Origin of the sequence: Rhizobium sp. NZLR11 (assembly GCF_019685115.1) — a bacterium.
Classification (GTDB): Bacteria; Pseudomonadota; Alphaproteobacteria; order Rhizobiales; family Rhizobiaceae; genus Rhizobium.
Genome location: NZ_JABDWD010000017.1, coordinates 1 through 55,037, shown reverse-complemented (window position 1 = coordinate 55,037; position 55,037 = coordinate 1). Strand labels below are relative to the sequence as shown.

The 55,037-nt window shown below is 60.5% G+C and carries 58 protein-coding genes, 6 tRNA genes and 2 pseudogenes (1 of these 66 running past the window's edge); 39 read left to right on the top strand and 27 right to left on the bottom strand.

From position 1 onward, the window contains the following. On the top strand, positions 1-168 hold the end of the coding sequence (locus tag HJB83_RS25080; RefSeq protein WP_207583972.1) for a peptidoglycan DD-metalloendopeptidase family protein. Its footprint begins 1,425 nt before the window's first position; the window shows 168 of its 1,593 coding nt (coding positions 1,426-1,593); its start codon lies beyond the left edge, outside the window; it ends in the stop codon at positions 166-168. Positions 169-241: 73 nt separating this feature from the next. On the opposite strand, the gene HJB83_RS25075 is transcribed toward HJB83_RS25080, so the two are convergent. Continuing rightward, complete coding sequence (locus HJB83_RS25075) at positions 242-1,114, bottom strand: ATP-binding protein (RefSeq protein WP_207583973.1); 873 nt, start codon at positions 1,112-1,114, stop codon at positions 242-244. A gap of 204 nt (positions 1,115-1,318) precedes the next feature. Between HJB83_RS25075 and yajC the strand changes: the two genes are divergently transcribed. The 5 genes from yajC (at position 1,319) to HJB83_RS25050 (ending at position 6,044) form a co-directional block, all read left to right on the top strand. Next, positions 1,319-1,666, top strand: coding sequence for a preprotein translocase subunit YajC (gene yajC / locus HJB83_RS25070; protein ID WP_007628493.1), 348 nt, complete (start codon positions 1,319-1,321; stop codon positions 1,664-1,666). Positions 1,667-1,711: 45 nt separating this feature from the next. After that, positions 1,712-4,252, top strand: coding sequence for a protein translocase subunit SecDF (gene secDF, locus HJB83_RS25065; protein ID WP_221116323.1), 2,541 nt, complete (start codon positions 1,712-1,714; stop codon positions 4,250-4,252). A gap of 4 nt (positions 4,253-4,256) precedes the next feature. Beyond that, entirely contained in the window at positions 4,257-4,643 is a 387-nt protein-coding gene (locus tag HJB83_RS25060; RefSeq protein WP_207583975.1) for an Mth938-like domain-containing protein, read from the top strand. A gap of 2 nt (positions 4,644-4,645) precedes the next feature. Further along, the gene (locus HJB83_RS25055; RefSeq protein ID WP_207583976.1) at positions 4,646-5,503 is read left to right on the top strand and encodes a phytoene/squalene synthase family protein; all 858 of its coding nucleotides are present in this window, start codon (positions 4,646-4,648) and stop codon (positions 5,501-5,503) included. 73 nt (positions 5,504-5,576) lie between these two features. Further along, on the top strand, positions 5,577-6,044 hold the full coding sequence (locus HJB83_RS25050; RefSeq protein WP_207583977.1) for a hypothetical protein: 468 nt from the start codon (positions 5,577-5,579) through the stop codon (positions 6,042-6,044). A 7-nt stretch (positions 6,045-6,051) separates the two neighbouring features. Here HJB83_RS25050 and trmFO read toward each other — a convergent pair whose 3' ends face one another. The 3 genes from trmFO to HJB83_RS25035 all read right to left on the bottom strand — a co-directional run bounded on the left by trmFO (position 6,052) and on the right by HJB83_RS25035 (position 8,171). Further along, a complete protein-coding gene (gene trmFO, locus HJB83_RS25045) occupies positions 6,052-7,458 on the bottom strand; it encodes a methylenetetrahydrofolate--tRNA-(uracil(54)-C(5))-methyltransferase (FADH(2)-oxidizing) TrmFO (RefSeq protein ID WP_221132661.1) in 1,407 nt (468 codons plus the stop codon). Positions 7,459-7,578: 120 nt separating this feature from the next. Beyond that, positions 7,579-7,722 (bottom strand): DUF1127 domain-containing protein, encoded by a 144-nt coding sequence (locus HJB83_RS25040; RefSeq protein ID WP_003539017.1) that lies wholly within the window; start codon positions 7,720-7,722, stop codon positions 7,579-7,581. Positions 7,723-8,024: 302 nt separating this feature from the next. Further along, a complete protein-coding gene (locus HJB83_RS25035) occupies positions 8,025-8,171 on the bottom strand; it encodes a DUF1127 domain-containing protein (RefSeq protein WP_007628510.1) in 147 nt (48 codons plus the stop codon). Positions 8,172-9,042: 871 nt separating this feature from the next. On the opposite strand from HJB83_RS25035, the gene HJB83_RS25030 reads away from it, so the two are divergent. The 5 genes from HJB83_RS25030 to HJB83_RS25010 all read left to right on the top strand — a co-directional run bounded on the left by HJB83_RS25030 (position 9,043) and on the right by HJB83_RS25010 (position 13,251). Next, entirely contained in the window at positions 9,043-10,146 is a 1,104-nt protein-coding gene (locus HJB83_RS25030) for a DUF2157 domain-containing protein (protein WP_221132660.1), read from the top strand. Continuing rightward, positions 10,143-10,733 (top strand): GDYXXLXY domain-containing protein, encoded by a 591-nt coding sequence (locus HJB83_RS25025; protein ID WP_221132659.1) that lies wholly within the window; start codon positions 10,143-10,145, stop codon positions 10,731-10,733. The genes HJB83_RS25030 and HJB83_RS25025 overlap by 4 nt, the downstream gene beginning before the upstream one ends. Positions 10,734-10,885: 152 nt before the next feature. Further along, positions 10,886-10,970, top strand: a tRNA-Leu gene (locus HJB83_RS25020). A gap of 199 nt (positions 10,971-11,169) precedes the next feature. Continuing rightward, positions 11,170-12,654, top strand: coding sequence for a trigger factor (tig, locus tag HJB83_RS25015; RefSeq protein WP_207583981.1), 1,485 nt, complete (start codon positions 11,170-11,172; stop codon positions 12,652-12,654). Between the two features lie 174 nt (positions 12,655-12,828). Further along, complete coding sequence (locus HJB83_RS25010) at positions 12,829-13,251, top strand: nuclear transport factor 2 family protein (protein WP_207583982.1); 423 nt, start codon at positions 12,829-12,831, stop codon at positions 13,249-13,251. A 91-nt stretch (positions 13,252-13,342) separates the two neighbouring features. Here the strand turns inward: HJB83_RS25010 and HJB83_RS25005 are convergent, their stop codons facing one another. The 5 genes from HJB83_RS25005 to map form a co-directional block, all read right to left on the bottom strand. Next, on the bottom strand, positions 13,343-15,127 hold the full coding sequence (locus HJB83_RS25005; protein WP_221132658.1) for a radical SAM protein: 1,785 nt from the start codon (positions 15,125-15,127) through the stop codon (positions 13,343-13,345). 155 nt (positions 15,128-15,282) lie between these two features. Next, positions 15,283-16,086 (bottom strand): endonuclease/exonuclease/phosphatase family protein, encoded by an 804-nt coding sequence (locus tag HJB83_RS25000; protein ID WP_207583984.1) that lies wholly within the window; start codon positions 16,084-16,086, stop codon positions 15,283-15,285. 62 nt (positions 16,087-16,148) lie between these two features. Continuing rightward, positions 16,149-17,555: a Si-specific NAD(P)(+) transhydrogenase gene (gene sthA, locus HJB83_RS24995; RefSeq protein ID WP_207583985.1), complete on the bottom strand. Its 1,407-nt coding sequence runs from the start codon at positions 17,553-17,555 to the stop codon at positions 16,149-16,151. A 119-nt stretch (positions 17,556-17,674) separates the two neighbouring features. Beyond that, positions 17,675-18,502, bottom strand: a complete 828-nt coding sequence (gene radC / locus HJB83_RS24990) for a RadC family protein (RefSeq protein ID WP_207583986.1) — start codon at positions 18,500-18,502, stop codon at positions 17,675-17,677. 7 nt (positions 18,503-18,509) lie between these two features. Continuing rightward, complete coding sequence (gene map / locus HJB83_RS24985) at positions 18,510-19,346, bottom strand: type I methionyl aminopeptidase (RefSeq protein WP_207583987.1); 837 nt, start codon at positions 19,344-19,346, stop codon at positions 18,510-18,512. Between the two features lie 248 nt (positions 19,347-19,594). Between map and HJB83_RS24980 the strand changes: the two genes are divergently transcribed. The 3 genes from HJB83_RS24980 (at position 19,595) to HJB83_RS24970 (ending at position 20,879) form a co-directional block, all read left to right on the top strand. Further along, positions 19,595-20,254, top strand: a complete 660-nt coding sequence (locus HJB83_RS24980; protein WP_207584299.1) for a TetR/AcrR family transcriptional regulator — start codon at positions 19,595-19,597, stop codon at positions 20,252-20,254. A gap of 128 nt (positions 20,255-20,382) precedes the next feature. Further along, positions 20,383-20,556, top strand: a complete 174-nt coding sequence (locus tag HJB83_RS24975; protein WP_207583988.1) for a hypothetical protein — start codon at positions 20,383-20,385, stop codon at positions 20,554-20,556. Next, entirely contained in the window at positions 20,553-20,879 is a 327-nt protein-coding gene (locus tag HJB83_RS24970; protein WP_207583989.1) for a DUF6105 family protein, read from the top strand. The genes HJB83_RS24975 and HJB83_RS24970 overlap by 4 nt, the downstream gene beginning before the upstream one ends. Here the strand turns inward: HJB83_RS24970 and ruvX are convergent. Continuing rightward, positions 20,822-21,310 carry a Holliday junction resolvase RuvX gene (ruvX, locus tag HJB83_RS24965; RefSeq protein ID WP_207583990.1) on the bottom strand — a complete coding sequence of 163 codons (489 nt, stop codon included), beginning with the start codon at positions 21,308-21,310 and terminating at the stop codon, positions 20,822-20,824. The two genes, HJB83_RS24970 and ruvX, sit on opposite strands and share 58 nt — an antisense overlap. A gap of 228 nt (positions 21,311-21,538) precedes the next feature. Between ruvX and HJB83_RS24960 the strand changes: the two genes are divergently transcribed. The 4 genes from HJB83_RS24960 to HJB83_RS24945 all read left to right on the top strand — a co-directional run bounded on the left by HJB83_RS24960 (position 21,539) and on the right by HJB83_RS24945 (position 24,514). Then, the gene (locus HJB83_RS24960; protein ID WP_207583991.1) at positions 21,539-22,243 is read left to right on the top strand and encodes a metal-dependent hydrolase; all 705 of its coding nucleotides are present in this window, start codon (positions 21,539-21,541) and stop codon (positions 22,241-22,243) included. Between the two features lie 69 nt (positions 22,244-22,312). Then, a complete protein-coding gene (gene gatC / locus HJB83_RS24955) occupies positions 22,313-22,600 on the top strand; it encodes an Asp-tRNA(Asn)/Glu-tRNA(Gln) amidotransferase subunit GatC (protein ID WP_049734290.1) in 288 nt (95 codons plus the stop codon). Between the two features lie 56 nt (positions 22,601-22,656). Next, positions 22,657-24,138, top strand: a complete 1,482-nt coding sequence (gatA, locus tag HJB83_RS24950) for an Asp-tRNA(Asn)/Glu-tRNA(Gln) amidotransferase subunit GatA (protein ID WP_207583992.1) — start codon at positions 22,657-22,659, stop codon at positions 24,136-24,138. A 100-nt stretch (positions 24,139-24,238) separates the two neighbouring features. Continuing rightward, on the top strand, positions 24,239-24,514 hold the full coding sequence (locus HJB83_RS24945) for a hypothetical protein (RefSeq protein ID WP_207583993.1): 276 nt from the start codon (positions 24,239-24,241) through the stop codon (positions 24,512-24,514). Positions 24,515-24,565: 51 nt separating this feature from the next. On the opposite strand, the gene HJB83_RS24940 is transcribed toward HJB83_RS24945, so the two are convergent. Then, positions 24,566-24,823, bottom strand: coding sequence for a YjhX family toxin (locus tag HJB83_RS24940; RefSeq protein ID WP_207583994.1), 258 nt, complete (start codon positions 24,821-24,823; stop codon positions 24,566-24,568). Between the two features lie 311 nt (positions 24,824-25,134). Between HJB83_RS24940 and HJB83_RS24935 the strand changes: the two genes are divergently transcribed. Then, positions 25,135-25,644, top strand: a complete 510-nt coding sequence (locus HJB83_RS24935) for a GNAT family N-acetyltransferase (protein ID WP_221116330.1) — start codon at positions 25,135-25,137, stop codon at positions 25,642-25,644. 25 nt (positions 25,645-25,669) lie between these two features. Here the strand turns inward: HJB83_RS24935 and HJB83_RS24930 are convergent, their stop codons facing one another. Next, positions 25,670-26,053 carry a VOC family protein gene (locus HJB83_RS24930; RefSeq protein WP_221116331.1) on the bottom strand — a complete coding sequence of 128 codons (384 nt, stop codon included), beginning with the start codon at positions 26,051-26,053 and terminating at the stop codon, positions 25,670-25,672. 250 nt (positions 26,054-26,303) lie between these two features. Between HJB83_RS24930 and gatB the strand changes: the two genes are divergently transcribed. From gatB to HJB83_RS24895, 7 genes are all read left to right on the top strand, one after another. After that, on the top strand, positions 26,304-27,806 hold the full coding sequence (gatB, locus tag HJB83_RS24925) for an Asp-tRNA(Asn)/Glu-tRNA(Gln) amidotransferase subunit GatB (RefSeq protein WP_221116332.1): 1,503 nt from the start codon (positions 26,304-26,306) through the stop codon (positions 27,804-27,806). A 3-nt stretch (positions 27,807-27,809) separates the two neighbouring features. Continuing rightward, on the top strand, positions 27,810-28,313 hold the full coding sequence (locus tag HJB83_RS24920) for a GNAT family N-acetyltransferase (protein ID WP_207583998.1): 504 nt from the start codon (positions 27,810-27,812) through the stop codon (positions 28,311-28,313). Between the two features lie 4 nt (positions 28,314-28,317). Next, entirely contained in the window at positions 28,318-28,791 is a 474-nt protein-coding gene (locus tag HJB83_RS24915) for a GNAT family N-acetyltransferase (protein WP_207583999.1), read from the top strand. A gap of 103 nt (positions 28,792-28,894) precedes the next feature. Beyond that, a complete protein-coding gene (locus HJB83_RS24910) occupies positions 28,895-29,293 on the top strand; it encodes an NADH:ubiquinone oxidoreductase subunit NDUFA12 (RefSeq protein WP_207584000.1) in 399 nt (132 codons plus the stop codon). 114 nt (positions 29,294-29,407) lie between these two features. Then, positions 29,408-29,848, top strand: a complete 441-nt coding sequence (locus tag HJB83_RS24905) for a DUF2155 domain-containing protein (protein ID WP_164009333.1) — start codon at positions 29,408-29,410, stop codon at positions 29,846-29,848. Positions 29,849-30,063: 215 nt separating this feature from the next. Next, a complete protein-coding gene (locus HJB83_RS24900; protein WP_221132657.1) occupies positions 30,064-30,255 on the top strand; it encodes a hypothetical protein in 192 nt (63 codons plus the stop codon). A gap of 9 nt (positions 30,256-30,264) precedes the next feature. Continuing rightward, a complete protein-coding gene (locus HJB83_RS24895) occupies positions 30,265-31,287 on the top strand; it encodes a helix-turn-helix transcriptional regulator (RefSeq protein WP_207584002.1) in 1,023 nt (340 codons plus the stop codon). A gap of 58 nt (positions 31,288-31,345) precedes the next feature. On the opposite strand, the gene aat is transcribed toward HJB83_RS24895, so the two are convergent. The 6 genes from aat to HJB83_RS24865 form a co-directional block, all read right to left on the bottom strand. Beyond that, positions 31,346-31,960, bottom strand: a complete 615-nt coding sequence (aat, locus tag HJB83_RS24890) for a leucyl/phenylalanyl-tRNA--protein transferase (RefSeq protein ID WP_207584003.1) — start codon at positions 31,958-31,960, stop codon at positions 31,346-31,348. Between the two features lie 7 nt (positions 31,961-31,967). Further along, complete coding sequence (gene accC / locus HJB83_RS24885) at positions 31,968-33,323, bottom strand: acetyl-CoA carboxylase biotin carboxylase subunit (protein ID WP_207584004.1); 1,356 nt, start codon at positions 33,321-33,323, stop codon at positions 31,968-31,970. Between the two features lie 4 nt (positions 33,324-33,327). Then, the gene (gene accB, locus HJB83_RS24880) at positions 33,328-33,792 is read right to left on the bottom strand and encodes an acetyl-CoA carboxylase biotin carboxyl carrier protein (RefSeq protein ID WP_207584005.1); all 465 of its coding nucleotides are present in this window, start codon (positions 33,790-33,792) and stop codon (positions 33,328-33,330) included. A gap of 20 nt (positions 33,793-33,812) precedes the next feature. Beyond that, positions 33,813-34,250, bottom strand: a complete 438-nt coding sequence (aroQ, locus tag HJB83_RS24875) for a type II 3-dehydroquinate dehydratase (RefSeq protein ID WP_007825196.1) — start codon at positions 34,248-34,250, stop codon at positions 33,813-33,815. Positions 34,251-34,410: 160 nt separating this feature from the next. Then, positions 34,411-35,169, bottom strand: coding sequence for a DsbA family protein (locus HJB83_RS24870; protein WP_207584006.1), 759 nt, complete (start codon positions 35,167-35,169; stop codon positions 34,411-34,413). Positions 35,170-35,273: 104 nt separating this feature from the next. After that, entirely contained in the window at positions 35,274-35,420 is a 147-nt protein-coding gene (locus tag HJB83_RS24865; protein ID WP_207584409.1) for a hypothetical protein, read from the bottom strand. Here HJB83_RS24865 and HJB83_RS24860 point away from each other — a divergent pair. Next, complete coding sequence (locus HJB83_RS24860; RefSeq protein ID WP_207584007.1) at positions 35,379-36,536, top strand: pyridoxal phosphate-dependent aminotransferase; 1,158 nt, start codon at positions 35,379-35,381, stop codon at positions 36,534-36,536. The two genes, HJB83_RS24865 and HJB83_RS24860, sit on opposite strands and share 42 nt — an antisense overlap. 40 nt (positions 36,537-36,576) lie before the next feature. On the opposite strand, the gene HJB83_RS24855 is transcribed toward HJB83_RS24860, so the two are convergent. Continuing rightward, positions 36,577-37,917: a DUF2778 domain-containing protein gene (locus tag HJB83_RS24855; protein ID WP_221132656.1), complete on the bottom strand. Its 1,341-nt coding sequence runs from the start codon at positions 37,915-37,917 to the stop codon at positions 36,577-36,579. A gap of 207 nt (positions 37,918-38,124) precedes the next feature. Continuing rightward, positions 38,125-39,990, bottom strand: coding sequence for an alpha/beta hydrolase (locus HJB83_RS24850; RefSeq protein ID WP_221132692.1), 1,866 nt, complete (start codon positions 39,988-39,990; stop codon positions 38,125-38,127). Positions 39,991-40,136: 146 nt separating this feature from the next. Here HJB83_RS24850 and HJB83_RS24845 point away from each other — a divergent pair, with 146 nt between their 5' ends. The 5 genes from HJB83_RS24845 (at position 40,137) to recJ (ending at position 45,668) form a co-directional block, all read left to right on the top strand. Next, positions 40,137-40,550 carry a hypothetical protein gene (locus HJB83_RS24845; RefSeq protein ID WP_207584009.1) on the top strand — a complete coding sequence of 138 codons (414 nt, stop codon included), beginning with the start codon at positions 40,137-40,139 and terminating at the stop codon, positions 40,548-40,550. Between the two features lie 220 nt (positions 40,551-40,770). Then, positions 40,771-41,988 (top strand): LL-diaminopimelate aminotransferase, encoded by a 1,218-nt coding sequence (locus HJB83_RS24840; RefSeq protein WP_207584010.1) that lies wholly within the window; start codon positions 40,771-40,773, stop codon positions 41,986-41,988. 61 nt (positions 41,989-42,049) lie between these two features. Next, entirely contained in the window at positions 42,050-43,375 is a 1,326-nt protein-coding gene (locus tag HJB83_RS24835) for a homoserine dehydrogenase (RefSeq protein WP_207584011.1), read from the top strand. Between the two features lie 161 nt (positions 43,376-43,536). Next, a complete protein-coding gene (locus tag HJB83_RS24830) occupies positions 43,537-43,785 on the top strand; it encodes a hypothetical protein (RefSeq protein WP_207584012.1) in 249 nt (82 codons plus the stop codon). 80 nt (positions 43,786-43,865) lie between these two features. Then, positions 43,866-45,668 (top strand): single-stranded-DNA-specific exonuclease RecJ, encoded by a 1,803-nt coding sequence (gene recJ, locus HJB83_RS24825; protein ID WP_221132655.1) that lies wholly within the window; start codon positions 43,866-43,868, stop codon positions 45,666-45,668. Between the two features lie 48 nt (positions 45,669-45,716). On the opposite strand, the gene HJB83_RS24820 is transcribed toward recJ, so the two are convergent. The 5 genes from HJB83_RS24820 to gloA all read right to left on the bottom strand — a co-directional run bounded on the left by HJB83_RS24820 (position 45,717) and on the right by gloA (position 48,148). Next, positions 45,717-45,791 (bottom strand) — tRNA-Glu (locus HJB83_RS24820). Between the two features lie 261 nt (positions 45,792-46,052). Then, positions 46,053-46,127 (bottom strand) — tRNA-Glu (locus HJB83_RS24815). 75 nt (positions 46,128-46,202) lie between these two features. Further along, a tRNA-Glu gene (locus tag HJB83_RS24810) sits at positions 46,203-46,277 on the bottom strand. Positions 46,278-46,474: 197 nt separating this feature from the next. Beyond that, the gene (locus tag HJB83_RS24805; RefSeq protein ID WP_221132654.1) at positions 46,475-47,542 is read right to left on the bottom strand and encodes a D-Ala-D-Ala carboxypeptidase family metallohydrolase; all 1,068 of its coding nucleotides are present in this window, start codon (positions 47,540-47,542) and stop codon (positions 46,475-46,477) included. A 165-nt stretch (positions 47,543-47,707) separates the two neighbouring features. Beyond that, entirely contained in the window at positions 47,708-48,148 is a 441-nt protein-coding gene (gene gloA, locus HJB83_RS24800) for a lactoylglutathione lyase (protein ID WP_221132653.1), read from the bottom strand. Positions 48,149-48,343: 195 nt separating this feature from the next. Between gloA and HJB83_RS24795 the strand changes: the two genes are divergently transcribed. Together HJB83_RS24795 and HJB83_RS24790 are read left to right on the top strand one after the other, a co-directional pair. Next, entirely contained in the window at positions 48,344-48,922 is a 579-nt protein-coding gene (locus HJB83_RS24795) for a cold-shock protein (protein ID WP_207584015.1), read from the top strand. A gap of 1 nt (position 48,923) precedes the next feature. Next, entirely contained in the window at positions 48,924-49,412 is a 489-nt protein-coding gene (locus HJB83_RS24790) for a DUF192 domain-containing protein (RefSeq protein ID WP_207584016.1), read from the top strand. Positions 49,413-49,475: 63 nt separating this feature from the next. Here the strand turns inward: HJB83_RS24790 and HJB83_RS24785 are convergent. Beyond that, positions 49,476-49,552 (bottom strand) — tRNA-Pro (locus HJB83_RS24785). A gap of 593 nt (positions 49,553-50,145) precedes the next feature. Here HJB83_RS24785 and HJB83_RS24780 point away from each other — a divergent pair. The 5 genes and pseudogenes from HJB83_RS24780 to HJB83_RS24760 form a co-directional block, all read left to right on the top strand. Further along, entirely contained in the window at positions 50,146-50,451 is a 306-nt protein-coding gene (locus HJB83_RS24780) for an ETC complex I subunit (protein WP_207584017.1), read from the top strand. A 57-nt stretch (positions 50,452-50,508) separates the two neighbouring features. Then, positions 50,509-50,585: transfer RNA gene (locus HJB83_RS24775), tRNA-Arg, on the top strand. A gap of 188 nt (positions 50,586-50,773) precedes the next feature. Continuing rightward, positions 50,774-51,514, top strand: coding sequence for a DUF4238 domain-containing protein (locus HJB83_RS24770; protein WP_311044302.1), 741 nt, complete (start codon positions 50,774-50,776; stop codon positions 51,512-51,514). A gap of 66 nt (positions 51,515-51,580) precedes the next feature. After that, positions 51,581-51,730, top strand: a pseudogene (locus HJB83_RS24765) (transposase); the annotation flags it as partial. 62 nt (positions 51,731-51,792) lie between these two features. After that, positions 51,793-52,002, top strand: a pseudogene (locus tag HJB83_RS24760) (ATP-binding protein); the annotation flags it as partial. Positions 52,003-52,197: 195 nt separating this feature from the next. Here HJB83_RS24760 and HJB83_RS24755 read toward each other — a convergent pair. Next, complete coding sequence (locus HJB83_RS24755; protein ID WP_221132652.1) at positions 52,198-54,240, bottom strand: choice-of-anchor Q domain-containing protein; 2,043 nt, start codon at positions 54,238-54,240, stop codon at positions 52,198-52,200. Between the last annotated feature and the right edge of the window lie 797 nt (positions 54,241-55,037).

The following is a 55,037-nucleotide window of genomic DNA, read 5'->3' as shown; positions in this document are numbered from 1 at the left end:
ACCGTCTACGGTAATGCCGATACTTTGAGCGTCGCTCGCGGCCAGAAGATCCAGCGTGGCCAAACCGTCGCCGTCTCCGGCATGAGCGGCGACGTCAAGCAGCCGCAGGTCCATTTCGAGGTGCGCAAGGACGCATCCCCGGTCAACCCGATGACTTTCCTGGAATAGGTATAGCGTACCAGGAAACGAGAAAAGCCCGGCAACAGCCGGGCTTTTGTCATTCAATGCATATCATTCTAAATTAGACCCGGTCGATGTGAACGCGCATGCGTCCGGCCAAGTCCTGAATATACTGCCAGGCGACACGGCCGGAGCGCGCCCCGCGCGTCGTTGCCCATTCCAGCGCTTCGGCATGCATCTTGCCGCGTTCGAGCCCGAGCTTGAAGTGATCGGCATAGCCGTCGATCATGCCGAGATAGTCTTCCTGGCTGCATTTGTGGAAGCCGAGCCAGAGGCCGAAGCGGTCGGACAGCGAAACCTTCTCTTCCACCGTCTCCGACGGATTGATCGCCGTCGACTGCTCGTTTTCCATCATGTGGCGCGGCAGGAGATGGCGCCGGTTCGATGTGGCATAGAAGAGTACATTGTCCGGCCGCCCCTCGACGCCGCCGTCGAGTGCTGCCTTCAGCGATTTGTAGGCGGTGTCGTCATGATCGAAGGACAGATCGTCGCAGAAGACGATCACGCGGTACGACGTGTCCTTCAAGAGGTCGAGCAGATTGGGAAGGCTGGAGATATCCTCGCGATGGACTTCGACCAGTTTCAGCGAGACACCACTTTCGCGGCTGACATCCTCGTGCACGGCTTTGACCAGCGAGGATTTTCCCATGCCGCGTGCGCCCCACAGCAGCACATTGTTGGCGGCATAACCCTCGGCGAAACGCACCGTATTCTCATGCAGAATGTCGCGCACATGATCGACGCCGCGGATGAGCTTCAACGCCACCCGGTTCGGCTTCTTCACAGGCTGCAGATGCTGGCGCAGAGGCGCCCAGACGAAACAGTCGGCAGCATCCCAGTCGTTGAGGGCAGGCGCCGGCCCGGCAAGACGCTGGAGGGCATCGGCGAGCCGTTTCAGTTCGGCAAGCAGGGCATTGTTGATTTCCTCGGTCATCGCAGGCCTCCTGTTTTTCGCTGCGGCAATCCGCTTTGATCTTTCGCTGCGGGGTAGCATGGCGTTTTAACGCCGGAAAGGTTATGAGGCAGCGGAATCGGTACTGTTTCCGGCTGTTTCTGTTGCATTCACCGAAGCCGTAACTATAGTCCGGCAACCTGAAAAAAGAGGCGGTGTTCCGCCGTGAAGCCTGAGGAGTTTAGCATGTTCATCACCCCGGCATTCGCCCAGAGTGCGACCGACACCGCAACCGGTTTCGGTGGCTCCGGTTTCGAAATGATCATCCTGTTCGTGCCGCTGATGGTCGTCTGGTACTTCCTGCTGATCAGGCCGCAGCGCGCGCAGGCAAAAAAGCGTGACGAGACCCTGAAGGCGATCCGTCGCGGCGACCAGGTCGTCACCGGTGGCGGTCTTGTCGGCAAGGTTACCAAGGTCGTCGACGACAAGGAAGTCGAAGTCGAGATTGCCGACGGCGTTCGCGTACGCATCGTCCGCAGCGGCATCTCTGAAGTGCGGGTCAAGGGTGAACCCGTCAAGGCCGACGCAGCGTAACGAGCGATAACGGCAGGACCGCCGGATCGGAAGATCGTCGAGAGAATGTTGCATTTTTCCCGCTGGAAAACACTTCTGATTTGGCTGGCCGCGTTTGCGGCCATCGTCATCGCTGCGCCCAATCTGCTGAGCGAGGAGCAGCGTTCCGCTCTGCCGGGCTGGTTGCGTCACGACCGCGTGACGCTCGGTCTCGATCTGCAGGGCGGCTCGCATATCGTTCTGAAGGTCGAGCGTTCCGATGTCGTCAAGGACCGCCTGGAAGAGGCGGTCGCCAATGTGCGCAATGCGCTGCGTGGCGCCGGCATCCGCTATACCGGGCTGACCGGCAATGACCAGACCGTTACTGTCCGCATCACCGATCCGGCCGAGACGCAGAAGGCGGTTGATCTCCTGACACCTTTGACGGCGACTGCCGGCAGTTTAGGGCCGGAGGTGGCGCTGCGGCGGGGCGAGGAGGGACAGCTCTCGCTGCAGATTTCCGACGCCGGCATCACAGCTGACGTCGCTTCCGCCCGGACTCGATCGCTCGATATCGTTGCCCGCCGTATCGCTGGATTCGGCCATGCGAATTTCCTTGTTCACCCCGATGGCGCCGACCGGATCGTCGTGCAGGTGCTGGGATCGGTCGATGCGGAACGGCTGAAAAACCTGCTCAACCAGCCGGCCAAGCTTTCCTTTCATCTGATCGATGCAAGCATGTCGGGGCAGGAGGCGCTGAACGGCCGTTGGCCCGCGACATCGCAAGTGCTCTATTCGCTTGATGATCCGCCGATCCCATATCTCGTCGACCGCACGGCTTTCGTCTCCGGCAGCAATATGGTCGATATCGAGCCTGTCGTCGATCCACAGACGCAGGATACCTCGATTACTTACCGCCTCGATGCCGAAGGCACGCAGCGGCTGGCGGAGGTGACGGGGCAGAATATCGGCAAGCACCTTGCCATCGTCTTCGACGACCAGGTGATGTCGTCACCGGTTATCGATGCGGCGATCACTGGCGGCGAGGGCGCGATTTCGGCGAACTTCTCCGAGGATGGCGTCCGCGATCTTGCGATCATGCTGCGCGCCGGCGCCCTGCCGGCGACGCTGACGAGCGTCGAGGAACGCAGCGTCAGCCCAAGATTTGGCGCTGATTCGATCTTCAGTGGCCTTGTTGCCGGCCTCGTCGCCGTCGTGCTGGTCGCAGCACTGATGATCGCGCTCTACCGCATTCTCGGCGTCATCGCCGTCGTCTCGCTGTTTTTCAACCTGATTCTCATCGTTGCGGTGCTGAGCCTTGCCGGCGCGACGCTCACCTTGCCCGGGATTGCCGGCATCGTGCTCATCGTCGGCATGGCGGTCGACTCGAACGTTCTGATCTACGAGCGCATCCGTGAAGAGGAGAAAACCACCCATTCCTTCGCAGAGGCCGTCGGCCGCGGTTTCACGCGCGCATTCGCAACGATCGTCGACGCAAATGTCACGATCTTTATCGCCGCGATCATCCTTTTTTACCTCGGCAGCGAATCCATCCGCGGTTTCGCGGTGACGCTGGCGGTCGGCATCCTGACGACAGTCTTCACGGCCTTCACGCTGACGCGCTCGATCGTCGCCGGCTGGCTGAAAGGCCGCCATCCCCGGCATCTGCCGAAGAGCGTTCTGACCGATCTCTTCGAACACGCCAATATCCGTTTCATGGGAATCCGCCGTTATGTCTTTACGGCGTCAGCGGTCATCTCGCTGATTGCCATGGCCGCCTTTGCTACCGCCGGCCTGCGTCTCGGCATCGATTTCACCGGTGGCTCGCTCATCGAGGCGACGGCGAAGCAGGGCAATGCCGACCTCGCCGATCTTCAATCACGCCTCAACGATCTCAATCTAGGCGAGGTGCGTGTGGAGCGCACGGGCGGGCCGTCGAATGCGCGGATCAGCATCGCGTCCCAAGGCGGCGGCGAAAATGCCGAACAATCCGCGGCGACGCTGGTGCGCGGCGAGCTCCAGGAGGATTATGACTTTCGCCGCGTCGAGGTCGTCGGCCCCGCCATCTCCGGCGAATTGACGATGATGGCGACGCTCGGCGTGCTTGCAGCGCTTGCGGCGATCCTCATCTACATCTGGATCCGCTTCGAATGGCAGTTTGCGGTCGGCGCCATAGTCGCAACGCTGCACGATGTCATCATCATGCTCGGTCTCTTCGTCCTTACCGGCATAGAATTCAACCTGACGAGCATTGCCGCGGTGCTGACCATCGTCGGTTACTCCCTGAACGACACGGTCGTGGTCTATGACCGAATGCGCGAGAATCTGAAGCGATACAGGAAGATGCCGCTGCCGATCCTGATCGATGCTTCGATCAATCAGACGCTGTCGCGCACCATTCTGACCGCCGCGACGACGCTGCTCGCCTTGCTCGCGCTCTATCTTTTCGGGGGCGATGTCATCCGCTCCTTCACCTTTATGATGCTCTTCGGCGTCGCTCTCGGCACCTTCTCTTCAATCTATATCGCCGCTCCCGTGTTGATCGTCTTTCGGCTACGCCCGGAGGCTCCCGACGGGGAAGAGAGCAACAAGACGGATGTTGGTGTAAAATCCGGCACGGTGGTTTGAAAACATGGCAAAAGGCATAGAAATCCGCGCCGCGCATTTCCCCGGGCGCGCGCCGATCGATAGCTACGGCAATGGCGGGTTCCGCTTTGCCGATATGTCTCATCGCGGCTCGATCCTTTGTCTTCCCTCCGGCATTCACGGTTGGGACATGGATATGTCGAAACCGCTGTCGCCTGAAAATTTTCGGCGTGTGCTCGATGAGGCTGACGAGATCGAGGTTCTGCTTGTCGGCACCGGAACTGAGCTTCGCCGTCTGCCCGAGGAATTGAAACTGGCGCTGAAATCGCGTGGCATCTCCTCCGATCCGATGAGCACCGGCGCGGCGGTACGCACCTTCAATATCATGCTCGCCGAGCAGCGCGCCGTCGCTGCGGCATTGATCGCGGTCTGACGATGGCTGAAGCCAATAGTGCGACGAACCAGGAGATCTGCCTGGCGATGCTCCGTGACAGCGACCGCGACCGTTATCTTGCCTGTCTTTTGTCGCCGGAGGAAAAGCGCGGCGCGCTTGCAGCTCTCTATGCCTTCAATGCCGAGCTTGCCCGCATCCGTGATCTCGTGCACGAGACTTTGCCCGGCGAGGTGCGGCTGCAATATTGGCGGGATCTGCTGGAAGGCAGCGCACACGGGTCGACGGCAGCCAATCCCGTCGCCGCCGCACTTCTGGCGGCGATCGAAACCCATCGCCTTCCGCGCAAGACGCTGATCGACATGATCGAGGCCCGCACCTTCGATCTCTATGATGATCCGATGGAAACGCGTCTTTCACTCGAAGGTTATGCCGGCGAGACGGCATCAGCCCTCATTCAGCTTGCAAGCCTCGTGCTGTCGCCTGAGGAGGCCGCACGATCGGCGAATGCTGCCGGCCACGCCGGCGTCGCCCAGGCTGTCGCTGGCCTGTTGCTGCTGATGCCGCTGCATCGCCGCCGTGGTCAGGTCTATATTCCGCTGCAGATCCTTTTCGCCACCGGGCTCGACCGCGATTCCTTCCTTGCCGGCGAAGACAGGCCACGCATCGCAGCCGCCATCGAGGCCTTCGCCGGCCTCGGTCGCGAGCATCTGGTAAAGGCGCGGGCGGCGGGGCCGATTGCGCCGGCGGTCTTTCCGGCCTTTCTGCCGGCGACCCTTGCCGAACCGGTACTCGTCAACGCGCAGAAACGCGGCGCTTTGATATTTGACCGGCCGCTGCAGTCGCCGCAATGGCGCCGCCAGTTGCAGATGGGGCTGGCCGCGGCGCGCCGCAAAATCTGACATCGGGTCAAATTCGCGCAAGTCTCGCGCGTTAGAAGGCTTGAACCGCTACCCCATTGAACGGAGACTCGGCGTGGGCATTATCGTCTGGTGCGTTCTTTTCACCATCGTTATCTTCTTTGCTTTTGTGGCAACGCGCATGGCTGCGCAAAACAAGGAAGACGGCCTGCACGATACAGGCCTCGCCATCATCGAGTTCGGCCGCGCTTTTCCGACCGAGGCGATCCGCCAGTTGCAGGCAACGGAAAACGGCCAGGCCATCTTCGTGCGTCTGCACGACAACAAAGCGGGCTTCATGCGCAATATGTCACGCCACTTCGCCTGCCATCTGATCGAGCCAGGCCGCGTGCGCGTCGTCAGCTCGCAAACGGGCAGGGGCCTGGTGATCGACTTCCTCGATGCACCCCATCACAACGGCGATTTCGAATTTGCTTCCGCTAAAGAATCCTCGGAAGTGGCGCTCTGGCTGCTCGGCAACTATATCGCCGAGCCGGATAAGGACCTGCCGCCGAGCCATATCTCGGCGGCGAACAAGCAGTAGAAGTGCTTTAGCCGAGCCAGGCGGCGCAGTCTGCAAGCGCGCGGCGTGCGATCAACTGCCGTTTCATGATCGTCTTGTCCTTGCCGCGGAAACGTTTGACGCCCTCGGGCTTGACGATCGAACCCGGCTGGAGCTCCGGAAACAGCCCGAAATTGATGTTCATCGGCTGGAATGATCGTTTACCCGGCTCCTCGTCGGTGACGATATGCCCACCGGTGATATGACCGAGCAGCGAGCCCAGCGCCGTCGTCGCCGGCGGCAGCGAGATCGCCTCGCCTTTGCGTTCGGCGGCGGCGAAACGGCCGGCCATCAGCCCGACGCTGGCGCTTTCCACATAACCTTCGCAGCCGGTGATCTGGCCGGCGAAACGCAGGCCGGGCCGCGATTTCAGCGTCAGCGACGGGTCGAGCAGGGTGGGGGAATTGATATAGGTGTTCCGGTGAAGACCGCCGAGACGGGCAAATTCCGCATTTTCCAGGCCGGGGATCATCCGAAAAATTTCCGCTTGCGCGCCATATTTCAGCTTCGTCTGGAAGCCGACCATGTTGTAAAGCGTGCCGAGCGCATTGTCCTGCCGCAGCTGCACGACGGCATAGGCCTTGACCGTCGGGTTATGCGCGTTCGTCAGCCCCATCGGCTTCATTGGCCCGTGGCGCAGGGTCTCGCGGCCGCGTTCGGCCATCACCTCGATCGGCAGGCAACCGTCGAAATAAGGCGTGCCTTCCCATTCTTTGAAACCGACCGTGTCGCCTGATATCAGCGCGTCGACGAAGGCATTGTACTGCGCCTCGTCCATCGGGCAATTGATGTAATCCTTGCCGGTGCCGCCGGGGCCGACCTTGTCGTAGCGCGACTGATACCAGCAAATATCCATGTCGATGCTCTCGCGGTACATGATCGGCGCGATGGCGTCGAAGAAGGCGAGCGAATCCTTGCCGGTTTCTGCCTGGATGGCGCTTGCGAGTGACGGCGCCGTCAGCGGCCCGGTGGCGACGATGGCAAGATCCCAGTCCCTTGGCGGCAGGCCGGTGACCTCTTCCCGCACGACCGTGATCAGCGGGTGGTCATGGATCGCCCTCGTCACCGCCTCGGAGAAGCCATCGCGATCGACGGCGAGCGCGCCACCTGCCGGAACCTGGTGCCGATCGGCAGTGGCCATGATCAGTGAGCCCGCCATGCGCATCTCGGCATGGATGACGCCGACGGCATTGCTGGTCGCATCGTCGGAGCGGAAGGAATTGGAGCAGACGAGTTCGGCAAGGCCGTCGGTTTTATGCGCATCCGTGCCGCGCACCCCGCGCATTTCATGCAGGATGACGGGGATGCCGGAGCTGGCGATCTGCCAGGCGGCTTCCGAACCGGCAAGCCCGCCGCCGACGACATGGATGGGGGAATAGGAGGAGATCGTGTTCATTCCGGGCTGATATCATGTCGGCAGGTGCGATCCAACACCCCGGAATCAAAAACGGCGCCCTGGGGCGCCGTCTTGGGAGCATCACGCTCGCTATTAGCGGCCGTTATTAACGGCCGGCTATTAGCGGAACGAGCGGGATGCGATATTGCGGATGTCGTAGCGGCTGACGCCGATATCGGACAGGGTCTGGTTCGAAAGGCCGCCGAGTTCATTGAGCGTACGGCGGTAGCTGAGCCAGCTTCTTGCAATGCGGATCGGGTTCATTGTCTTTTTCCTCTAACATATGTCCGCTGGATGGCGGGATCGCCTATCTCTCTGCGGTTGATGTTTATATAGGCGAGAACCGTCCTATTGTGCAGTGCAAATAAAAGGCGTCTGCCATGCAATTGTGCAGTGTGATGCTCGTCAATTAGGCGGTGGATATTTTTTGTGCGGGCTAACGAAAGCGGCAAAACAATGCAACCGCCGCAGCAGCCGCATGCAGACAAACGAAAACGCCCGCTGTGGGTACAGCGGGCGTTTCAATCAGAACGATCCTGCTTGGGAGGAGCAGCGGATCGCCTGGATTAGCGGGAAGAAGCCTCACGGGCAACGCGATTAATGTCCGAACGGTCGATGCCGAGATCGTGCAATTCGCGGTTGGTCATGCGGCCAAGTTCCGTGATCGTCTGACGATACTTGCGCCAGTTATTGAAAGAGCGAGAGAAGTTCATGTTAAGCCCCTTTCTGAGGGTTTCATCTGCCAGCAGCCGCCGATCGGCGCTGACCTCTATTTGATGACCAGAATATATGTTGCGGCGCGAAAGACTAAAACAGCCAAGTTTTCAGATCACCTATGCGATGCATGCAATGCTCTAGGGGTGTTTGACGCAGATTTTCCGTTTTTTGGTCAACGAATAGGCAGAATGGCTTTCAGGAAAGCAATCCCGTTTGGAGGACCGAACCGGTGCCATTGCTCAAAAACGCCGCTGCTTCCGGCGGTTCCGCCCATATATCCGCTATAAGAACGCATTCCGCCGCCGGATCGAAGTTGCCCATCTGTCCGCAGCGTTGCCGGTGCGGTGTGACGGCAATGCGGCAGGCCGGCGCCAAACGGCGGAAATCCTCGGACCGCCAATGCTTTAATTCAGTTTTTGCCGAACAAAAACGCCCGCCGGGGGAGGATCCGGCGGGCGCGTTATGGTGACCGGCAACTGGGAGGAGGAGTGTTGCCAGCCTATCGCAGCGCGCTGGGAGGAGGAGTGCGCGGCTGCGAATATCGTCGCGGACCAAGCGATCCGCGGGCGTCCGGCTGAAGCCGGGCCGGGGCGCCATCCCCGTGCTTCTATGGTTCGATAAATAGTATGACTAATGATTATTTTGCAGTGCAATAAACTCATGAGTGATATGCGATCGGCGCATACCTCTCCGTCCATATGCTGATATTAGCGCTTCTGAGGTTAGCGGCCGGTTAATGCTCGGTACAAGTTAGACCAATGAGGAAGTTGTATATTTGCGCAAGAGCGTTTGCGAACACCCGTGCTGCGTCTATAACGGCGTGAGCCGTAGCGCCGCAGTCGGCGTTGCGGAAATGAGGGGTGGAGCATGTATCGCGGCAGATTGGAGCGGGATCTCTCACTCTGGGTAGGCAAGGGCCTGCTGGGGCAGGAAACGGCAGGCGCGCTTCTCGCCGAATATGACAGCCGCCCGGCAAGCTTCAGCCTCGGGCGGGTGCTGATGGCGCTGGCGGCGGTACTGCTTGCAGCCGCCATCCTGCTGGTCGTCGCCTCCAACTGGGAGGCTATTCCGCGCCTCGTCCGCGTCGGCGTCATCCTTGCCCTGATCTGGGTGGTGCATATTGCCGCCGCTCGGATGCTCGCCCGCGGTGCGACAGCGGCGGCAAGCGGCTTGCTGATCATCGGCGCGATGAGTTTCGGCGGCGCCATCTCGCTGATCGGGCAGATGTATCATCTCTCCGGCGATGAGCAGACGGTGATGTATCTCTGGTTCGCGATTGCGACGATTTCCGCGATCCTGTTCCGTTCGGGCGCAGTGGCCGTCGTCGCCGGCTTCCTCTCCTGGGCGTCTTTCGCCGTCTATCTCGAGAATCACGACACACATTGGATAGGACTCGATCCCTGGATGGCGCCGGTTATGGCTGTGATCATTATCGGGCTGGTGCGGTATACCGGCGCCGAGCGGGCCCGCCATCTGGCCTATCTGCTTTTGATCGGTTGGCTTGCCTGGCTCTATACGCTTTATGAGGAAATCGCCGTGGCGCTCGCCTTCGCGATCGGCGGCATGGCGGCCTTCGTCCTGACGGCATTGCCGCTCCCGCGGATTACCTCCCTGCTCAGGAGCGCCGGTGCGGCCCCGGCCTTCTACAGCTTCCTTGTCGCTGCGATCGGCTTGCTGCTGCTGCATTTCGAAATCGAGGACGGCTGGCGGCTGGTGGTGCTCGGCCTGGCGACGCTTGCCGCTTCAGTGCTGGCGATTGCCCTGCATGGCAGGGACAACGGTGCGGTGCGTTATCTCGCCTACACCACGTTTGCCGCCGAAATGCTTTATCTCGCTTCCGTCACGGTCGGCTCGATCCTCGGCACGTCGAGCCTCTTCCTGTTCTCCGGTCTCGTGGTCGCACTGGTTGCCTGGATCGTCATCCGTCTCGAGCGGCGTTTTTCGGCGAATGCACAGGGGGAGCGCGTATGAGCTCGTTCATGGCAAGGCTGCAATCCGGAAAGGGCTATCTGCTTTCGGCGATCGTCGTCGCCGGCCTGCAGACCCTTATCCTCGGCACGATCATCCAGAGCCGGGCGTCGATCCTCGCCGATGGCGCCGAGGTGCTGCTGAAAACGGCGCCGGTCGATCCGCGCGATTTCCTGCGCGGCGACTATGTCGTCTTGAACTACGACATTTCCTCGGTGCTGGTGCAGACGGTTTCCGGCGGTATTCCGGTCGAGCCCGGCGAGCGGACTTTATGGGTCCGGTTGAAGAAGCAGGAGGATAGTTTCTGGACGGTGACCGAATCGTCCTTTCACGGACTGCCACCGCTACCGGAGACGGTGATTCTGCGCAGCCAGCCATTCTACAGTGGCGGACTGGCCGCGGCCGACAGCATCCGCGTCGAATACGGTATCGAGCGCTACTACGTTCCCGAAGGCGAGGGCAAGCCGATCGAGGAGGCTCGCACTGACGGCAATGTCGCAATCGCGGTGCGCGTTTCGCCAGCGGGAGGCGCACAAATCCGCAGTCTTCTCGTTGACGGCAAGCCGGTTTACGACGAGCCGCTTTACTGATCCGGCGGCAGTTCGGAAGAAGACGGCTTCCGGGCGGGAAATCCCTGTCATTTGCCGTTCATTTTTCCTTTGCCTCGACCAAATCGGGTGATATAGAGACGCCGCGCTCCGGAAGGCCTCATGTGCAGGCATAAGCATGCGGTTTTGTGAACGCGGGTATGGTGAAATTGGTAGACACGCCAGATTTAGGTTCTGGTGCCGCAAGGCGTGGGAGTTCAAGTCTCTCTACCCGCACCAAGCTGTTTGCAGGCGGGAGACTAAAATCGGTTGCCGCAGGGCAGCCGAGAGTTATCCCGAATAGCCCGCGAGTGCCGTTCCCCCTTGGGCGGAATGATACAGGAATTGGGAAAAGCCACGCGCGGCACTCGGCCGGCGTCGTGCTCATTGAAACGAACGGCGTCTGGGCACGGCCGCCACGAAATGAAGGTAGGAAGACATGCAGGTTATCGAAACGCTCGCTGAAGGGCTGAAGCGCGAAATCAAGGTCGTTATCCCGGCCAAGGACATGCAAGACAAGATGAATGAGCGTCTTGCCGATGTGAAGGACAAGGTTCGCATCAACGGCTTCCGTCCGGGCAAGGTACCCGCTGCTCACCTGAAGAAGGTCTACGGCAAGTCGATCATGGCCGACCTCGTCAACGAGATCGTCCGCGAGCAGCCGTCCGCCATCTTGTCCAGCCGCGGCGAAAAATCGGCCACGCAGCCGGAAATCGCCATGACCGAAGACAAGGATGAAGCTGACAAGATCCTCGCCGCCGAGCAGGATTTCGAATTCACGCTCTCCTATGAAGTGCTGCCGCCGATCGAACTGAAGTCGGTCAAGGGCATCAAGGTCACACGCGAAGTCATCGACATCTCGGACGACGAAGTCAACGAGCAGGTCCTGAAGGTCGCCGAAAGCGCTCGCGCCTACGAGACCAAGACCGGCAAGGCCGCGAACGGCGACCGCATCACCATGGATTACGTCGGCAAGGTCGACGGCGAAGCCTTCGAAGGCGGCACCGACCAGGGCGCCGAACTGGTGCTCGGCTCCGGCCGCTTCATTCCTGGCTTCGAAGACCAGCTCGTCGGCGCCAAGGCTGGCGACGAGAAGACCATCACCGTGACCTTCCCGGCTGACTATCCGGCCAAGAACCTCGCCGGCAAGGAAGCGACCTTCGACGTATCGGTCAAGGATGTTGCAGCACCTGCCGCTGTCGAGATCAACGACGAACTCGCCTCGAAGCTCGGCATCGAATCCGCCGATCGCCTGAAGGAAATCGTTCGCGGCCAGATCGAATCGCAGTACGGCTCGCTGACCCGCCAGAAGCTGAAGCGCCAGATCCTCGACCAGCTCGACGAGATGTACAAGTTCGAGACCCCGAACTCGCTCGTCGACGCCGAATACAACGGCATCTGGAGCCAGGTGAACAACGACCTCGCCCAGTCCGGCAAGACCTTCGAGGACGAAGACACCACCGAAGAGAAGGCACGTGAGGAATACAAGACGCTCGCCGAGCGTCGTGTCCGCCTCGGCCTCGTTCTCTCCGAAATCGGCGAAAAGGCCGGCGTCGAAGTCAGCGAAGACGAAATGCAGCGTGCGATATACGAACAGCTGCGCCAGTATCCGGGCCAGGAAAAGCAGATCCTCGAATTCTTCCGCAGCCAGCCGGGTGCCGCCGCGTCGATCCGCGCGCCGATCTTCGAAGAGAAGGTCATCGATCACCTGCTGACCGAAATCGACGTCACCGACAAGAAGGTGACCAAGGAAGAGCTGCTCGCCGAGGAAGAAGGCGAGGCTAAGACTGAGACCAAGAAGGCCGCCCCGAAGAAGAAGGCTGCCGCCAAGGCCGAAGCTGCCGACGCCGGCGAAGGCGAGGAAGCCGCTCCGAAGAAGAAGGCTGCTCCGAAGAAGAAGGCGGCTGACGAAAGCGCCGAATAATCGCTTTTCAGTTCTGAAGTCTGCAAGGCCTCGCCATTGTGCGGGGCCTTTTTCTATTATCCGGGGCCGTTCAGTCTCGAGGGTCTCCCACTATCGAGTTGTATTCCCGGCAACAGATAGTTGCGTTAAAGTATAATTCGATGCAGATTTCGCTGACGGTGGGAGGACCGGAAAATGACCGCAAAACATGACATGAAGAAATGCGTGGAAGAAATCTACGCTGTGCGCGACCGCGGCGATATCGAGGGCACGCTGGCGCTGATCGGCGAGGATTGCACCTTCCGGATGGCCGGCAATACACGGTTGGCGCCTTTTTCAACTGAATCCGGCGGGCATGCCTTTCGCCAAGTGATAGAGCAACTCATCACTGTGTGGGATCTATCCAATATCAAGACAGTCGGCATCTATGTGGACGAGGACGAGCATATGGTCTTCGCCCATCGCGAGGGTGAGGTCAGGCACATCCCATCGGGTGCGAGCTTCTATACGGAATTCGTCGACAAGATCCATTTCAGGGACGGGAAACCGGTCAAGATCGTCGAATTCGTCGACACACTGCAAGTGGCCGAGACAAGTCAGATAATCCAGGTCGCTTAGCGTAACGGAAGTCGGAGCTCCAGGCTTCGACTCCGTTGTCGTCAATGATTCCGGCTGACAGCGTATGAGCCGCCGCTGCAAGAGATGCCGGTCAATGCGCGGCAGATCGGCCGTGGGTCAGTTCCGCCACCTTGCGAATATGGTTGACCGCCGCGGTGCCGCCAGCGGTCTTGGTGAAGAGGCTGAGTGTCTCTTCCTCATCGTCGGCGACCGGCGTCAAGGCCTGATCCATATAGGTCTTCGACTTGGCATCCCGTGAGATCAGGAATGCCGAAATCGTCAGGCCGATGATCGTACCGGCAAGCGAAGCATGTTTTCGGAAGGTTTCCCAGGCAAAGCGCGGCCAGAACACCAGCGGATTTTCGCGCGGCAGGTCCGGGCGCCGCTCTGCCGGCGTCTTCAGGCGCAGCAAGCCGCTTTGCAGTGGATGCACATTTTCCAGCGGCACGGTGGTTGCGAAGGAGACGAGAACCTTGACGAGCCTTGCGAGCGGTACCCCGGTCGCCACAGCACGGCGAAGCAGGGTCTTCATGTGCTTCGGCGAATAATAGAGCGCCCAGGCCTCGTGATAGATGTCTTCCCACTCCTGCTTGCTCATTCGAGGATGCGCGGTGCAGACGTGCTCGACATCGTAGATGTTGAGATCCGCATCCATCTCGATGCCCTTCTTCCACAACACCTGATGGTCCTCGGAGCCGGGCAGCGGCGTCAGGATGAAGAATTCGATGACGTCGAGCGGCAGTTCGTCCTGGATGATCGCGATGTCGCGGCGGATCGATTCCGGCGTGTCGGCGGGGAAGCCCAGGATATAACCGGCCAGCGTCATGATGCCCTGCGCCTTCCAGGCGAGCAGCATCTTGCGGTATTCGGTAATCTTGTTCTGGTTCTTCTTGGCCGCTGTCAGATTGTCCGGATTGACGTTTTCGAGGCCGATGAAGACGCGGGTAACGCCAGCGCGCCGGGATTTCTCGATGAAATTGGGAATCTTGTGGCAGAGCGTGTCGACCTGGATCATCAGGCCGAGCGGAATGCCGTCCCGCTCCTTGAGTTCGATCAGCCTGTCGAAAATCGCCTCCCAATCCTTGTTGCGGGCGAAATTGTCGTCGGTGATGAAGAATTTGTGGATGCCCTGCGCCCAGTTCATCCGCACCAGCTTTTCGACGTCGTCAGCCGAGCGGAAGCGCGACTTGCGTCCCTGCACGTTGATGATGGTGCAGAACGAGCACTGGTAGGGACAGCCGCGTCCGGCATCGAAGCTGGTGCTGAGCCCGAGCGTGCGCTGGATATTGTCCTTCGGCAGGAACGGAACCGGCGTGCCGCCGATGCCGGGAAGGTCGTTCATGAAATTGTAAAGCGGCTTCAGCTCGCCGGCGGCCGCATCACGCAGCACCATCTCCAGCCGCCCTTCGGCTTCACCGGCGAACATCGAGATGCCCATGTCACGGCAGGCGTCGAGCCCCACCGCCTGGCCATCCAGCATCGACAGGCAGCCGGAAACATGGAAACCACCGATGGAAACCGGCAGGCCGGCCTCGCGGAACGGCCGGGCGATATCAAGCGCGCGCGGATACTGATTGGTCTGAACGCCGACCAGCGAGATCATGCCGAAATTGTCGTGGCGCTTGAACTGTGCGAGCAGCCCGGCGACATCGATCCGCGTATTGGTCTCGTCGATCACGGTGATATCGATCGCGGTGTCGGGCCCGAGCACCTGACGCTCGGCACATTCGGCGGCGATGCCGTAGAGCGCCGCGAGCGAATTGGAGGGAATCATCGCCCGCCACCAGCGGATGACGTAGCCGTCATCGTCATAATGCGACGGCTTGATCAGGATCAGCTGAAAACGTCGACGCGCAGCTTCCAAGACATGGGACAAGAGTATCTATCTTTCTTCAGAAGCTTTTGCCGGAGCAAAATAGTGTTGAAGCCATATATCAGGCATGACGTATCAATGCGATTCAAGAGGTCAAACTAAGGCGTAAAAACGCGCGTTGCATGCAAAACGTTTCGCACGGCAACTTCTTCAATATACTACCCGACATCGAGCAGCAATGCGCGGTGGTCGGAGACCTCGGGCGCCTCGACCACCTCGAACTTGACAATGTTCACCCCCGGTGTAACCAGCATGTAATCGGCAAAGCGGCCCTGCTTCAGATAGTAGGAGGTCCGCGTGTCTGCAAGGCCGTTTCCGGTGACGAGATCCGAAAGCCCTAATCTGGCGAGAATCGTAAAGGTCGCGCTGTCAGGCAATACGTTGAAATCACCGCAGACGACGAGCCCTTCGTCGCCCGGCCAGATCCGCTCGATGAGCGCCGCCAGCGCTGCGGCCTGTTCCTGGCGCGCCGCCGTATCGCCCTTGCCTGCGGGATCGCGCAGGCCATGCATGTGGGCGATGGTCACGGTAGAGGCGCGCTCATGGCTGAAGAGACGGATGCAATGGGCGTTCCGTGGCCGCGGATGTTCGCCCCAGCCATTGGCGGAAAAACTGCCATGCACGAAGTCCAGCCCTTGGGTAATGACCGAATACGATTTGCGCACGAAGGTCGCCAGCCCGAATTCGGCGGTAATGGCAGTATCGCCGTTAAACAGCTCGCCTCTCGATGTCGGGCAGAAGAAGCCGTCGTGGCCGGGCAGGGCGGCGCTGATCTCTGCAAACAGATTGGCGCGCTGGGGCAGCTCCAGTCCCGCATCCCGATAGATCGACCATCGGTCATCCGCACCCGGCGCCCGCAGCACCTCCTGCAGGCAGAGCACATCCGGATCGGCCTGCGCGACATAGTCGATCAGGGCCTCATGCAGCCTGCCGCCCCATGCATTCAGCGAAATGATGCGCAATGCCGTTCGGCTCCGTTTTGACGGCCGGATTTACACGAAAGCCCGCCGTCTATGAGAGACCCTCAGAGTTCCGACTTGATGTCGCCCATCCGGTTCCAGGCGTCGAGGCCGGCGATCTTGTAGGCTTCGGCGAGTGTCGGATAGTTGAAGGTGTTTTCGACGAAATATTCGACCGTGCCTTTGAGATTGAGCACCGCCTGGCCGATATGCACCAGCTCGGTGGCGCCTTCGCCGACGATATGCACGCCGAGCAGGCGCCGCGTCTTCAGCGAGAAGATCAGCTTCAAAAGCCCGGTGTCGAGGCCCATGATATGACCGCGCGAGGTCTCGCGGAAGCGGGCGATGCCGCATTCATAGGGAATGCCGCGCTCCTTCATCTCTTCTTCGGTCAGGCCGCAGGTGGAAATCTCCGGCACGGCATAGATACCGTAGGGGAAATATTTCGGCGGTTCCTTGGCGACCGCGCCGATTGCGACGCGGGCAGCGATGCGGCCCTGTTCCATCGAGGTCGAGGCAAGGCTCGGAAAGCCGACGACGTCGCCGGCGGCGTAGACGTTGGCAACCGATGTCTGGAAGGTTTCCGGATTGACCTTGAGACGGCCGCGGCTGTCGGCTTCGAGGCCGATGGCTGGTAGGTTCAGCGCATCGGTCGCCCCCAAGCGGCCAGCGGCGAACAGCACCATGTCGGTCGTCAGGCGCCGTCCGCTGTCGAGCGTCAGCTCGACCTTGCCGCCTTCCAGCGTCTCCACCTTGTCGGCCTTCTGGCCGAGCAGCAGCTTCATGTTGCGGTCGCGCAGCTGGTAGGTGAAATCCTCGACGATTTCCTTGTCGATGAAGTCGAGCATCGTCGCCTTCGGGTCTATCACGGTGACGGCCGTGTCGAGCGCACTGAAGATCGTCGCATATTCGATGCCGATGACGCCGGCGCCGATGACGACCATTGAGCGCGGCAGCTCCTGGATATCGAGCAGTTCGTCGCTGTCGAGAACGGTCTTGCCGTCGAAGGGTATGTAATCGGGGCGGAACGGCTTCGTGCCGACTGCAAGCAGCACGCTGGCGCCGGTGACCTGGGTAATCTCACCGTCATCCTTGATCACCTGCAGCGTCGATGGATTGATGAAGCTCGCCTTGCCGCGAATATGCTGCACGCGGTTGCGGGCGAACTGGTGTTCCAGCACCTCGACCTCGTGGTTGAGCGTAATCAGCAGGCGTCGGCGCAGATCATCTGCACTGATCTCTTCCTTGACGCGGTAAGACCGGCCGTAGAAGCCGCGTTCGCGCCAGCCGGAAAGATTGAGCGCGGTCTCGCGCAGCGTTTTGGAGGGGATGGTGCCGGTATGCACGGACACGCCGCCGACGCGTTTGCCCTGCTCAATGACAAGCACTTTCTTGCCGAGTTTTGCAGCCTGGATCGCGCCGCGGCGCCCTGCAGGACCGCTACCCACCACAACGAGATCGTACTGAAGCATCATCTGGCCCCGGATTGGAAAAGGAATCATTTGCGACGCAAAGATGTCGCCCGTCTATCGGTAGCCGGTCAATGTTACAGATTGTTTTACGACCGCCGATTCAGCCGCCCCTGCGCTTTTCAGATCAGCTTCAGCCCCTTCAGGCTGACATGGCCGTCCTTGCCGATGATGATGTGGTCGTGGACGGTGATATCGAGCGCCTTGGCCGCCTCGATGATCACCTTCGTCATGTCGATGTCGGCGCGTGACGGCGTCGGGTCGCCGGAGGGGTGGTTGTGGACGAGGATCATCGCCGTTGCCGAAAGCTCGAGCGCGCGTTTCACCACCTCGCGCGGATAGACCGGCGTGTGGTCGACCGTGCCGCGGCCCTGGACCTCATCGGCAATCAGCACGTTGCGCTTGTCGAGGAAGAGGATGCGGAACTGTTCGCGGGTCTCGTGCGCCATGGCGGCGTGGCAGTACTCTATAACTGAGGACCACGAGGAGAGAATCTGCTTGCTCCTGAGCTCGCTCTTCAGGGTTCGGTGGGCAATCGTCGAGATCAGCTTCAGGTCGAGCGCCACTGCTTCGCCGACGCCCTTTATCTCCGTCAGCAAAGCCGCCGGCGCGCCGAAGACGCCGGAGAGCGAGCCGAACCGTTCGATCAGCGCCTTGGCGATCGGCTTGGTGTCGCGCCGCGGGATCAGGCGGAAAAGCAGCAGTTCGAGGATTTCGTAGTCGGCAAGCGCGGTGTCGCCCAGCTCGCGGAAGCGGTCACGCAACCGCTCGCGATGGCCGTGATAATGTTCTTGGCCGGCGAGTGAGGCGGGCAGGGCGGCCTTGGCATTCGGCACGGACGGTTGTTGCGAGCGTCCGCCGAAGAACGAGCGTTCGTCGGCGGCAATGGGCTCCTGCGTCTCGAAAGGCAGCTCGTCGTCGGAAGATGTCGCAACAGGCCGCTTTGCCATCGGATCGTCACCCGGCAAACGACGGCAGGCCGGGGCGATCGAGCCCACCCGGCGACAGGGTGAAGATCTCGCAGCCGCCCGAGGTAACGCCGACGGTATGTTCGTACTGCGCCGAAAGCGACCGGTCGCGGGTTACCGCCGTCCAGCCGTCGGCAAGAACCTTCACATGCGGCCGGCCGAGATTGATCATCGGCTCGATGGTGAAGATCATGCCTTCGCGCAGCTCGGGCCCCTCGTTGGCGCGGCCGTAATGCAGGATATTCGGCGAATCGTGGAACAGCCGGCCGACGCCGTGGCCGCAGAAATCGCGCACCACCGAACAGCGCTCGGCCTCGGCATAGGTCTGGATCGCCTCGCCGATTGCGCCGGTGCGGGCCCCGGGTCTGACGGCACCAATACCGCGCATCAGCGCTTCATAAGTAACCTCGAGCAATCGCTCGGATGCGCGCTTGATCGTGCCGACGGGGTACATCCGGCTCGAATCGCCGTGCCAGCCGTCGAGCACGAAGGTGACGTCGATATTGACGATATCGCCTTCGCGCAGCGGCTTGTCGTTCGGAATGCCGTGGCAGACGACATGGTTGATCGAGGTGCAGGTCGATTTGGTGTAGCCGCGATAGTTCAGTGTCGCCGGCTGGGCGCCGTGATCCATCCCGAAATCGAAGACGAAGCGGTCGATGTCATCGGTCACCAGCCCCGGCTTGACGATGTCGGCCAGCGCATCGAGGCAGCGCGCCGTCAGCTGGCACGCCTTACGCATACCCTCGAATGCTTGCGCGTCGTAAAGCCGAATAGCGCCCGTATTCTTCGAGGGCGCGGAAGAGGCTTCGATATAGTTCACCATTGCAGGGCCTTAGCGGAGAATATTAGAATTGTTCATAATGCAGCTATGCCGGGTTCGTCCATCGCGATCAACCGCCCGGACGAGATTTCTGAGCAGATCCGATCGCTCCGGTATGCAGTCTTCTGCATCCTTTTCTCCCCAAATCATTGGCCGGGATGGAATATCCACAGTCTTCCCAAGGGGATAGGATTGATCGGATGATGCCGCCCCGCTACTCACCGATTGGTGACAGCGGGGAAGGGTCGGTCGTGCTTGATGAAGCGGCAAAATTTGAAATTTCGTCCGAGCCCGGCGGCGAGCCGGAACGACGCGTGCGTGATCGCGGCGCCACCGAGCGGGCAATCCTTGCCGGCGCCAAAGGCCTGCTGGCCGAGGAAGGCTTCCAGAATTTCGGCATCAATGCGGTCGCGCGCCGCGCCGGTTGCGACAAGCAGTTGATCTATCGCTATTACGGTGGTCTCGACGGACTGGTCGAGGCGATCGGCGCCGATCTTGGCACATGGGTGAAGGATCGCATTCCGGAAGACGCCGGCGGCATGTTCCTGCTCACCTATGGCGACCTGATGGAGCGGCTGTCGCTTCTCCTTCTCGACGCCTTGAGAAACGATCCGCTGATGCGCCGCATCCTCGCCTGGGAAATATCGGAAAACACCGAGCAGGTGAGGCGGCTGTCGGAAGCGCGTTCGAAGGCGCTGGCTCTCTGGCTGGAGCGCATGCGCGGCTCGCTGACGCCGCCGAAGGGCGTCGATGCAACAGCCGTCAACGCCGTCGTCATCGCTGCGATCCAGCACCTCGTGCTTGCCGCCTCGGCCGGCGGGCAGTGCGCCGGTCTGTCGCTGAAGACATCAAAGGATTGGGAGAAGGCGGCGATGGCGCTGAAGCGCGTCGTGCGCGGCGTCTACGGCTAATACCTGTCTTATCCACAGGGGCGGCTGCCGCGTTAACCTTAACAAATGGTTTACGTTGCCTGGCCGCAGTTAACCCGACAGTGTGGTGGCGAGCAGAGATGGAATGAGTAGAGCCCCGAGTTGACGCCATGGGAACCAAAATCGCCAAAGCCTTGTTTTTCGTAACGGCGATGATGTTTTTCGCAGTGCTGGCGCTGGATATCGCAATTCCGACGCTGGTGCTTTGCGCCATGGCATTGTCGACCTGGTTGGTCTCCCTCGATCTGCCCGTCTCGCGCAAGCATGGAGGAGAGGCCGCATGAGGTGGTTTCTGGTCTTCTGGGCCGGCCCTATCGTCTTTCTGGGCGGATGGTACTGGCTCTCTTATTACGACATGAGCTTCGGCATTTTCATGTTGACGCGGCAGGTGCATGACCTGACGTTCCAGCTGTATGGCGAGGTATTGGGAATTCCGCCGGAGAGCATCCCGCCGCTCGTTGCCCGCGCGATCGCAGTCGACAGCCTTGTCGTCTTCGCCATCATGGGCTTCCGGAAACGCCAATCGATCATTGCCTGGTGGAAGGCGCGTCAGCTGAATTCGTCTTCCGACCTTGCCAGCAAGGAAAGCCTGTCGAGCGCGCCCTGAAGGATAAAGCTTGCCGCGGCCGAATCGATCCGTTCGGCCCGCTTGGCGCGCGACACGTCCATTTCAAGCAGCGTCCTCTCGGCCGCCACCGTCGATAACCGTTCGTCCCAATAGACGAAGGGCAGGGCTGTCTTCTGCTCCATGTTACGCACGAAGGCGCGCGTTGCCTGCACCCGCGGACCCACCGATCCGTCCATATTCATCGGCAGGCCGATGACGAAGCCTGCGACCTTTTCCGCTGCCGCGAAATCCAGCAGCGCCTGGGCATCGATGGTGAACTTAACGCGCCGGATCAGCGTGCGGGGCGTGGCGAAACGCCGCCCGAGATCGGACATCGAAAGCCCGATCGTCTTGGTGCCGAGATCGAGGCCGGCAATCGCCTGCCGCGGGGCAAGCGTCTCGGCCATTTCCTCGATCGTCAGCACCGTCATCGCCATTTCATCCCGTCAAAAGAAATTGAAGTCGCCGCTGCTTTTCTTTGCGGCCGCATAAGATATGTCCTTAGAGCATGATGCCGAAAAGTGTGAACGGTTTTCGGACGACGTCATGCTCCAATTCCCTGATTGAGATGCGGATTGAGATTGAGGCCGATCCGGCCAAGATCATCCGGATTTCCCATCGAAACCCGCTTTTGCATTGCGTAATAAAGGAGACATTTCATGAAGATCACCTGGCTCGGCCATTCCGCCTTCCGCATCGAGACTGGAAAGGCGAAAATCCTGCTCGACCCATTCCTCAGCTATAACGCCTCCTTTTCCGGCCAGGATATCAAGGATGTTTCGGCAGGCGTCACCCATATCCTGCTGACGCATGGCCATGGCGACCATGTCGGCGATACCGTGGCGCTTGCCAAGGAAACCGGCGCCGTCGTTCTCGCCAATGCCGATCTCGCCGCCTGGCTCGGCTCCAGGGGCGTCGACAAGATCGAGATGGGCAATACCGGCGGCACGATCGCGCTCGGCGGCTTCTCGGCGACCTTCACCAATGCGCTGCACTCCTCCGCGCATATCACCGAGGACGGCGTCTCGCATGCGCTCGGCAACGCCAACGGCCTGATGCTGCATTTCGACGACGAAGCCTCGATCCTTGCCATGGGCGACACCGACATCTTCTCCGACATGGCGCTGATCAATGAATTGCACCAGCCCGATATCGGCCTCGTGCCGATTGGCGACCGCTTCACCATGGGCGGCGCCGTGGCAGCCCTTGCCTGCCGGCGCTATTTCAGCTTCAAGACCGCGATCCCTTGCCACTACGGTACCTTCCCGATCATCGAGCAGACGGCCGATAAATTCGTTGCCGGCATGGAAGGATCGGAGACTGATGTGAAGGCGCTGAAGCCCGCCGAGAGCCTGTCGATCTGACGAAATCCCGTTGCACCGGGCGGACATGGCCTTTATAGCGGGTAGGAAAAATCCTATCCGGAGAATGCCATGTCCGTCGACCTTGCCACCGTGAAGCGCGTTGCCCACCTTGCCCGCATTGCCGTCTCCGAAGACGAGGCAAATCGCATGGTCGGCGAGCTGAACGGCATCCTCGGCTTCGTCGAGCAACTCTCCGAAGTCAATGTCGATGGCGTCGAGGCGATGACATCCGTCACCCCGATGGCGATGAAGAAGCGGACCGATGCGGTGACCGACGGCAGCAAGGCCGCCGATATCGTCGCCAATGCGCCCGTCACCGACCACAATTTTTTCCTGGTGCCGAAAGTCGTCGAATAGGGCTCAACGCCTCTTTCCGACCCTGTTGCCATTTCCAGATCTGAAGCGAAAATACGATGAGCGAACTCACCAGCCTGACCATTGCCGAAGCCCGCCAGAAGCTGCGCGCCAAGGAGATCACCGCACTCGAACTGACCGAGGCCTATATCTCGGCGATCGATGCGGCCAATGCTCATCTGAATGCCTATATAAAGGTCACGCCCGATCTCGCCCGGGTCATGGCGAAGAACTCCGACGAGCGTATCGCTGCCGGCAAGGCAGGCGATCTCGAGGGCATTCCGCTCGGCATCAAGGATCTTTTCGCCACCGTCGGTGTGCACACCCAGGCTTGCAGCCACATTCTCGACGGTTTCGAGCCGCGTTATGAATCGACCGTCACGCAGAACCTCTGGGATGACGGCGCCGTCATGCTGGGCAAGCTTAATATGGACGAATTCGCCATGGGTTCGTCCAACGAAACCTCGCACTACGGCCCGGTGATCAATCCCTGGCGTGCTGCGGGCTCCAACCAGCAGCTCGTTCCGGGCGGCTCCTCCGGCGGCTCAGCAGCAGCCGTCGCCGCGCATCTTTGCGCCGGCGCCACCGCGACCGATACCGGCGGCTCGATCCGCCAGCCGGCCGCTTTCACCGGCACCGTCGGCATCAAGCCGACCTATGGCCGCTGCTCGCGCTGGGGCACGGTCGCCTTCGCCTCCTCGCTCGACCAGGCGGGCCCGATCGCCCGCGACGTGCGCGACGCCGCAATCCTTTTGAAGTCGATGGCAAGCGTCGACGCCAAGGACACGACCTCGGTCGATCTGCCGGTGCCGGATTACGAGGCAGCTCTCGGCCAGTCGCTGAAGGGCATGAGGATCGGCATTCCGAACGAATACCGTGTCGATGGCATGCCTGAGGAAATCGAGACCCTCTGGCGCCAGGGCATCGCCTGGCTGAAGGATGCCGGCGCCGAAATCGTCGACATCTCGCTGCCGCACACCAAATACGCCCTTCCGGCCTATTACATCGTCGCTCCCGCCGAGGCATCCTCGAACCTGGCGCGCTACGACGGCGTCCGGTACGGCTTGCGCGTCGACGGCAAGGATATCGTCGACATGTACGAGAAGACGCGCGCCGCCGGCTTCGGCAAGGAAGTCAAGCGCCGCATCATGATCGGCACTTATGTGTTGTCGGCCGGTTATTACGATGCCTATTACATCCGCGCCCAGAAGGTCCGGACGCTGATCAAGCGCGATTTCGAACTCGCCTTCGACGCCGGCGTCGATGCCATCCTGACACCGGCAACACCGTCGTCTGCCTTCGGCGTCGCCGATGAGAACCTCGCTTCCGATCCGGTGAAGATGTATCTGAACGACATCTTCACGGTGACGGTCAACATGGCGGGCCTGCCGGGCATCGCCGTGCCCGCTGGCGTCGACCAGAAGGGCCTGCCGCTCGGGCTGCAACTGATCGGCAAGCCGTTCGACGAGGAAACCCTTTTCAAGACCGCCCACGTCATCGAGCAGGCAGCCGGCCGGTTTACGCCGGCGAAGTGGTGGTAACGAATCCAACGATCCGGCTCTTCCACGAGCGGCGTCGACCTCGAAAAGGTGCATCTTAAGAAGCGGCTGGCTGATCGATAACGGGAACCAGGAGGAGCTTATGGCGAGCATTGATCTTGCGCGATTGATCGAGGCAATCGACAGTCTTGCTGCCGCCGGTTTCACCATGGGCGCGGATTGGCAGGCGGTACACGAAATCTGCCAGCGCCACGAAGGTCAACAGCCGTTCGACTGGGGCCATGCGCTTTGTCATCGCATCGAGGGCGACGACTGGAATGCCGATTACTGGTATCGCCGAGCCGGCAAGACGCGCGGCACGGGCACGATGGCCGACGAATGGTCGGCGATGCGGTCGGAACTTTCCGCAAAGGCTTGAGACGACACCCTGACCGCGCCGGTTCGAGCGTAGTCAGGGTGGCTGAGTGCATTACCTGTTGTTCAATTGCGCCCTGACCAAGCTCAGTCCTCTTTCGGTGATCCGGTAGGGCTGGCCGCTGGAGGACTTGATCGCTCTCAGCCGCTTCAGCCTGCGAAAGAGATCGAGATCGACGCCGGGATAGAGCCAGCCGTCGCGGGTGAAGCAGCTGACTGCCTCGATCTTTCTGTCGTCGTCGCGAGAAATTTCGATGCGGCCGCCTTGGGCCATGAGATGCAGGATGCGCTGCTCCGTGCGGGAAATGTCCATGTGTTGAGATCCGGTATCGCGCCCTGCAGGGCGCACAAAAACGATCTGGCGCTCTTTCGAACGTCAGGGCTTCGTTTTTTTCGGGCCCTTGCGCGCAAGCGGACTTGCGGGCAGGGCCTTTACCGGGTCTGTGACAGGCTCAACATAAAACACCTCGATAAGGTTTTTTATTCAGCGCGGAAATGGCGGTCAAGACCGTGCTTGCCGATCAAACCGGTCGAGTACCGCAGTTTCCAGCCATCATCCCCCAGGGGGGTACTGGTAAATTCGGCGACTCAATGGTCTAGTTGCGGGATAACGCGGAGGTGTCGTTGATCCACATTCGCAATGCCCGCGACGGCGAAGCGGTGCTATTGAGCGAGATCGGGCTGAGGGCCTGGCAAAAGGCGATGGCGGCGATCGGCGAATCGCACGCGATGATCGATGCAGCCCGCAACGCCTTTCGCAACTTCGTGGAAAACGACTGGCTGACCATCACCGTCGTCGAGCAGAATGGCCAGGTCGCAGGCTGGGCGGCGCGCGAGGGTTTGGACGAAACCATCTCGGATTTCTGGATCGATCCCGTCTTCGCCCGCCAGGGGCTGGGCTCCGCCCTCCTTGAGCGGATCGAAAAGGAGATCGCTGATCGAGGTTTCGAGAAGGCGGCGATGCAGACCCATTCCGGCAACAACGAGGCGATCGGCTTCTTCCGGAAACACGGCTACAGCATCCACTGGCTCTCGGTCGCCTATAATCCGAAGCTCGACCGCGACGTGCCCTCGGTCGGGCTGACGAAAACGCTGGTTTCGGACGGTAAGGGCGGATACGGGCAGGAATTCTGACAAATGCCGCCGGATGCGGTTAAGCCTATGGCAGATAATCGGACGTGACGCAAAAATTATTGCCTTCGGGATCATTCAATACGCAGTAAGCATCCGTCTCGCGCACCAATGTCGCGCCGAGGGATAAGAGCCGTTTCACTTCTTTCTCCCGATCGTCAGCGGCGATATCGAGATGAACACGGTTGCGGGCTGGACGTTCTCCTTGGCGAAGGTGGAAGCAAAGGCGTGTTCCGGGACCATCGACCATCACGGTCGGGTCCGTGTCGGGCGTCAGTCCTATCGCGGCGAGGCGGGCCAACTCATCATCGTCATAAGGCATCACTTCATAACCATCGAGCGCAGCCGCCCAGAAACGAGCAACCCGTGAGGGGACGTCGCAATCAACCACGATTTCCTTCAGTCTTCCCATGGGAGCTTTCGGTCCAAGGTATTTTTACTGAAGATAGAGATCACTATGGTATCGACAATCGGGGCGGTCGAAACTCTTGTCCATCGGTTCGTGTCCATGAAATGCATGGCCGCTCCTGGTGCAAAGCGGCCTTTCTCTGCGGGCAGAAGCGGCCGGCGGCAACTGCCATGCGATTCCGCGAAAGCCTTGCACCGGCACGCCATTTCCTTTACCTCACGAATGGAAAAGAACAGCCTGCAAAGAGTATCAGATGACCCTTGTCGACGTCCGCACGCCTGATCCGAAACGCTTCATCCCCGGCGCCACCGGCGACTGGGAAGTCATCGTCGGCTTGGAAGTCCATGCCCAGGTGCTCTCCAATTCGAAGCTCTTCTCCGGCGCCTCGACGGAATTCGGCAAGCCGCAGAATTCGAATGTCTCGCTGGTCGATGCCGCCATGCCCGGCATGCTGCCGGTCATCAACGAGGAATGCGTCAGGCAGGCCGTGCGCACCGGTCTCGGCCTCAAAGCCCAGATCAACAAGCGCTCGCTCTTCGACCGCAAGAACTATTTCTATCCCGACCTGCCGCAGGGCTATCAGATCTCGCAGTTCAAGGATCCGATCGTCGGCGAGGGCAAGATCGTCATTTCGCTCGGGCCGGACCGCCAGGGCCAGTTCGAGGATATCGAGATCGGCATCGAGCGCCTGCATCTGGAGCAGGATGCCGGCAAGTCGATGCACGACCAGCACGCGACCATGTCCTATGTCGATCTGAACCGCTCCGGCGTCGCGCTGATGGAGATCGTCTCCAAGCCCGACATGCGCTCGTCCGACGAGGCCAAGGCCTATATGACCAAGCTGCGCTCGATCGTGCGTTATCTCGGCACTTGCGACGGCAACATGGACGAAGGTTCGATGCGTGCCGACGTCAACGTCTCCGTCCGCCGTCCGGGCGAAGATTTCGGCACGCGCTGCGAAATCAAGAACGTCAACTCCATCCGTTTCATTGGCCAGGCGATCGAATACGAAGCCCGCCGTCAGATCGGTATTCTGGAGGATGGCGGCAAGATCGATCAGGAGACGCGGCTCTTCGACCCAAACAAGGGCGAGACGCGCTCCATGCGCTCCAAGGAGGATGCGCACGACTATCGCTATTTCCCCGATCCGGACCTGCTACCGCTCGAATTCGACGATGCCTTCGTCACCGCGCTCGCAGCCGATCTGCCGGAATTGCCTGACGACAAGAAGGAGCGCTTCGTGCGCGAACTCGGTCTGTCGATCTATGACGCCTCGGTGCTCGTCTCCGAAAAGGCGATCGCCGATTATTTCGAGGCGGTGGCTGCAGGCCGTGACGGCAAGATGGCGGCAAACTGGGTGATCAACGACCTGCTCGGCGCGCTGAACCGCACCGGCAAGGATATCGAGCAGACACCGGTTTCGCCGGTCCAGCTCGGCGCCATCATCGATCTCATCAAGGCTGGAACCATTTCCGGCAAGATCGCCAAGGACCTCTTCGAAATCGTGCTGAGCGAGGGCGGCGATCCCGCCGAGATCGTCGAAGCGCGCGGCATGAAGCAGGTGACGGATACAGGCGCGATCGAAAAGGCCGTGGACGAGATCATTGCCGCCAATCCCGATCAGGTGGAAAAGGTCAAGGCGAAGCCGACCCTGGCCGCATGGTTCGTCGGCCAGGTGATGAAGGCGACCGGTGGCAAGGCCAATCCGCAGGCCGTCCAGGCGCTCGTCAAGGCGAAGCTCGGCATCGAGGAATAAGCGGTGTATTTCGTCCGCACGGCCGGCGAGCGTGACTTGGAAAAGGTCCGCGTCCTGCTGGTAGAGAGCTTTCACGCCACCTATGACGGTCTGCATGGCAGGGCCAGGGTGGATGAGCTCACCACCCAGCTCTTTTCTCTCGCCGCACTGAAGACGCGCCTGGTGCGAAAGGACGCTGAATTCCTCGTTGCCGACGATGGCCGCACTATCGGCGGCATGGGGTATGCGGCGATGTCGCCTGAGCTGGCGAAGACAGTCATGCTGCATCTTCTCTATGTCAGGCCGGCGCTGCAACGCCAGGGCATCGGCCGCGATCTCTTCGCCGAACTCGAAAGCTGCTTCCCGGATGCGGAAATCATGCGTCTCGAAGTCGAGCCGCAGAACGTGGCAGCGATCGCCTTCTATCACGCGCACGGCTTCACCGAGGTTGGACGCAACGAGAATGGCGGGGCCGGGCAATCCGGCATTCCCACGCTGATTTTCGAAAAACCGCTCGAAGGGAATTGAGTCCATGGCGTCCGCGTTGTCCGACATTGTCGTTCGCCAAGCGCGGCCGCAGGATCTGCCGGCTCTGGTGGCTCTATTCGCAGCCGATGCGCTCGGTGGTCATGGCGATACGATCGATCCCGACGCCTTTGCCGATTATCTCAGGGCCTTCGCAGCCATCGAGGCTTCGCCCGACCAGGCGCTTTATGTCGCGGAGTGCGGCGGTGAGGTCGTGGGCACCTTCCAGATGATGGTGACGACCTCGCTGACCGGCCGCGGTTCCTCGGCGATGATCATCGAGGCGGTGCAGGCCCGGGCCGATATGCGCGGGCAGGGGATCGGCGCACGGATGATCGAATTCGCCATTGCCGAGGCAAAAGGCCGCGGCGTGCGATTGGTGCAGTTGACCTCGAATGCGATCCGCAAGGATGCCCATCGTTTCTATGAAAGACTGGGTTTCAAGCCCTCGCATCTCGGCTTCAAGATGGCTTTGAAATGACCGGTGCTTGTCGTGGAATCGCTGGACAATTCGGCTTGGCGACGGCATAAGCGAGAAAACGAATTCTGGTTTGGCTCGCATCTGACGGGCACAAGGAAAAGACATGTGGAATCTTCTGGTTCAGACCTTTACCTGGTGGAACGGTCAGACGATGGGCACGCGTTTTGCGACCTGGCGTTTCGGCAAGCGCGTCGGCGAGGATGAATTCGGCAACGTCTATTACGAAGGCGGCATGTCTTCCTACGGCCTGCCGAAGCGTTGGGTAATCTACAAGGGTTATGCCGATGCCTCCGCCATTCCACCGGGCTGGCATGGCTGGATGCATCATCGCACCGATGTTCCGCCGTCCAAGGAGACCTACGTCGCCAAGGAATGGCAGAAGGCGCATCGCCCCAATTTCACCGGTTCTGCGCAGGCTTACCGTCCGCCAGGCTCAATCGCCGTTCCGGGTGAGCGTCCCCGCGTCACCGGCGATTACGACGCCTGGACGCCGGGCAACTGAGACGGCTCGACCGGGCAATCCCAAACCCGGCTTTTGGCCACAATTGACCTTTACCCGCAGGTTGGCCGCGCTTGACCGCGGCTGCGAACGAAGAATGTCTGGAGACGGGTACACATGAAGCTCTTCACGCGGAACAGGGTGCTGCGTGCCGCCGGATCGCTGCTGGCGCTCTCGGCCTTGCTTCCGCCAGTTGCGGCGAATGCCGCACGCATCGAAAATCCGGTAGCCGTCTTCTCCGGCCTCGACAAGATCACCGGCCGTATCACCACCTTCGACGTCTATGTCAACGAGACGGTTCAGTTCGGCGCGCTGCAGGTGACGCCGAAGGCCTGTTATTCGCGCGACCAGGCCGAAGCACAGAAGATCGACGGTTTCGTCGAGGTCGACGAGATCACCCTCGACCGCAAGATCCGCCGCATCTTCACCGGCTGGATGTTCGCCGCCAGCCCGGGCCTTAACGCCGTCGAACACCCGATCTACGACGTCTGGCTGAAGGACTGCAAGGCAAACTCGGACGTCCCGGCTCCTGACGGCACCAAGGCGACAGCCCGCTAAAAAGCGTCCCGCCAACGCGCCAGACCTTCCCTTCGTCGAACTGCAGGTGCTTCGTGACGATCGCAATGACGTCTTCGATTTCCTTACTTCGTGCAAAGGGAGGCCCAGCGGCAAGCGTGATCTTCTGAGCCCGATGTCGTCCGCCTGCATGACAGGGTACGGCTCGGATGCGTGCGAGAATGTTTCAGATGAAGCCCCGAACCAGGAGGCATCAAATGGATCTTCAGAGTCTCGTCGCTGCTCACATGCCGAACCACCGCCGCCCCACACAGATGGACGCCGCGGCCGAGGGCCGATACTACCGAAATCAGATCACCCTGCCGCCGCCCTTGGGGCTTCGGTTACTCGGCCTGATCGCAACGACCGCCGGCGTGACGCTGTTTCTGGTTGGCGTCATCAAGGCATGAGGCGTCGTCATGGTCAGACAGACCGATCATGCTATGCTGCGATCCCTTGTCACTGGGGAACGGGAGATGGACGACAGCGAGGCTGACCGGGCGTCGATCATGGCGGTGATCCGCGCCGAAACCGAGGCCTGGCTGCAGCGGGACTTCGAGGCGCTGGCGAGCCATTGGATGCAGTCGCCGCAGACCCGGCGGATGGAAGCCTTCGCCTCGCTGGGCGTCCGGGTGGACGAAGGTTGGGACCCGATCGCGGCGCGGATCAAGAAGATCGTGGAGCGATTCCCGGAGAAACACGCCTTCGAGGGGCGCGTCCGCTGGGAAAAAGTCAACATCGTCGTTGACGCCAACATGGCCTGGGTGACCTTCGATCAGATCGGCAGCGACACCGGCGAGGATCGCAAGCGCCAACTGCGGATACTTCACCGGATCGGCGGCGCCTGGAAGATCGGCTGCATGGTAATGATGGAGAGCAGCGTCGAGGAGGCGAGATGCTCGCTGATCGAGGTCGACGCGGATGCAAAAATCCTCTGGACGAACCGGCTGGCGCGGGAACGGATTCGCGGCCATCCGGGGCTCGTCGCCGCTGCCGGCCGCTTGCGCGCCCGGCGGCGTGATCGCGACGTCGCGCTGCGCGAGGCGGTGCGCCTGGCATTCCATGAGTTGCAGAGCCAGAGACCTTTGAACATCGCGCCGAAGCAGGCCTGGTCGGTGGCGCTCGGCGAGGACGCGGCGGGGATTCCGCTCTACTGCTGGGTCCTGCTCGAGGACGGCAAGGCGCTGGTTTCCTTCGACGACGCCGAGACGGTGGTGCGTCGGATTGCGAGCGCGCGGGAGGTCTTCGGCCTCTCGCCGGCGCAGACCCGGCTTGCTCGCCTGATCGTCGATGGCCACGACCTCGCCGCCGCCTCCGATCAGCTTGGGGTCAGTGTCAACACGTTGCGCACCCAGTTGCAGCGCATCTTCGACAAAACAGGCGTCCGCAGCCAGGCGGCATTGGTCCGGGCGCTGTTGAGCGCCGGGACTCCGAGCAAATAAACTCGACTGCCGGGCGCCGCGGCATCCGGCTAACCGCCGGCGCCTGATCTTTCGGAGCTTAAAACTTAATGTGTGGCGACTCCATCGCCGTGGCAAGCATATTGGCATAATCGGCCTTCGGAACGTCTATCGCTCCGAACGTCTTCAGGTGTTCGGTGGTGAACTGTGTATCGAGCAGGGTGAAACCTTTTTCCCGCAGCCGCTCGACCAGATGCACGAGGCAGATTTTCGAGGCATCCGTTCGCCGCGAAAACATGCTTTCGCCGAAGAAGGCCGAGCCCAGCGAGACGCCATAGAGACCGCCGACCAGATCATCACCGTCCCAGGCTTCGACGGTATGGGCATGGCCCATGTCGAACAGCGTCGAGTAAAGGGATCTGATCGTTCTGTTGATCCAGGTGCTCGGGCGCCCGGAGGTCTCTTCCGCGCAAGCCGCGATCACCTGATCGAAAGCGTAATCGAAACGGATCTCGAAGGGTTTTCGGCGCACCGTCTTGGCAAGGCTCTTCGACACGTGGAAATCGTCGAACGGCAGCACGCCGCGCAATTCCGGCTCGACCCAGAAAATTTCCGGGTCGTCGGCGGATTCGGCCATCGGGAAGAGGCCGATGGAATAGGCGCGCAGGAGGATTTCAGGAGTGATGCCTGGTGACTTCCTGCGCGATCCTGCCATTCCCGCCCTATGCCGCCGGTGTGTTGGCGAGGTAGTCTTCCAGCCAGTGGATGTCGTAGTCGCCGTTGGCGATATCCTGGTTGGAGACGAGATCCTGGAACAGCGGCAGCGTCGTATTGATGCCGTCGACGACGAATTCGTCGAGTGCTCGGCGCAGCCGCATCATGCATTCGACGCGCGTGCGGCCGTGCACGATCAGCTTGCCGATGAGGCTGTCGTAATAAGGCGGGATCTTGTAGCCCTGATAGGCACCGGAATCGATGCGTACGCCGAGACCACCCGGAGCGTGAAAATGCGTGATCGTGCCGGGCGAGGGCACGAAGGTGCGCGGGTGCTCGGCATTGATGCGGCATTCGATGGCATGACCGGAAAAATGCACTTCATCCTGGGTCACCGAAAGACCGCCGCCGGAGGCGACGCGGATCTGCTCGTGCACGAGGTCGATGCCAGTGATCGCTTCCGTGATCGGATGCTCCACCTGCAGGCGGGTGTTCATTTCGATGAAATAGAACTCGCCATTCTCGTAGAGGAATTCGATCGTGCCGGCGCCGCGATATTTCAGCTTCTTCATGGCGTCGGCGCAGACCTGGCCGATCTTCATCCGCTGCTCGACGTTGAGCGCCGGCGAATTCGCCTCTTCCCAGACCTTCTGGTGTCGCCGCTGCAGCGAGCAGTCGCGCTCGCCAAGATGAATGGCATTGCCTTCGCCGTCGCCGAACACCTGGATTTCGATGTGCCGCGGCTTGCCGAGATATTTTTCCATATAGACGGCATCGTTGCCGAAGGCGGCCGCCGCTTCGGTGCGCGCCGTCGACCAGGCCTCGATCACGTCGGCCTCGCTCTTGGCGACCTTCATGCCGCGTCCGCCGCCGCCGGCCGTTGCCTTGATCAGCACGGGATAGCCGATTTCAGCAGCCGTCTTCAGCGCATCCTCTTCGGTCTTCACTTCGCCGTCCGAGCCCGGAACGACGGGAATGCCGAGTTCCAGCGCCGTCGTCTTGGCGGTGATCTTGTCGCCCATGATGCGGATATGATCCGCCGTCGGCCCGATGAAGGTGATGCCGTGGGCTTCGAGAATATCGGCGAACTTGGCATTCTCCGACAGAAAGCCGTAGCCCGGATGCACGGCGTCGGCGCCGGTGATCTCGCAGGCGGCGACGATCTGGTGGATATTGAGATAGCTCTCGCGCGAGGAGGGCGGGCCGATGCAGACACTTTCGTCGGCAAGCCGCACATGCATGGCATCGGCGTCGGCGGTGGAATGAACCACGACGCAGGCGATGCCGAGCTCCTTGCAGGCCCGAAGCACGCGAAGGGCGATTTCCCCGCGATTGGCGATGAGGATTTTCGAAATCATGGGCATGGGCCTATTCGATGACGACGAGGGCTTGGCCGTATTCGACGGGATGTCCGTCATCGACGAGGATCTCGGTCACCTTGCCCGACTTCGGCGAGGGGATCTGGTTCATCGTTTTCATCGCTTCGATGATGATCAGCGTCTGGCCTTCCTTGACTGTCGCGCCGACTTCGATGAAGGCACGCGCGCCGGGAGCCGGCGCCATGTAGACGGTGCCGACCATCGGCGCACTGACGACATTGGCGGGATTGCGGGCGGGAGCGGCGGCCGGCGCAGTTGCTGCTGCCGGAGCGGCGGCTGCGGCATAGGCAGGCGCTGCGATCGGCGCCTGGACATATTGCGGCGTGCCTGCACGCGAAACGCGAATGCGCAGGTCGTCCTGCTCGACCTCGATCTCCGTCAGATCCGTCTCGTTGAGGATATTGGCGAGATCGCGGATCAGTGCCTGATCGATACCCGATTTCTTTTCAGCCATGGTGTTGCCCTGTCTTATTCTTATGCCGTGATGTTCTTCAGCGCATGAAGCGCCAGGATGTAGCTATGAGGCCCGAAGCCGCAAATCACGCCCTTGCATGCCGGCGCAATCATCGACTTATGGCGGAATTCTTCCCGCGCATGAACGTTGGATATGTGGAGTTCAATGACGGGAATGGAAATAGCGCGGATCGCATCATGCAGCGCGACCGAAGTATGCGTATAGGCGCCTGCGTTGATGGCAACGCCGACGGCCTTTTCGTCGGCCTCATGGAACCAGTCCACAAGCGTACCTTCGTGATTGCTCTGACGGAAATCGATGTCGAAGCCGAGTTCGCGGCCGGCGGCCTTGCAGTCCGCTTCGATGTCCTTCAGCGTCTTGCCACCATAAATGCCGGGCTCTCGTTTGCCCAGCATGTTCAGGTTGGGGCCGTTCAGGACGAAAATCGTTTGCGTCATCGAATGTTCCGTAAAATGTACGACGGCAACCTATAGACTCCGTGAAGGCTGAATGAAAGCCCTTATGGATTGGCCAGCGGAATCACGCCACATTTGTCCACATGGTTGAAACGCTTCGATTTTGGCGATTTGATGGGCGGCCGGCTGGCGGCTCACTTGCTCAGCAGGCGGTCTTGCCGCAGCTGCGCATATTCTTGACCTTGGCTTCGAGATCGTCGAGCCCGACGGCGCCCGGCACCAGTTCGTTGCCGATCACATAGGACGGCGTGCCGCTGATGCCGAGACTGGAGGCGAGCTGGTAGGTCGCCTGGACGACACCATCATTCGGGCTCTTTGCCATCTCGGCGCGAATCTTGTTCTCGCTGACGCCGAGCGAAGCTGCAACCGCGATCGCCGTTTCGTCGGAGGCGCGGCCTTCGGCGCCGAGAAGCGCGACATGGAAATCGGCATATTTCTCCGGCGCCAGCTTGCGGAAGGCGTCGGCCACCTTGTGGGCTGCGACCGAATCCGGCCCGAGGATCGGAAACTCCTTGAGCACGAAACGAACGTTCTTGTCCTTCTTGAGCATCGCCTGCATGTCGGGAAGCGCGTGACGGCAGTAGCTGCAATTGTAATCGAAGAATTCGACGACGGTGACATCGCCCTTGGGATTGCCGAGGGTGACGTCGTTCTTCGAATCGAAGATCGCGGCCGTGTTCTCGTCGATCGCCATATTGGCCTTCACCAGCCGCTGGGCTTCCTGCTTCTTCTGCAGCGCATCCTGAACATCGAGCATGATCTCGGGATTCTCGATCAGGTATTGCTTGATGAATTCGCCGAACTCCTTCTTCTGCTGGTCGTCGAGCGCTGCCGCCGGAAACGGAAGGGCGATCGATGCGGCAAGTGCCAGTGCGGTGAAGGTTTTCGGAAGAAAGGCCATGATATCCTCGTCAACGGCGATGTGGTCGTCTCTCTGTCGAAAAGACCGTCGCCGGGTTATGGACTTGAGTGCGTCGCGTCAAGGTACGGTGCGTTGTGTTCTGCTCAAACAGGAATTTTCATCCCAGCGTGACCCTCGCGGGATTGTGATGAGCCGATTAATGCGGCAATTGTCAGGCCGTCAGTGAAGTAGCCGAGCGAGAAGCGATCTTGTTTTCCATATCGAAACGCAGCGAAGTCGAGCCATTTCATGCCATGGACGTCCTGGCGGAGGCGACGAAAAGGCGGGCGGCCGGCCAGCCCGTTATCTCGATGGCGGTCGGTCAGCCCTCGCATCCCGCCCCTCAGGCTGCCCTTGAAGCAGCGCGCGCAGCTCTTGCCGAAGGCCGGATCGGTTATACCGATGCGCTGGGAACGGCGCTGCTGAAATCGGCACTTGCCCGGCACTATAAGGATCGCCACGGCCTGGAGATCGATCCCAAGCGGATCGCCATCACCACCGGTTCCTCGGCCGGCTTCAACCTCGCCTTCCTGTCGCTCTTCGATGCCGGCGATGCTGTGGCGATCGCAAGGCCTGGTTATCCCGCATATCGCAATATCCTCGGCGCGCTTGGCTTGAAGGTTGTCGAAGTGCCGGTAACGGCCGAGACCCACTTCACCCTGACGCCTGAGAGCCTCGAGGCGGCGCAGAAGGAAAGCGGCGTGACGCTGAAAGGCGTGCTGCTCGCAAGCCCCGCCAACCCGACCGGCACGGTGACCGCTCGCGATGGGCTGAAAGCGCTCGCGGACTACTGCGCGGCCCATTCCATCGCCTTCATCTCCGATGAAATCTATCACGGGCTGACCTTCGCCGGCGAGGAGGCCAGCGCGCTGGAGCTGACCGACGAGGCGATCGTCATCAACTCCTTCTCCAAATATTACTGCATGACCGGCTGGCGAATCGGCTGGATGGTGCTGCCGGAGCGCCTGGTGCGGCCGATCGAGCGGGTGGCGCAAAGCCTTTATATCTCTCCGCCCGAACTTTCCCAGATCGCCGCCACGGCCGCGCTCGGTGCCGGCGACGAACTCGATCTTTATAAGGCGAGCTATGCCGCCAACCGCGACTTGCTGATGCGCCGCCTGCCGGAGATCGGCCTTGCGATCGCGTCACCGATGGACGGCGCCTTCTACGCCTATCTCGACGTCACCCGCTTCACCAATGACAGCATGGGTTTTGCCAAGCGCATGCTCGCGGAAATCGACGTCGCCGCAACACCCGGCCTCGACTTCGATCCGCTGGAAGGACATCGAACCCTGCGTCTGTCTTATGCGGGCTCGGAAGCCGAGATCGCCGAGGCGGTGGAGCGAATCGCAACCTGGTTGAAATAGCGCCCGCGGGCACGCCAGCGGCTGCGCGCTCTCCTATTGCTTAGCTGCGCGATGAAAACAGCGAGGCGAGCGTCGAAGCGGGCTTGTTGTTCAGCCGTGGCACCACCACGAGCTGCTTGATGTCACCGCGCTTGTAGGCGGCGAGGAAACGGCGGTAGTCCTTGAAGGAGACGCAGCCGTTGGAATCACCGTTTTTGCCGAGCATGTAGGTGTGGGCCAACAGGCCGACACGGTCATAGATGGCGTCCGCGCCTTCGAGCGGGGTCAGCCGCAGCGCCTCGACACCATGGAAAAGGCTCTCGCGCATGGTGAGGGCATAGGTGTGCGGCGGCGTCGGCCCGTGCATCTTCTTATTCACGAAACGCGGGTTGTCGCGCATCTTGCCGAGACCGGAATGGGCTTCCAGCCTCTCGCCGTTCGGCAGATAGACGGTGCTGTTCTCGATGTCGTAGATCGCCACACCGGCGCGCAGCTTCGGCGAGAAGACCGGCTTGTCGTAGCGTGGCACTGCATCGTCCTTGTCGTCCTCGATCGGCGAGTTTGGCTGGGCGTAGGCAAGTGCAGGTTCGCCGGCGCGCTGCGAACCCTTGGCGACCGGCGCCGGCTTGCCGATAAGGCCGTCGGGACGCGCCATCGGCAGCGGCACGGAGTCTTCGTCGGGCGTCAGCACCAGATCGAAAGGCGGCGCGTCGTCGGCGGCGGCAACGGCCACCGGTGCGGGTTCCGAGGCGGGAATTGCGGCGGTGCGGACCGGAGATGCTGATGGTTCGACCGGAGCCGGTGCGATCTGCCGGGATCCGGCATCGGCAAGTGCCAGAAGGGCCGGGAGTTCGGCAGCAGCAACGGCCTCCTTCGAGGGAATGATGACCCGGTCGCCGTCGTGTTCTTCCGTCGCTGCCGAGGCGACATCGACCGGCGCCTGCGTGATCACATCATCCTTGCGGAACTTGGCGCTGTCCGAAATTGCCGCCACGACTGGCTGCTCGGCAGCCATGACAAGCCGATTGTGTTTTGTAAGTGCCGCCAGTGCCGTTACGGCGGCGGCAGTCTTTTCGGCGTGGGATTGAATGAGGCTCGCCGTCAGCGGGATCTTCGGCTTCGCATCGAAAGCGGCCAGCCGGTCAGCCTTGCCGACATGGATCAGCCGCTCGTGGGGCGTCGCCGGTTTGGCCTTCGGCGCCGATGCCACCTGCGTGAATCTGTCGGGCGGAGAAACGGGCACGGCCACCGAGTGCATTGTCGCCAAGGTCGCGATCAACCATGTGGAGGTCAGAAATCCGGCGCCGACGACGCCGTAAAGAAAGCCGCGAGATCCGCGCAAACGAAAGGCAGATCCGCCAAGAGGGGTGACGTCATCGAACGTCCCGACCGCAAACGCCATACTACACTCGTCTTTCAAACTCGCTACGCAGGCCGGCGGCACTGACTGACTACACTTCGCCGGGGCCGGTATAGGCGCAAGTGGGCCGAATTTAGACCACTCGCGACTTCCGACTGTCTCGCAAGGATGACGAATTATGGTTTCTAATTTATTTACGCCGCGCCGCTGTTTCTCGCGACGTCTCAAAAAGAGATGCGCTGGGCCTTCTCAGGCGCGTTCCATCACATAACTTCCCGGGGCTTCTTCGATCGCATTCAGCGCATCGCCGCCCGGTTTGCGCGCTGGCACGCGCCTGCTGTCATGGGTCTCGATCCAGGTCTGCCAGTGCGGCCACCACGATCCAGGTGTCTCGGTTGCCCGCTCGAGCCAGGTCTCGTACTCGCCCTTGGCGGGGCCGCCCGTCCAGAATTGATATTTCTTCTTGTCGGGCGGGTTGACGACGCCGGAGATATGTCCCGAGCCGGTGACGACGAATTCCACCTTGCCGCCGAAAAACTGGCTGCCGAGAAAGACGGACTTCGCAGGCGCTATGTGATCCTCGCGGGTGGCGAGATTATAGATCGGGATCTTGACGTCCTTCAGCGACACCGGCTTGCCGTCGAGGACCATCTCGTTCTGCGTCAGCGCATTCCTCAAATAGCAATTGCGCAGGTAGAAGGCATGGTTTGCCGCCGCCATGCGGGTCGAATCGGCGTTCCAGAACAACAGGTCGAAGGGCAGGGGATCCTGGCCCTTGAGGTAGTTGTTGACGAAATAAGGCCAGATCAGCTCGGAAGCCCGCAGCATGTTGAAGGCCATCGACATCTTCGAGCCGTCGAGATAGCCGGCCGCCTGCATATGCTCCTCAAGCGCTGTCAGCTGCTCCTCGTCGACGAAGACCTTGAGATCGCCGGCATGGGTGAAATCGACCTGGGTGGTAAAGAGCGTCGCAGTCTTGATGCGCTTGTTCTTCTCCTTGGCATGCAGCGCCAGCGTTGCCGCTAGCAGCGTGCCGCCGACGCAGTAGCCGACGGCGTTGACGTCCTTTTCGCCGGTCGCCTTCTCGATCGTCTCGAGCGCGAAATCGATGCCCTCGCGGGCATAGGACGTCCAGTCCTTATCGGCGTGGCGCGCATCCGGGTTGACCCAGGAAATGACGAAGGCGGTCTGACCCTGGTCGACACACCATTTGATGAAGGATTTCTGCGGGTTGAGATCGAGAATATAAAACTTGTTGATCCAGGGCGGGCAGATCAGCAGCGGCCGCTTCAGCACCGTTTCGGTCGAAGCCTCGTACTGGATGATCTGGCAGATGTCGTTTTGGGCGATCACCTTGCCCGGTGTCAGCGCCATGTCGCGGCCGACGACGAATTTCGTCATGTCGGTCTGGCGAAGGCGAAGATCGCCGTTTCCGGCAGCGATGTCCTCGGCAAGCATCTTCATCCCCCGCACCAGGTTTTCGCCGCTGGTTGCGATCGTCTCGCGGTAGAGCTGGGGATTGGTGGCGATGAAGTTGCTGGGCGAAAGTGCTGCCGTGATCTGCTTCACGTAGAAGCCGGCCTTGTGCTTGGTGTGCTCGTCGAGTCCGTCGGTCTCCGACACCAGCTTTTCCGCCCAGTCGGTCGTAACGAAATAGACCTGGCGCAGAAAATCGAAAAACGGGTTCTTCTGCCAGTCTTCGTCGGAGAAGCGCTTGTCCTTGCGGGTGTCCGGCTCGGCATGCAGAGGCTCGCCCTGCATGTGCGTAGCTTGCATCCGCTGCATCGAGCGCATCCAGATGCCGAAGAACGAGGACATCAGCTGCGTCTGCGCCTCGAAGGTGCGGCGGGGATCGGCAATCCAGTATTCGGTGACCTTGGAAAGCGTCTTGACCATGTCGGTCATCGGATCGACGGCGGTTTGGCTGATCTCGCCGCGTTCGCGCGGCGCAAGCCAGGCCGAGGCGGCCTGTCCGAGATTTTCGAGCGCCCGGGCGAAATTCATCGCCATGGTCTCGGGATCCTTCAACAGATAGGGATCGAGATCGGTCGCATCGAAACCGGCTTTGCCGCCATTCTTCTGGCCGTTATTCTCCCGCTTGCTGTCGGTCACCATTTCCTCCGGCGGCAGCACTGTTTTTATCCAATCGTTGTACATCGTGATTGAACGAGAAAACAAGTTCCACCCGCGCCGGCTCATGCTATTGCTTTGTGGCTGCGACAAATTTAACAGTCGACGCAGTCAGAACTGGATTTTGAGGCATGACGAAGAACGGCATTCGGCGCATCGCAACCTTCAACCGCACCGCATTGATCTGCGCCGCGGCGGCGATGGCTCTTGCCGGATGCAATCTGACGGCTGAGCAGAAGGCCGCAGCCGCCGCCAAGCGAGCGGCGCCAACCGCCGTCGTCATGCCGGCCACCAAGGGCGATGCGGTCGAAGGCGGCCTGGCAAAGTCGCCGGACGGCTATCCGAATTTCGGCGCGCCGCTGACGGCCGCCAACGTCCAGATGAGTGACGAGCAGGCGGCCGAACTGCAGCATCAGTTGACCGCACTCGCCGCCCGGCGCAAGGCCGGCACGATTTCGGAGGCCGAATATCAGGCCAAGGCCGCGGAAATGCGCCGTCTCGCCGCCGAACACGGCCCGGAGACGCTCTCCGAAATCTCCAAATAGACCTTGCCTTTCAGGCAATTTGGACGCAAAGCCTTCCGGATGGATCGGAAGACAAGATTTTCCCGATAATGCGCGTTACGCGGCCTTTCCGTCAAAGATTTGCCGCGTGTTTTGGGTCTGATGAATACGGCGCTGCGATTCTGAAGTTCGTGTCGCAGCCGCCGGGAGACGGAACGAACTTCGACTGCGGCCCGAAAGCCGCCTTTCCATGGGGAATGAAATGGAAGAGTTTCACAAAGTCCGGCGTTTGCCGCCTTATGTTTTCGAACAGGTCAACCGTTTGAAGGCAAGCGCGCGAGCGGGCGGTGCCGATATCATCGATCTCGGCATGGGAAACCCCGACCTTCCCACTCCTCAGTCGATCGTCGACAAGCTGTGCGAAGTCGTGCAGGATCCGCGCACGCACCGTTATTCGTCTTCCAAGGGCATTCCGGGGCTGCGCCGCGCTCAGGCCGCTTATTATGCCCGCCGTTTCGGCGTCAAGCTCAACCCGGATACGCAAGTGGTCGCTACCTTGGGCTCCAAGGAAGGCTTTGCCAACATGGCGCAGGCGATCACCGCGCCGGGCGACGTCATCCTCTGCCCGAACCCGACCTATCCGATCCATGCCTTCGGCTTCCTGATGGCGGGCGGCGTCATCCGCTCCATGTCGGTGGAGCCGGACGAAAGCTTTTTCCCGCCGCTTGAGCGCGCGGTCCGGCATTCGATCCCGAAGCCCTTGGCGCTGATCCTCAACTACCCCTCGAACCCGACGGCCCTTGTCGCGACGCTCGATTTCTACAAGGACGTCATTGCCTTCGCCAAGAAGCACGACATCATCGTGCTCTCCGACCTTGCATATTCGGAAATCTATTTCGACGGCGCCCCACCGCCGTCGGTTCTCGAAGTGCCGGGTGCAATGGATATGACGGTCGAGTTTACCTCGATGTCGAAGACCTTCTCCATGCCCGGCTGGCGCATGGGCTTTGCCGTCGGCAACGAGCGGCTGATCGCGGCGCTCACCCGCGTCAAGTCCTATCTCGATTACGGCGCCTTCACGCCGATCCAGGTGGCGGCGACGCATGCGCTGAACGGCGACGGCTCCGACATTGCTGAGGTTCGCAATGTCTATAAACGTCGCCGCGACGTCATGGTCGAAAGCTTCGGCAAGGCCGGCTTCGACGTACCGCCGCCGGCTGCCACCATGTTCGCCTGGGCGAAGATCCCGGAAAAGTTCCGTCATCTCGGTTCGCTCGAGTTTTCCAAACTGCTGGTCGAGAAGGCTGACGTCGCCGTTGCCCCGGGCATCGGCTTCGGCGAACAGGGCGACGACTACGTTCGTCTGGCGCTTGTCGAGAATGAACACCGCATCCGCCAGGCTGCGCGCAACATCAAGAAGTTCATGTCGACGGCAGACGAAACGATGCACAACGTCATTTCGCTGAACGCGCACCGCTAATCCAACTCTAAGGCAGCCGCGTCCCGCGGCTGCCGCCACACAGATATTTCAGGATAAATCTATGGCAGATGCCCTCAAAATCGGCATTGCGGGCTTGGGCACCGTCGGCGCCTCGCTAGTCCGCATCATCCAGCAGAAGAGCAACGAGCTTGCCGTCACCTGCGGGCGTCCGATCACCATTACCGCGGTTTCCGCGCGTGACAGGGCGAGGGACCGCGGCATCGATCTTGCCACTGTCACCTGGTTCGACCGGCCGGAAGAGCTTGCTGAAAAGGGCGATATCGACGTCTTCGTCGAGCTGATGGGCGGCGCCGAAGGGGCTGCCAACGTTTCCGTGCGCGCCGCACTCCAGCGTGGTCTCCATGTGGTGACAGCCAATAAGGCGCTGCTTGCCTATCACGGCGTCGAGCTCGCAACGATCGCCGAGGAGAAGGGCGCGTTGCTGAATTTCGAGGCGGCAGTCGCCGGCGGCATCCCCGTCATCAAGGCGCTGCGTGAATCGCTGACCGGGAATTCCGTCTCGCGCATCTATGGCATCATGAACGGCACCTGCAATTACATCCTGACCAAGATGGAGAAGGAGGGGCTTTCCTTCGCCGAGTGCCTGAAGGAAGCGCAGCGCCTCGGTTATGCCGAGGCCGATCCGGCCTTCGACATCGAGGGCAACGACACCGCCCACAAGCTGTCCATCCTGACGACGCTTGCCTTCGGCAATCGCATCGCCGCCGATGACATCTATCTCGAAGGCATCACCAACATCTCGATCGAGGATATCCACGCTGCCGCCGAGCTCGGTTATCGCATCAAGCTGCTGGGCGTTGCCCAGCGCACCGATACCGGCATCGAGCAACGCGTTCACCCGACCATGGTGCCGGTCGATTCGGTCATTGCCCAGGTCGACGGCGTCACCAATGCGGTGGCGATCGAATCCGACGTGCTCGGCGAACTGCTGATGGTCGGCCCCGGCGCCGGCGGCAATGCCACAGCCTCGTCTGTGCTCGGTGACATTGCCGATATCGCCAAAAGCCAGCCGGGCGCCCAGCGCGTGCCGGTGCTCGGCCATCCCGCAAAGGCGCTGGAACCCTACCGCAAGGCGCAGATGCAGAGCCACGAGGGCGGGTATTTCATCCGCCTGACCGTGCTCGACCGCACCGGCGTCTTTGCCAGCGTCGCAACCCGAATGGCCGAAAACAACATCTCGCTGGAATCGATCGTCCAACGCTCGAAGCAGCATTTGGCGCCGTCGCACCACCAGACGATCATTCTTGTCACCCATGCGACGATGGAGGAGTCGGTGCGCAAGGCCGTCGCCTCGATCAAGTCGGAAGGTTATCTCTTCGGCGAGCCGCAGGTGATTCGAATCGAGCGGCCGAAAGAGGACGGCTGAGCCCTCCCGATCGTGTGGACACCCGTTGAACCGCCCCGTCTCGACAGGGCGGTTTTTCTGTAATTTTTTCAACCTCCCCTTACGGAAGTCTATATTAACAAATACCGAAATATTGATATAATTAAACCGGAGATTGGTGAGTCGTCTGCGTGGAGAATTTCATGAGCAAGGACAGCCACGCCGGGAAAGGGTATGGCTGCCCGGGCGAGGTGCCGCCGGACCGTCCTGATATGCTTGAGGAAATGCTCAAGCCGACCTACCGTGAAATTCGTCAAGAGGCTCCTGATGAGCCTGACGGCGACGATGAGCAGACAGAAGGCCGCAACTGGGCCATTCTGCTAACGCTGTTTTCGGTCATGCTGGTGCAACTGGGCGGCATCGCCGTGATCGTCTGGGCGGTGTTCTGGTAAAAATCCGTGTCTGCAAATCCATCGCTATGTTATCTCCGCTGCTTCTGTAGAAAGAGCAGATGAAGTCAGCGGAGTGTGGCATGGCAGATCTCGTTGATCCGGTACAGCGCGCGTTTCTCGGCGTGGAGAAATCCGCGCTCGACAATCGCTGGGTCGCGCGGCTCGACCAGGCCGGGCAGAACCGGGCGCTCGCCATGTCGCAGATCCACGGCCTGCCGGATCTGATCGCTCGCGTGCTGGCCGGGCGCGGCGTGACGGTGGACGAGGCGATCGAATTCCTCGATCCGACGATCCGCAGCCTGATGCCCGATCCCCATAGGCTGACCGATTGCGAAAAGGCGGCAACCCGCCTCCTGAGCGCCATCGAGCGCGGCGAGAGCGTTGCGATCTTCGGCGACTACGACGTCGACGGCGCGGCCTCCTCGGCGCTAATGTTTCGCTTCCTCAGCCATTTCGGCGTCAAGGCGAACATCTATATTCCCGACCGCGTCTTTGAAGGTTACGGCCCCAATCCGGCGGCGATCAACCAGTTGATCGACAACGGCGCCCGGTTGATCGTCACTGTCGATTGCGGCTCGACCAGCCACGAGGCGCTGGCCGCCGCCGCCGCCCGCAACATCGATGTCGTCGTCATCGATCACCACCAGGTGACACATGAGCTGCCGCCCTGCCATGCGCTCGTCAATCCGAACCGCGAGGACGATCTCTCGGGGCAGGGGCATCTTTGCGCCGCCGGTGTGGTCTTCATGGTGCTGGTCGCGACGCTGAGGCTGCTACGCGCCGCCGGCAACAAGCGCATCCTCGCGCTCGACCTCTTGCAATGGCTGGATATCGTCGCACTGGCGACGGTCTGCGATGTCGTACCGCTGAAGGGCCTCAACCGCGCCTATGTGGTGAAGGGGCTGGTCGCTGCCCGCCACCAGAGCAATGCCGGGCTTGCAGCCCTCTTCCGCAAGGCCGGGCTCGCAGGCCCGGTGACACCCTATCATTTCGGCTTCCTGATCGGCCCGCGCATCAATGCCGGCGGGCGGATCGGCGATGCGGCACTCGGAAGCCGGCTGCTGACGCTCGACGACGCCGGGGAGGCTGATGTGATCGCCCAGCGCCTCGACGAGCTCAACCGCGAGCGCCAGGCGATGGAGACCATCATGCTGCAGGAGGCGGAAGCCGAGGCGCTCGCCGAATATGGCGACGGCGAGGGCGCCTCCGTCATCGTCACCGCCCATGAGAAATGGCATCCCGGCATCGTCGGGCTGATCGCCGCGCGGCTGAAGGAAAAGTTCAAACGCCCCGCCTTTGCAATCGCATTCGATCCTTCCGGCCGCGGCACCGGCTCGGGCCGCTCCATCAACGGCTTCGACATGGGCAGGATGGTGCGGGCTGCCGTCGACGAGGGGATCCTCGTCAAGGGCGGAGGCCACGCCATGGCCGCCGGGCTGACGGTCGAGCGCGCCGATCTCGGCAGGCTGAGGACCTTCTTCACCGAGAAGTCGGCAAGGACTGTGGCGAACCTCGTCGCCAACGAGACGCTGAAGATCGACGGTGCGATCGGCGCCAGCGGCGCCACGCTCGAACTCATCGACCGCCTGGAGGCCGCCGGCCCATATGGCTCCGGCCATGCACAACCGCTCTTTGCCGTGCCGGCACATCGTGTGAGCGACGCGCGCCTGGTCGGCGAGAAACATGTGAAGGTGACGATGGAGGCAATGGACGGATCGCGGCTCGACGGCATCGCCTTCCGCGCCGCCGATACGCCACTTGGTAATCTTCTCCTCAACTCACGCGGCGCCAGCCTGCACGTGGTGGGTTCGCTGGGCGCCGAGCATTATCAAGGCGCCCGCCGCATCCAGCTGCGCGTCTGCGATGCTGCGCCGGCAAAATAAAACAGCCGCGCAAAAAAGCTGATGATGAGGAATTCGGAGGGAAGAAATTGGTACGCCCTAGGGGAGTCGAACCCCTCTTCCCAGAATGAAAATCTGGTGTCCTAACCGATAGACGAAGGGCGCTTCCTTCGTGGTGGCGCCCTTATAGTCAGCACCTTCAAAAGCCGCAAGCGCCAAGACGCGAAAAAATCATCGTTTTCGCCGATTTTTTTGCTCCTGTGGAAAAACGTGGCGGGGGAGGCGATGCAGCCAAAACAGCGCGATCAAGCTCCAAGGATAGCCGTTAAATGCAATCCCTGAGATATGGTCTCCGCAACTTCTCCGGTGAGTCGCAGGGGTAGACATACAAGTGCTTGGTCAAACGCAGGCATTTTTGCCCGATGTTGGTACGCCCTAGGGGAGTCGAACCCCTCTTTACAGAATGAGAATCTGTCGTCCTAACCGATAGACGAAGGGCGCAGGCCGGCCCCGTTAAAATAGGACCGCGCGCAGACTTCTGCAAGCGGATGCGATGGCTTCAATATGGAGAGAAATTGGTACGCCCTAGGGGAGTCGAACCCCTCTTCCCAGAATGAAAATCTGGTGTCCTAACCGATAGACGAAGGGCGCTTCCTTCGTGGTGGCGCCCTTATAGTCAGGCGTTTTGAATCCCGCAAGCGGCAATTCGGTTTTCTTTCAAAAAAATGACAGGAAATCCGAGTGCGTTCGAAGAGCTGATTATTAAAGCTGAATCAATAGGCTGCCAGTTGTTTCTTTAACAAGACGAGGCGGCGCTTTCGTAACGTTATGCGAAAATTGCGCGGCCGTCAGATCGCTCTTGCGGTCGCCAGCGGCGCGCGTTTGCCGCCGCAGCCCCAGTTCCAGTCGCGGGTTTTGCCGGTATCGAGATGGACCGAATCCGTGTGGCAATAGGTGCCGACACCGCCGCGGTTCGGCAGCGAGCGAATATAGGCGGCGATATCCGATTTCGTCACGCCGTCGATCTGGACGTCAGCCGCCTCGCAGCTCTTGTGCATCGATTCGTCGGCGCCGCCGACCAGGCGGTTATGCTCTTCGTCGCGATAACCTGAAGTGACGATAACAGGCCGGCCGAAATGGCTTTCGACCGTCTTGATCACACTCAGCAGCTCGGGCTTGAAGCAGCTGACCTCGACCTTGTCGTTCTGGAGATGCAGCCCGTTCGGCGCGATACGCGTCATGCCGGGCAGGGCAGCCTTGTGCAGAAGGCCGGAAAGGCTGCCGAGCAGGTTCTGCTTCGGCGCGCTGTAGAGCGCGTTCATCGTCGGGGCCGGACTGCCGTCTGTCGCCAACGACGCCGTTTGAACGGGTGCAGGCTGGGTGCTGCCATTCTGCGAGGATTGCTGGGGCAGCACCGGCTCCGCCGGTTGTGCCGATGCAGGCGGCTGGCTGTAGACGCTGCTTCTTGCGGGTACTGCACCTTGAACCGGCGCATAGGCCTCCGGCTGAATGACGGTGGACGTGCCGTTGTTCTGCGGCGCCGGCTGATGATCCGAAAAGATGCTCATCGCCTGCGCGTTGATCCTGGTCGATTGCAGCACGAGCCCGCCGATATTGGCAGGTGCTGCCGTCGCCGGATCGGCCGGCGGGACGGCGGCATTCGGACCCTCAGCGACGACCTGCGGCGCGGCTTGGGCGCCGGAGACGTTGACGAGCCGGGGGTCCGAGTACATTGAGCGTGGGGCATTTTTTGCAGGCGCTGCCTGAGCAAGCTGCGGTACCGCGGCTTGCGCCGCTGGAACCGCTGCCGCAGAGTCGAGCGCCTTCTTGTCTGACGCACAGCCGGACAGCGCCAGCACCGAAGTGGCGATCAGCAAAGCGCCCGTCAGGGGCATCCGCATCTCAATGTTACGCAAGCGACAGTCTCCAGTTGATGCGGAAAACGGGCGAAAACCGCCATCTTCCGCTTCGAGTCATCAGGAGATTGCCTTCGGTGCCGGATCGCGGCAAGCGTCAAGGCGCCGGCCGGATCCGAAATCGCAAAAGCCGCAAGCTTCGCAAAAGCCTTGCGGCGAAAAGCCTTACCAGGCGCCGGTATTGCCCATCGAGGCCCAGGGTTCGGCGGCGACAAGCGGGCTGCCCTTCTGCAGGATTTCGATCGAGATGCCGTCGGGCGAGCGGACGAAGGCCATGTTCCCGTCGCGCGGCGGCCGGTTGATGGTGATGCCGTTGTCCATCAGATTCTGGCAGGTTGCGTAAATATCGTCGACCTCATACGCGAGGTGGCCGAAATTGCGTCCTCCGCTATAATCTTCCGTGTCCCAGTTGTAGGTAAGCTCGAGGCAGGGAGCCTTTTCGCTGCGTGCACGGTCGAGATCGTCGCGAGCCGCCAGGAAAACCAGGGTGAAGCGACCCTTCTCGTTTTCGTGGCGGCGAATCTCCTCCAGCCCGAACAGCGTGGTGTAAAAAGCGAGCGAGGCGTCCAGGTCTTTGACGCGTACCATTGTGTGAAGATAACGCATTCTATCTACTCCTTTATTGGGGCTGGTCTTTTTCGGCGAGCTGAGGTCAGCTTCGGGCAAGTCATCTTTGGAAAATGTGCAGTTGGGAATAACCGAAAACTAGGACTTGCGCTTATCCGTTACCAAGATGTTAATCTTGATTTCAAGAATCAGTTAACCGTAACAGTGTGACGCGTATTCGAGGGGCTGGCGACAATGGCTGATAGGATTTCATCGAACGAATACTCCGACCTCGACGAGCTATCGGGAGAGGCGGTCGATCTTGTTGAAATCACCGGCGTCGTCAAGTGGTTTGACGTCGCCAAGGGTTTCGGCTTCATCGTGCCCGACAACGGCATACAGGATGTCCTCCTGCACGTGACCTGCCTGCGGCGCGACGGTTACCAGACGATCCTCGAGGGAACGCGCATCGTCGCCCTCATCCAGCGCCGCGAGCGCGGCTACCAAGCGTTCAAGATCCTTTCGATGGACCAGTCGACCGCGGTTCACCCCTCGCAACTGCCGCCGGTGCGCACACATGTGCAGGTCACCGCGACGAGCGGGCTGGAACGTGCGCTCGTCAAGTGGTTCAACCGTACCAAGGGCTTCGGCTTCCTGACACGCGGCGAGGGCACGGAAGACATCTTCGTACACATGGAGACGCTCCGCCGCTTCGGTTTGACGGAGCTTCGCCCCGGCCAGGTGGTGCTCGTCCGCTTCGGCGACGGCGAAAAGGGCCTGATGGCCGCAGAAATCCATCCCGACGTTCCGAGCCCGGCCAGCCGGTCGCATTGATATGCGCGGTCTCATTCTTCTTCATGCGATCAGAAGCGCCATCACGGCGCTTTTTTTCATGGTCGCCCTGCCGGCCTTGGCCGAGGAGCAGATGCGATTCGACAAGGAGCCGCTGCTCATCCAGACCGCTGCGGGCAAGCTGCTGCATTTTACTGTCGAGATCGCCTCGACTCCGGATCAGCGCGCCTACGGACTGATGTTTCGCAAGGCGATGGCCGATGATGCCGGCATGATCTTCGATTTCGACGAGCCGCGGCGCGTCACCATGTGGATGGAAAACACCATCCTGCCGCTCGACATGCTTTTTGCCGACGACACCGGCGCGATCCGTCACATCAAGGAAAAGGCCGTGCCTTATTCGCGCGACATCATCGATTCGATGGGCAAGGTGAAATACGTTGTCGAACTCAATGCCGGCATCGTCGCCAAACTCGGAATCAAGCCGGGCGACAGGATCGTCAGCGCCACGACCACGAAGAAGACGAAGTGACGACGCGCAAGCGTGCGAGCCGCGATGCGGCCGTCAAAGATCCAAAAATATCGGGATATTGAATGGTCGGAGTGGAGAGATTCGAACTCCCGACCCTCTGGTCCCAAACCAGATGCGCTACCAGGCTGCGCTACACTCCGTGCCGTGGCGGGGAGATACACGGTTCACTTCACCGTCGCAACCCATAAATCCAGCTCTGGCCGAAGTTTTCGCCTGATATGTCGGTGTATACATAAAATCGGGAAAGGCCGCCCGTCCGCCCTGAGGGGGCAACTGGGCATCAGGAGGAGGCTCCTCAGCCGCGTTCGAGCAGGCCGATATATTGGGCGTAGCTGATGGCAACGTAGAAGAAAGCCGTAATGCCAGCCCCGATCACAATGGCATTGAACTCCGCCGAACGTCTCATCATGTGTGCAAATCCACTGAAATTGACTGAGCCGTAAATAGTCCCGAGGGCTGGCCGCGGCAATCAGGTTGTGATCACAACATGAGACGACCGGTAATATTGCGCAACCGGCCTGTCTGCCGATATCCTTGTTTCCGAAGCATCGCCTCATCAACGCGATGGGGTCGAGGCGCGTCATACACTGCCTTTTTTCTTGAAAAGCCGGGGATTCGCGGATAAGCAAAATTCATCTCTTCGCGCTATCACTAGCGATGAAGCAAGTGCCCCGGCAACGGGATTGAGACCATCAAAGGCGGGCGATGCCCGCATAGCCGGAGACGCGCAGTCATGTCTGCCAAGATCTATCGTCCAGCCAAGACCGCCATGCAGTCCGGCAAGGCCAAGACCCATCTCTGGGTGCTTGAATTCGATCAGGAGTCGCCGCGCAAGATTGATCCGATGATGGGTTACACCTCGTCCGGCGATACGCGACAGCAGGTAAAACTCACCTTTGAAACGCAAGAACTGGCCGAAGCCTACGCCCAGCGCAACGGCATCGAATACCGCGTCATCCCGCCGAAGGATCCGGTCCGCCAGGTTGTCGCCTATCCGGATAATTTCCGCTATACCCGCACGCAGCCCTGGACGCATTGAGATTTCTCGTCGAGAACTGCCGCATCCGGTCGCGCTCCGTAAACGCGACCGCCGGACGGCCCCTTAGCTCAGCTGGATAGAGCACCTGCCTTCTAAGCAGGTTGTCGCAGGTTCGATTCCTGCAGGGGTCGCCAGCCAACTATCTGAAATCGTAATGCTTTTTTCGCATTCGCCCATCAGCATCGTTTAGGGGAGTTCTGAGTAGGATTTATCAACCCTAGTCCACGCTGGTTGGGAGCACTGGGTCAATGGCTACGCATCACTATATTCCCCAACCCATTCTGGAACGCTTCATCAACCCGAGAAGGGGCGCAACCTCAATGTGCTCGACAAGGTGTCTGGCAGACTGTTTCATCCTGCGGTCAAGGACTTCGGCGTTGAAGATCTCCATACCTTATCTTCTAGCATGCTCGAATCCTTTGAAGCCGATGAGTTGCCTGATATAGAGATCACAATTGGCGGAAAATTTGAAAGCCCGGCGGCGCCGCTGTTAGAGAGGGTGGTTGAGAGTTCATCTTTGGAATGGCTAACCGCTGCGCAGCGGCAAGAGATCATTCAATTTGTAGCGTTACAATGGGTGCGCGCGCCTGGCCGGATTTTTAATCTCAAATCGGCCCTAGCGAAGGGATTTGATGGAGATGAACCAGCCAGAAATTTAAGGGTTTTGGGCACGCCAAATCTTCCAGATCCGCTGCGTGATCTGGCCTTAATAGGCATCCCAATCGACGCCGTTGGGTTGGCCGGCGTTCTCGGCCGCGCTCACTTGGCCCTAGCGCTGGCGCCCGACAACATGGCGGTGGTTGGCGACAATCCAGTAGTAGTACATTCCTATCTGGAGCTGCCCGATTATCTCTTTCCTGCGTTTTTGGTTTCTGCGCCCGGTAGTGATGCATTCCTGCCAATATCGCCTAAACACATTTTGTATCTACACACTGAGGAGAACGCCATCACGGGCACCTGCGCCAGGATCAGATGGCCCAAGTCAGGGCCGACATGGCGTCGGATGAAAAGCAAGGCTTTGACTTTAAGCGCGCCTTTTCTTCCTCCATCTAGGGCGCGGTGACGATTTAGCGATTTGGGATTCCCCGGCGGGGCAAATCAGATTCAAGGCTAATTTTGGAGATTGGCCATGGAATGCGATGCGCTTGGGGATGGTCAGTGGGAACGGATCAAGAGATTTGTGCCGGGCGGCACGAAAGGCAAGCGCGGTTCGCGCACGAACGACCGGCTGTTTCTGGATGCGTTATTGTGGATGGCCCGTTCCGGTGGTCGCTGGCGTGCGTAAAACAAAGAACTAAAGCGTAAGGCGCGAACCTGAAAGATCGCGACGCGATTTAGGTCGGTGCGGAATTATTGTTCGGACTGATCTCGCAACACGACGAACGAGGTGCCACCTTGATCACCAGCAACCTTCCGTTCGACGAATGGACGGAGACCTTGGGATCCGAACGCCTGACCGGTGCTCTGCTGGACCGCATCACCCACCACGTCAACATCCTCGAGATGAACGGCGACGGCTATCGCCTCGCGCAAAGTCGCGCCCGAAAGCCGGCTGACACCCGTCGAAAAATCGCAGCGCGCGGATGGGACCTCCGCTCGGGCTACGCCCTCCCGGCCGGCTCATCCGCGCGCCGAAGTAACCGACTTTTGCGCGCCGCGCGGCTGGTTTTTACTCCGCCGTCGGCATATTTCTGGATTGTCCGCACGATTGTTGCGGCGATCGGACGACCGCCGCAACGGATATAGCTACAGGATTAGATCGCCTGCCCCCAGGTGGACGAGGCCCTTCAGATGAACCTCGAAGTCTTGAACGCCGTCGCCGTTCAGGTCGGCCTGGATAACGGTAACATCGCTCGCGGATCCAGCATGGTCTTCATAGTGCCAAGCGAGCGCGCCAGCCTTGTGGTCGAAAGTGGCATTCTCCTGCGCCTGGAAATGGAAGGTTCCATTGCCCGCCGCAGAGCCATTCGCATCTATCGCCGAGAGGTTGATCTTATCGACGCCGTGCTGGAAGTCGGTGATGATGTCGCTGTTCGTGCCGGACCCGGTTTCCGTCGGTGCCTTCAAGATAAACGTATCCGCGCCGGTGCCACCGGTCATGATGTCCTTTCCGGCACCACCAATGATGACGTCCGCGCCGGCGCCGCCGTCCAGCTTGTCCGCGCCAGCCCCGCCATTGAGAACGTTGCCGCCGTTATTGCCGCCGGTCAGTACGTCGTTGTCGCTGGAGCCAGTCAAGTTTTCGATGCTGACGATCTTGTCACCGGCGGCCTGGCCGCCCGATACCGCCTTAGTCGCCAAGTTGACGTTGACCGCGCTGGAGCCCGCATAGCTGGCCGTGTCGTTGCCAGTACCGCCGTCGAGCACGTCCGCGCCGGCCCCGCCCTTCAACACGTCACTGCCGCCGAGACCCTTGAAGGTTTCGTTGCCAGCGTTGGACTGACCCGTGTGCGGCAGGATGTCGTTGCCGCTGGTGCCGATGAATTCCTTCGTCGGCGTGGTTGGAGTTGTCGGTTGCGTCGGCGTGGTTGGCGTTCCCGGTTGCGTCGGCGTAGTCGGCGTTCCCGGCTGCGTCGGCGTGGTTGGCGTTCCCGGTGCCGAGCTGGAGCCCGATTCGTAGGCACCGATATCGACAGTTCCAACGATGCGAGCGTGGCCGTCCAGATCGACCGAGCCGACGCCGTACTTGCTGGTTCCGCCGTCGATCGCCGACGAGCCGGAGCCGAGGTGGAAGTTGTCGCTTGCTGCCCCCGCGAATTTCGGGTCGACGCCGAGCTTGTTGCCGCTCGCCGTGCTCGGCATCGCGTTGCCGCCGTCGGTCTTGACCGATGCCTGGCCGGCCGTGCCGTTGTAGGTGATGTTGTTGGCCCAGACGACGTTGCTGTTGGCGCCGCCGGTAGACGTGTTATCGATCGCAGTGTTGTTCTTGTTCACCGATGGGTCCGCAACGGCGATGTTGTTGACCCAGGTGTTGTTGTTCGACGCCGAGTTGCTGAGCTCGCCGCGCCAGGTGCCGGTGTTCGCCGAGTCCTGATTGTTGTGGTATGCGGTGTTGTTCTGCACCGTGACGGAGTCGCTCCAGGTAACCTGGACGCCTTTGCCGCCGTTATTGTAGACGAGGTTGTTGTCGACCAGGGTCTTGAATGTGTAGTTCGGATGACCGCTCGACTGCGTGCTCTGGAAATCGTCGATGATGATGCCGTTGCCATCGGTGTGCGCACCCGCCTTCGTGATGTTGTCGTGCGAGATATTGTTCCGCACGATCGTCCGGTAGCCGTCCGTCGAGGTATCGCCTGTAATGTTCCGGTTCTCGTAGATTGAGATGCCCGAGTACCAGCCCGACGACGCGTTATTGTAGGTCTCGTTCCCTTCGACGCGGATGAAGTCCGATTGGTTGAACTGAATGCCCGACTCCCCGCTGTCATGGACAGTATTGTTGAGGATTTGGATGTGGTGGACGTTGTTCGCTTCGATGCCGTCGCCGGTGCCGCCCTTGATGTCGAAGCCGTTGATGACCACGTAATTGCCGTTGACACTGATCCCGGTGTACGAGCCCGCTGGTGGCCGGATTAGTGCTGCGCCGGGCACTTCCGAGCGAAGCGTGATGTTGCCTGCCGCCGAGCCGTCCTTGTCGATGTTAATGCTCTCGTTGTAGGTCCCGGGCTTCACCACGACCTCGTCGCCAGGCTTAAGGTTCGACGCCATCGCGTCGCTGATCGTACGGAAAGGAGAGGAGGTACTGCCGTTACCGCTGTTGCTGCCAGTCGTCGCTACGTAGTATGTTGTCATGGTCTTGTTCCTCAACCCCTGCCCGTTAATATTTTGGGTTAATCCAGCGTTACGGCGGCAGGTTATAGTGTGACAATTTTGAGGGTGCAACAGCAATGCGACAGTAAGTGCTTGAGAAGAATAGCCTTATTGCTGCCACATTATCTTAATCACTCCGATGTTACGTTTTGAAATATTTGCAGAATTTCGAGTCGCCCAAATTGGGGCAATATAAATGTCTCGCTTTCCGAGAATTATTCTTTCTGCAACTACAGCGACATGCGTCCATTGAAAACTTTAAGAAAACCTGATGGCGTGACTGGATTCCTCTCGCCAAAAGCGGAATCGACATTTTTTCTGAATTTAGCAATTTTTTGCAGTGTCACCCTGCTAATTGGTACTGATCGAGATGGTAATTGTGGGCGTGACCGTCGAATCGGCTGCACCTCGAACTTCACAATCAGCCCCCATCAAACGGATCGGCGATAAGACAATGCCGTCGTTTTCTGAGCCCGATACAGCGATCCCCAGGTACTCGGACGCCGCTGCAGGCATGCCGCAAAGAACCGCCTACTACTCACTCGAGCGGGGCTAAACCACGGCCCAGTCATCCGCAGAGCAGCCGATCTCTTTGGAGCGACCGTCAACATTGCAGCACGAATCGCAGCGCTTGCATTGACCTGCCACTGAGCTTTCATCCAGCTGCGATTAGAGCCTCGGGGGTTTTGAATACGCCAAGTGGCGCGGTGTGAGCAACCGGCGGAAACGCGAAGCTTTCATCTTGCGCAGCGTTGGAGCCGGTTGCGGCGATGGTTTCG

Bases quoted from the DNA above. Each gene is read 5' to 3' on its own strand.
- HJB83_RS25075 (WP_207583973.1), bottom strand. From the start codon at position 1,114: ATGACCGAGGAAATCAACAATGCCCTGCTTGCCGAACTGAAACGGCTC.
- yajC (WP_007628493.1), top strand. From the start codon at position 1,319: ATGTTCATCACCCCGGCATTCGCCCAGAGTGCGACCGACACCGCAACC.
- secDF (WP_221116323.1), top strand. From the start codon at position 1,712: ATGTTGCATTTTTCCCGCTGGAAAACACTTCTGATTTGGCTGGCCGCG.
- HJB83_RS25060 (WP_207583975.1), top strand. From the start codon at position 4,257: ATGGCAAAAGGCATAGAAATCCGCGCCGCGCATTTCCCCGGGCGCGCG.
- HJB83_RS25055 (WP_207583976.1), top strand. From the start codon at position 4,646: ATGGCTGAAGCCAATAGTGCGACGAACCAGGAGATCTGCCTGGCGATG.
- trmFO (WP_221132661.1), bottom strand. From the start codon at position 7,458: ATGAACACGATCTCCTCCTATTCCCCCATCCATGTCGTCGGCGGCGGG.
- HJB83_RS25040 (WP_003539017.1), bottom strand. From the start codon at position 7,722: ATGAACCCGATCCGCATTGCAAGAAGCTGGCTCAGCTACCGCCGTACG.
- HJB83_RS25035 (WP_007628510.1), bottom strand. From the start codon at position 8,171: ATGAACTTCTCTCGCTCTTTCAATAACTGGCGCAAGTATCGTCAGACG.
- HJB83_RS25030 (WP_221132660.1), top strand. From the start codon at position 9,043: ATGTATCGCGGCAGATTGGAGCGGGATCTCTCACTCTGGGTAGGCAAG.
- HJB83_RS25025 (WP_221132659.1), top strand. From the start codon at position 10,143: ATGAGCTCGTTCATGGCAAGGCTGCAATCCGGAAAGGGCTATCTGCTT.
- tig (WP_207583981.1), top strand. From the start codon at position 11,170: ATGCAGGTTATCGAAACGCTCGCTGAAGGGCTGAAGCGCGAAATCAAG.
- HJB83_RS25010 (WP_207583982.1), top strand. From the start codon at position 12,829: ATGACCGCAAAACATGACATGAAGAAATGCGTGGAAGAAATCTACGCT.
- sthA (WP_207583985.1), bottom strand. From the start codon at position 17,555: ATGCTTCAGTACGATCTCGTTGTGGTGGGTAGCGGTCCTGCAGGGCGC.
- radC (WP_207583986.1), bottom strand. From the start codon at position 18,502: ATGGCAAAGCGGCCTGTTGCGACATCTTCCGACGACGAGCTGCCTTTC.
- map (WP_207583987.1), bottom strand. From the start codon at position 19,346: ATGGTGAACTATATCGAAGCCTCTTCCGCGCCCTCGAAGAATACGGGC.
- HJB83_RS24975 (WP_207583988.1), top strand. From the start codon at position 20,383: ATGGGAACCAAAATCGCCAAAGCCTTGTTTTTCGTAACGGCGATGATG.
- HJB83_RS24970 (WP_207583989.1), top strand. From the start codon at position 20,553: ATGAGGTGGTTTCTGGTCTTCTGGGCCGGCCCTATCGTCTTTCTGGGC.
- ruvX (WP_207583990.1), bottom strand. From the start codon at position 21,310: ATGACGGTGCTGACGATCGAGGAAATGGCCGAGACGCTTGCCCCGCGG.
- HJB83_RS24960 (WP_207583991.1), top strand. From the start codon at position 21,539: ATGAAGATCACCTGGCTCGGCCATTCCGCCTTCCGCATCGAGACTGGA.
- gatC (WP_049734290.1), top strand. From the start codon at position 22,313: ATGTCCGTCGACCTTGCCACCGTGAAGCGCGTTGCCCACCTTGCCCGC.
- gatA (WP_207583992.1), top strand. From the start codon at position 22,657: ATGAGCGAACTCACCAGCCTGACCATTGCCGAAGCCCGCCAGAAGCTG.
- HJB83_RS24945 (WP_207583993.1), top strand. From the start codon at position 24,239: ATGGCGAGCATTGATCTTGCGCGATTGATCGAGGCAATCGACAGTCTT.
- HJB83_RS24940 (WP_207583994.1), bottom strand. From the start codon at position 24,823: ATGGACATTTCCCGCACGGAGCAGCGCATCCTGCATCTCATGGCCCAA.
- HJB83_RS24930 (WP_221116331.1), bottom strand. From the start codon at position 26,053: ATGGGAAGACTGAAGGAAATCGTGGTTGATTGCGACGTCCCCTCACGG.
- gatB (WP_221116332.1), top strand. From the start codon at position 26,304: ATGACCCTTGTCGACGTCCGCACGCCTGATCCGAAACGCTTCATCCCC.
- HJB83_RS24915 (WP_207583999.1), top strand. From the start codon at position 28,318: ATGGCGTCCGCGTTGTCCGACATTGTCGTTCGCCAAGCGCGGCCGCAG.
- HJB83_RS24910 (WP_207584000.1), top strand. From the start codon at position 28,895: ATGTGGAATCTTCTGGTTCAGACCTTTACCTGGTGGAACGGTCAGACG.
- HJB83_RS24905 (WP_164009333.1), top strand. From the start codon at position 29,408: ATGAAGCTCTTCACGCGGAACAGGGTGCTGCGTGCCGCCGGATCGCTG.
- HJB83_RS24900 (WP_221132657.1), top strand. From the start codon at position 30,064: ATGGATCTTCAGAGTCTCGTCGCTGCTCACATGCCGAACCACCGCCGC.
- HJB83_RS24895 (WP_207584002.1), top strand. From the start codon at position 30,265: ATGGTCAGACAGACCGATCATGCTATGCTGCGATCCCTTGTCACTGGG.
- aat (WP_207584003.1), bottom strand. From the start codon at position 31,960: ATGGCAGGATCGCGCAGGAAGTCACCAGGCATCACTCCTGAAATCCTC.
- accC (WP_207584004.1), bottom strand. From the start codon at position 33,323: ATGCCCATGATTTCGAAAATCCTCATCGCCAATCGCGGGGAAATCGCC.
- accB (WP_207584005.1), bottom strand. From the start codon at position 33,792: ATGGCTGAAAAGAAATCGGGTATCGATCAGGCACTGATCCGCGATCTC.
- aroQ (WP_007825196.1), bottom strand. From the start codon at position 34,250: ATGACGCAAACGATTTTCGTCCTGAACGGCCCCAACCTGAACATGCTG.
- HJB83_RS24870 (WP_207584006.1), bottom strand. From the start codon at position 35,169: ATGGCCTTTCTTCCGAAAACCTTCACCGCACTGGCACTTGCCGCATCG.
- HJB83_RS24865 (WP_207584409.1), bottom strand. From the start codon at position 35,420: ATGAAATGGCTCGACTTCGCTGCGTTTCGATATGGAAAACAAGATCGC.
- HJB83_RS24855 (WP_221132656.1), bottom strand. From the start codon at position 37,917: ATGGCGTTTGCGGTCGGGACGTTCGATGACGTCACCCCTCTTGGCGGA.
- HJB83_RS24850 (WP_221132692.1), bottom strand. From the start codon at position 39,990: ATGGTGACCGACAGCAAGCGGGAGAATAACGGCCAGAAGAATGGCGGC.
- HJB83_RS24845 (WP_207584009.1), top strand. From the start codon at position 40,137: ATGACGAAGAACGGCATTCGGCGCATCGCAACCTTCAACCGCACCGCA.
- HJB83_RS24840 (WP_207584010.1), top strand. From the start codon at position 40,771: ATGGAAGAGTTTCACAAAGTCCGGCGTTTGCCGCCTTATGTTTTCGAA.
- HJB83_RS24835 (WP_207584011.1), top strand. From the start codon at position 42,050: ATGGCAGATGCCCTCAAAATCGGCATTGCGGGCTTGGGCACCGTCGGC.
- HJB83_RS24830 (WP_207584012.1), top strand. From the start codon at position 43,537: ATGAGCAAGGACAGCCACGCCGGGAAAGGGTATGGCTGCCCGGGCGAG.
- recJ (WP_221132655.1), top strand. From the start codon at position 43,866: ATGGCAGATCTCGTTGATCCGGTACAGCGCGCGTTTCTCGGCGTGGAG.
- gloA (WP_221132653.1), bottom strand. From the start codon at position 48,148: ATGCGTTATCTTCACACAATGGTACGCGTCAAAGACCTGGACGCCTCG.
- HJB83_RS24795 (WP_207584015.1), top strand. From the start codon at position 48,344: ATGGCTGATAGGATTTCATCGAACGAATACTCCGACCTCGACGAGCTA.
- HJB83_RS24790 (WP_207584016.1), top strand. From the start codon at position 48,924: ATGCGCGGTCTCATTCTTCTTCATGCGATCAGAAGCGCCATCACGGCG.
- HJB83_RS24780 (WP_207584017.1), top strand. From the start codon at position 50,146: ATGTCTGCCAAGATCTATCGTCCAGCCAAGACCGCCATGCAGTCCGGC.
- HJB83_RS24755 (WP_221132652.1), bottom strand. From the start codon at position 54,240: ATGACAACATACTACGTAGCGACGACTGGCAGCAACAGCGGTAACGGC.